Origin of the sequence: Massilia jejuensis, from assembly GCF_042656795.1 — a bacterium.
In the GTDB taxonomy this organism is placed as follows: Bacteria; Pseudomonadota; Gammaproteobacteria; order Burkholderiales; family Burkholderiaceae_D; genus Telluria; species Telluria jejuensis.
The window spans coordinates 341,302-398,972 of record NZ_JBHSMS010000023.1 but is presented as its reverse complement, the minus strand read 5'-3'; the positions used below and the strand labels follow the sequence as shown (position 1 = coordinate 398,972).

General features: G+C 64.3%; 47 protein-coding genes (2 of these 47 only partly in view). 35 read left to right on the top strand and 12 right to left on the bottom strand.

The features are described from left to right. The 6 genes from ACFPOU_RS07460 to ACFPOU_RS07435 all read left to right on the top strand — a co-directional run. Window positions 1-1,640 carry the 3' portion of a TonB-dependent receptor gene (locus ACFPOU_RS07460; protein WP_379718929.1) on the top strand. The gene continues 802 nt to the left of window position 1, outside the view, so 1,640 of the gene's 2,442 nt are visible here — the last part of the coding sequence; its start codon lies off the left edge, out of view; the stop codon is at window positions 1,638-1,640. A 93-nt stretch (window positions 1,641-1,733) separates the two neighbouring features. Then, window positions 1,734-2,045 carry a hypothetical protein gene (locus tag ACFPOU_RS07455; RefSeq protein WP_379718926.1) on the top strand — a complete coding sequence of 104 codons (312 nt, stop codon included), beginning with the start codon at window positions 1,734-1,736 and terminating at the stop codon, window positions 2,043-2,045. A gap of 242 nt (window positions 2,046-2,287) precedes the next feature. Then, complete coding sequence (prsT, locus tag ACFPOU_RS07450) at window positions 2,288-5,056, top strand: XrtA/PEP-CTERM system TPR-repeat protein PrsT (RefSeq protein ID WP_379718923.1); 2,769 nt, start codon at window positions 2,288-2,290, stop codon at window positions 5,054-5,056. 123 nt (window positions 5,057-5,179) lie between these two features. Next, window positions 5,180-5,965 (top strand): N-acyl amino acid synthase FeeM domain-containing protein, encoded by a 786-nt coding sequence (locus ACFPOU_RS07445; protein ID WP_379718919.1) that lies wholly within the window; start codon window positions 5,180-5,182, stop codon window positions 5,963-5,965. A gap of 119 nt (window positions 5,966-6,084) precedes the next feature. Beyond that, window positions 6,085-6,972, top strand: coding sequence for a ThiF family adenylyltransferase (locus ACFPOU_RS07440; protein ID WP_379718916.1), 888 nt, complete (start codon window positions 6,085-6,087; stop codon window positions 6,970-6,972). Further along, window positions 6,969-8,030, top strand: a complete 1,062-nt coding sequence (locus ACFPOU_RS07435; RefSeq protein WP_379718913.1) for a nitroreductase family protein — start codon at window positions 6,969-6,971, stop codon at window positions 8,028-8,030. The genes ACFPOU_RS07440 and ACFPOU_RS07435 overlap by 4 nt, the downstream gene beginning before the upstream one ends. 217 nt (window positions 8,031-8,247) lie before the next feature. Here ACFPOU_RS07435 and pepA read toward each other — a convergent pair whose 3' ends face one another. Together pepA and ACFPOU_RS07425 are read right to left on the bottom strand one after the other, a co-directional pair. Continuing rightward, the gene (pepA, locus tag ACFPOU_RS07430) at window positions 8,248-9,105 is read right to left on the bottom strand and encodes a flocculation-associated PEP-CTERM protein PepA (protein WP_379718910.1); all 858 of its coding nucleotides are present in this window, start codon (window positions 9,103-9,105) and stop codon (window positions 8,248-8,250) included. A gap of 427 nt (window positions 9,106-9,532) precedes the next feature. Then, on the bottom strand, window positions 9,533-10,156 hold the full coding sequence (locus ACFPOU_RS07425; protein ID WP_379719029.1) for an XrtA/PEP-CTERM system exopolysaccharide export protein: 624 nt from the start codon (window positions 10,154-10,156) through the stop codon (window positions 9,533-9,535). 721 nt (window positions 10,157-10,877) lie between these two features. On the opposite strand from ACFPOU_RS07425, the gene ACFPOU_RS07420 reads away from it, so the two are divergent. The 18 genes from ACFPOU_RS07420 (at window position 10,878) to ACFPOU_RS07335 (ending at window position 32,907) form a co-directional block, all read left to right on the top strand. Beyond that, window positions 10,878-12,425: an XrtA system polysaccharide chain length determinant gene (locus tag ACFPOU_RS07420; RefSeq protein ID WP_379718907.1), complete on the top strand. Its 1,548-nt coding sequence runs from the start codon at window positions 10,878-10,880 to the stop codon at window positions 12,423-12,425. A gap of 44 nt (window positions 12,426-12,469) precedes the next feature. After that, window positions 12,470-13,465 carry an XrtA-associated tyrosine autokinase gene (locus ACFPOU_RS07415; RefSeq protein ID WP_379718904.1) on the top strand — a complete coding sequence of 332 codons (996 nt, stop codon included), beginning with the start codon at window positions 12,470-12,472 and terminating at the stop codon, window positions 13,463-13,465. After that, window positions 13,446-14,996, top strand: coding sequence for a TIGR03016 family PEP-CTERM system-associated outer membrane protein (locus ACFPOU_RS07410; protein WP_379718901.1), 1,551 nt, complete (start codon window positions 13,446-13,448; stop codon window positions 14,994-14,996). Before ACFPOU_RS07415 ends, ACFPOU_RS07410 begins: the two co-directional genes overlap by 20 nt. Before the next feature lie 13 nt (window positions 14,997-15,009). Then, window positions 15,010-16,047 carry an XrtA/PEP-CTERM system-associated ATPase gene (locus ACFPOU_RS07405; protein ID WP_379718898.1) on the top strand — a complete coding sequence of 346 codons (1,038 nt, stop codon included), beginning with the start codon at window positions 15,010-15,012 and terminating at the stop codon, window positions 16,045-16,047. Beyond that, complete coding sequence (locus ACFPOU_RS07400) at window positions 16,044-16,928, top strand: XrtA system polysaccharide deacetylase (protein ID WP_379718895.1); 885 nt, start codon at window positions 16,044-16,046, stop codon at window positions 16,926-16,928. The genes ACFPOU_RS07405 and ACFPOU_RS07400 overlap by 4 nt, the downstream gene beginning before the upstream one ends. Further along, entirely contained in the window at window positions 16,925-18,172 is a 1,248-nt protein-coding gene (locus tag ACFPOU_RS07395) for a TIGR03087 family PEP-CTERM/XrtA system glycosyltransferase (RefSeq protein WP_379718892.1), read from the top strand. The genes ACFPOU_RS07400 and ACFPOU_RS07395 overlap by 4 nt, the downstream gene beginning before the upstream one ends. Further along, a complete protein-coding gene (xrtA, locus tag ACFPOU_RS07390; RefSeq protein WP_379718889.1) occupies window positions 18,166-19,704 on the top strand; it encodes an exosortase A in 1,539 nt (512 codons plus the stop codon). The genes ACFPOU_RS07395 and xrtA overlap by 7 nt, the downstream gene beginning before the upstream one ends. Window positions 19,705-19,716: 12 nt before the next feature. Beyond that, a complete protein-coding gene (locus ACFPOU_RS07385) occupies window positions 19,717-20,919 on the top strand; it encodes a TIGR03088 family PEP-CTERM/XrtA system glycosyltransferase (protein ID WP_379718886.1) in 1,203 nt (400 codons plus the stop codon). Continuing rightward, window positions 20,904-22,859 (top strand): XrtA/PEP-CTERM system amidotransferase, encoded by a 1,956-nt coding sequence (locus ACFPOU_RS07380; protein ID WP_379718883.1) that lies wholly within the window; start codon window positions 20,904-20,906, stop codon window positions 22,857-22,859. The genes ACFPOU_RS07385 and ACFPOU_RS07380 overlap by 16 nt, the downstream gene beginning before the upstream one ends. Window positions 22,860-22,877: 18 nt before the next feature. After that, a complete protein-coding gene (locus ACFPOU_RS07375) occupies window positions 22,878-24,095 on the top strand; it encodes a TIGR04063 family PEP-CTERM/XrtA system glycosyltransferase (protein WP_379718880.1) in 1,218 nt (405 codons plus the stop codon). Next, complete coding sequence (locus ACFPOU_RS07370) at window positions 24,092-25,273, top strand: glycosyltransferase family 4 protein (protein WP_379718877.1); 1,182 nt, start codon at window positions 24,092-24,094, stop codon at window positions 25,271-25,273. The genes ACFPOU_RS07375 and ACFPOU_RS07370 overlap by 4 nt, the downstream gene beginning before the upstream one ends. Window positions 25,274-25,292: 19 nt before the next feature. After that, window positions 25,293-25,439, top strand: a complete 147-nt coding sequence (locus ACFPOU_RS07365) for a hypothetical protein (protein ID WP_379718874.1) — start codon at window positions 25,293-25,295, stop codon at window positions 25,437-25,439. Then, window positions 25,432-26,823, top strand: coding sequence for a putative O-glycosylation ligase, exosortase A system-associated (locus ACFPOU_RS07360; protein ID WP_379718871.1), 1,392 nt, complete (start codon window positions 25,432-25,434; stop codon window positions 26,821-26,823). Before ACFPOU_RS07365 ends, ACFPOU_RS07360 begins: the two co-directional genes overlap by 8 nt. A gap of 407 nt (window positions 26,824-27,230) precedes the next feature. Further along, window positions 27,231-28,193, top strand: a complete 963-nt coding sequence (locus ACFPOU_RS07355) for a polysaccharide deacetylase family protein (protein ID WP_379718868.1) — start codon at window positions 27,231-27,233, stop codon at window positions 28,191-28,193. A gap of 17 nt (window positions 28,194-28,210) precedes the next feature. Continuing rightward, a complete protein-coding gene (locus ACFPOU_RS07350; RefSeq protein ID WP_379718865.1) occupies window positions 28,211-29,491 on the top strand; it encodes a glycosyltransferase in 1,281 nt (426 codons plus the stop codon). Further along, a complete protein-coding gene (locus ACFPOU_RS07345) occupies window positions 29,481-30,479 on the top strand; it encodes a glycosyltransferase (RefSeq protein ID WP_379718862.1) in 999 nt (332 codons plus the stop codon). The genes ACFPOU_RS07350 and ACFPOU_RS07345 overlap by 11 nt, the downstream gene beginning before the upstream one ends. Window positions 30,480-30,499: 20 nt before the next feature. Then, window positions 30,500-31,408, top strand: a complete 909-nt coding sequence (locus tag ACFPOU_RS07340; protein ID WP_379718859.1) for a glycosyltransferase family 2 protein — start codon at window positions 30,500-30,502, stop codon at window positions 31,406-31,408. A gap of 23 nt (window positions 31,409-31,431) precedes the next feature. Then, window positions 31,432-32,907 (top strand): lipopolysaccharide biosynthesis protein, encoded by a 1,476-nt coding sequence (locus ACFPOU_RS07335; protein WP_379718856.1) that lies wholly within the window; start codon window positions 31,432-31,434, stop codon window positions 32,905-32,907. A 141-nt stretch (window positions 32,908-33,048) separates the two neighbouring features. Here ACFPOU_RS07335 and ACFPOU_RS07330 read toward each other — a convergent pair whose 3' ends face one another. From ACFPOU_RS07330 to ACFPOU_RS07315, 4 genes are all read right to left on the bottom strand, one after another. Continuing rightward, window positions 33,049-34,110: a polysaccharide deacetylase family protein gene (locus ACFPOU_RS07330; RefSeq protein WP_379718853.1), complete on the bottom strand. Its 1,062-nt coding sequence runs from the start codon at window positions 34,108-34,110 to the stop codon at window positions 33,049-33,051. 1 nt (window position 34,111) lies between these two features. Continuing rightward, entirely contained in the window at window positions 34,112-35,047 is a 936-nt protein-coding gene (locus ACFPOU_RS07325; protein ID WP_379718850.1) for a hypothetical protein, read from the bottom strand. 174 nt (window positions 35,048-35,221) lie between these two features. Next, entirely contained in the window at window positions 35,222-36,469 is a 1,248-nt protein-coding gene (locus ACFPOU_RS07320) for a pyridoxal-dependent decarboxylase, exosortase A system-associated (RefSeq protein WP_379718847.1), read from the bottom strand. After that, window positions 36,466-38,052 carry an acyl-CoA ligase (AMP-forming), exosortase A system-associated gene (locus tag ACFPOU_RS07315; protein ID WP_379718844.1) on the bottom strand — a complete coding sequence of 529 codons (1,587 nt, stop codon included), beginning with the start codon at window positions 38,050-38,052 and terminating at the stop codon, window positions 36,466-36,468. Before ACFPOU_RS07315 ends, ACFPOU_RS07320 begins: the two co-directional genes overlap by 4 nt. 173 nt (window positions 38,053-38,225) lie before the next feature. Here ACFPOU_RS07315 and ACFPOU_RS07310 point away from each other — a divergent pair, with 173 nt between their 5' ends. The 5 genes from ACFPOU_RS07310 to ACFPOU_RS07290 are packed head-to-tail and all read left to right on the top strand — an operon-like array spanning window position 38,226 to window position 42,406. After that, window positions 38,226-39,422 carry a DegT/DnrJ/EryC1/StrS family aminotransferase gene (locus ACFPOU_RS07310; RefSeq protein WP_379718841.1) on the top strand — a complete coding sequence of 399 codons (1,197 nt, stop codon included), beginning with the start codon at window positions 38,226-38,228 and terminating at the stop codon, window positions 39,420-39,422. Then, a complete protein-coding gene (locus ACFPOU_RS07305; RefSeq protein WP_379718838.1) occupies window positions 39,419-40,474 on the top strand; it encodes a GNAT family N-acetyltransferase in 1,056 nt (351 codons plus the stop codon). Before ACFPOU_RS07310 ends, ACFPOU_RS07305 begins: the two co-directional genes overlap by 4 nt. Beyond that, the gene (locus ACFPOU_RS07300) at window positions 40,471-40,719 is read left to right on the top strand and encodes an acyl carrier protein (RefSeq protein WP_379718835.1); all 249 of its coding nucleotides are present in this window, start codon (window positions 40,471-40,473) and stop codon (window positions 40,717-40,719) included. The genes ACFPOU_RS07305 and ACFPOU_RS07300 overlap by 4 nt, the downstream gene beginning before the upstream one ends. Beyond that, complete coding sequence (locus tag ACFPOU_RS07295) at window positions 40,720-41,556, top strand: hydrolase 2, exosortase A system-associated (RefSeq protein WP_379718832.1); 837 nt, start codon at window positions 40,720-40,722, stop codon at window positions 41,554-41,556. Further along, window positions 41,549-42,406: a hydrolase 1, exosortase A system-associated gene (locus ACFPOU_RS07290; protein WP_379718829.1), complete on the top strand. Its 858-nt coding sequence runs from the start codon at window positions 41,549-41,551 to the stop codon at window positions 42,404-42,406. The genes ACFPOU_RS07295 and ACFPOU_RS07290 overlap by 8 nt, the downstream gene beginning before the upstream one ends. Window positions 42,407-42,467: 61 nt before the next feature. Here ACFPOU_RS07290 and ACFPOU_RS07285 read toward each other — a convergent pair whose 3' ends face one another. The 6 genes from ACFPOU_RS07285 to ACFPOU_RS07260 all read right to left on the bottom strand — a co-directional run bounded on the left by ACFPOU_RS07285 (window position 42,468) and on the right by ACFPOU_RS07260 (window position 51,277). Then, window positions 42,468-43,889, bottom strand: a complete 1,422-nt coding sequence (locus tag ACFPOU_RS07285) for a right-handed parallel beta-helix repeat-containing protein (protein WP_379718826.1) — start codon at window positions 43,887-43,889, stop codon at window positions 42,468-42,470. After that, window positions 43,886-45,247, bottom strand: coding sequence for a PEP-CTERM-box response regulator transcription factor (prsR, locus tag ACFPOU_RS07280; RefSeq protein WP_379718823.1), 1,362 nt, complete (start codon window positions 45,245-45,247; stop codon window positions 43,886-43,888). The genes ACFPOU_RS07285 and prsR overlap by 4 nt, the downstream gene beginning before the upstream one ends. Before the next feature lie 13 nt (window positions 45,248-45,260). Continuing rightward, the gene (gene prsK / locus ACFPOU_RS07275) at window positions 45,261-47,357 is read right to left on the bottom strand and encodes an XrtA/PEP-CTERM system histidine kinase PrsK (protein ID WP_379718820.1); all 2,097 of its coding nucleotides are present in this window, start codon (window positions 47,355-47,357) and stop codon (window positions 45,261-45,263) included. 58 nt (window positions 47,358-47,415) lie between these two features. Next, window positions 47,416-48,819 carry a TIGR03013 family XrtA/PEP-CTERM system glycosyltransferase gene (locus ACFPOU_RS07270; protein ID WP_379718818.1) on the bottom strand — a complete coding sequence of 468 codons (1,404 nt, stop codon included), beginning with the start codon at window positions 48,817-48,819 and terminating at the stop codon, window positions 47,416-47,418. 23 nt (window positions 48,820-48,842) lie between these two features. After that, a complete protein-coding gene (locus ACFPOU_RS07265; RefSeq protein WP_379718815.1) occupies window positions 48,843-49,895 on the bottom strand; it encodes an SDR family oxidoreductase in 1,053 nt (350 codons plus the stop codon). 92 nt (window positions 49,896-49,987) lie between these two features. Further along, window positions 49,988-51,277, bottom strand: a complete 1,290-nt coding sequence (locus ACFPOU_RS07260; RefSeq protein WP_379718812.1) for a nucleotide sugar dehydrogenase — start codon at window positions 51,275-51,277, stop codon at window positions 49,988-49,990. Between the two features lie 417 nt (window positions 51,278-51,694). On the opposite strand from ACFPOU_RS07260, the gene ACFPOU_RS07255 reads away from it, so the two are divergent. The 6 genes from ACFPOU_RS07255 to ACFPOU_RS07230 all read left to right on the top strand — a co-directional run. Further along, window positions 51,695-52,756: a GNAT family N-acetyltransferase gene (locus ACFPOU_RS07255; RefSeq protein ID WP_379718809.1), complete on the top strand. Its 1,062-nt coding sequence runs from the start codon at window positions 51,695-51,697 to the stop codon at window positions 52,754-52,756. Between the two features lie 244 nt (window positions 52,757-53,000). Beyond that, complete coding sequence (locus ACFPOU_RS07250) at window positions 53,001-53,951, top strand: hypothetical protein (RefSeq protein WP_379718806.1); 951 nt, start codon at window positions 53,001-53,003, stop codon at window positions 53,949-53,951. Further along, the gene (locus ACFPOU_RS07245; protein ID WP_379718803.1) at window positions 53,948-54,670 is read left to right on the top strand and encodes a polysaccharide deacetylase family protein; all 723 of its coding nucleotides are present in this window, start codon (window positions 53,948-53,950) and stop codon (window positions 54,668-54,670) included. Before ACFPOU_RS07250 ends, ACFPOU_RS07245 begins: the two co-directional genes overlap by 4 nt. Before the next feature lie 770 nt (window positions 54,671-55,440). Next, window positions 55,441-56,265, top strand: coding sequence for a hypothetical protein (locus ACFPOU_RS07240; protein WP_379718800.1), 825 nt, complete (start codon window positions 55,441-55,443; stop codon window positions 56,263-56,265). A gap of 152 nt (window positions 56,266-56,417) precedes the next feature. Continuing rightward, the gene (locus ACFPOU_RS07235) at window positions 56,418-57,362 is read left to right on the top strand and encodes a hypothetical protein (RefSeq protein ID WP_379718797.1); all 945 of its coding nucleotides are present in this window, start codon (window positions 56,418-56,420) and stop codon (window positions 57,360-57,362) included. A 52-nt stretch (window positions 57,363-57,414) separates the two neighbouring features. Continuing rightward, a protein-coding gene (locus tag ACFPOU_RS07230) for a hypothetical protein (RefSeq protein WP_379718794.1) crosses the window boundary here: on the top strand, window positions 57,415-57,671 show its 5' portion. It continues 37 nt past the right edge of the window; only the first 257 of its 294 coding nucleotides appear in the window; the start codon lies at window positions 57,415-57,417; its stop codon lies off the right edge, out of view.

Sequence of the window (57,671 nt, the reverse complement as noted above, 5' to 3'; positions counted from 1 at the left end):
TACCGCTCATTTCGAGCAACAACGGCCGCACGATTTCCGCATTCCCCGGCTTCGACCCGCTCACCGGCACCCTGATGAGCAACGAAATGCGTCATTTCACGATCGACGCCGCACCGGGTAAAACGCTCGAGCGCGACCTGGCCGACGGGCGCGGCATGCGGGCCGCCGTCTGGGGCGCGAACTACGAGCAAGAGATTGCCGGCTGGGAGGTGTCGAACAAGGCGAATTACTTCCGGGGCGACTTGAACACGATTTCGATGTTTACTGGCGACAATCCCTTGACGGCCGCCGATTACCTGGCCGCGGCCAACCGCAGCCACAACCCGACCGCCGCCACCGCTTCCGGCAGCATGACCTACGTCAATGGCGGCGGCGCCGTGGACCGCGACCAGCAAGTGGTGCAGGCCGGCCTCTGGTCGGTCGAAAAGCAATTGCGCTCATTTACGAACGAACTGCGCGTCAGCCGCGAAGTCCTGGCCGGCCACACGCTCACCGTCGGCGGCTACTATGCCAACTACGAATCCGATGACGAGTGGTACCTGGGCAATGCCCACCTGATGACGGCCACCCCGAACGCGCGCCTGATCAACGCCAGCCTCACCAATGGCACCGTCGTCGCACGCAACGGCAAGTCGGGCAATGTCTTCTACGCGCCGGTCGCCAGCTACAAGGGCGACAACCTGGCCCTGTTCCTGGCTGACGAGTGGAAGATCAGCGACCGCCTGCGCGTGGACGCCGGCGTGCGCCGCGAAAAGCAGCGCCTGGAAGGCGCGGTGTCGAACCTGGCCTCCGGCGACACCGACAACGATCCGCTGACCGTCTATAACAACAACACCTCGATCCCGACCGGGTTCTTTACCCGCCTGGAACGCGACGACAGCGTCAATTCCTTCACCGTCGGCGGCTTGTACAAGCTGAACAAGGATGCCAGCGTGTTTGTCCGCGCCAACAAGGGCAACACCTTCATCTATTTCGACGACCTGCGCAATGCCGGCACCCAGGCCGCGCTGAACGACCGCAACGGCGTGCCCAATCCGGAAGTGACGCAGTACGAAATCGGCTTCAAGACCGCCAATTCCCTGTACAGCGCCTACATCAACGCGTTCTACACCGACTTCACCGGTATCTCGTTCCAGCAGATCACGACCAATGCGGTCTTGAACTCGGTGAGCGGCTCGCGCGGTCACGGCGTCGAATTCGAACTGGCGGTGCGTCCAATCAAGAACCTGCAAGTGAGCCTGACCGGCAATTACCAGAAGTCGGAGTACCGCGACAACCCGGCCGTTACCGGCAACGAAGTGCAGCGCCAGCCGAACTTCCAGTTCCGCCTGTCGCCGAGCTACCGTATCCCGCTGGGCGACAACAGCGTGAAACTGTACGGCACCTACACCCACATCGGCGACCGCTTTGCCGACCAGGCCAACCTGTCCTATCTGCCGTCCTACCAGACGGTCGACCTCGGCGCGCTCGCATCCATCGGCGACAAGTGGGAAGTGCGCGTAGCCGCAACCAATCTGACCAATGAACTGGGCCTCACCGAAGGCAATTCGCGCCTGACCGGCGCCCAGAGCAGCGGCCCGATCAACGCCCGCCCGATCTTCGGCCGCGCGGTGGAAGCCTCGCTCCTGTACCGCTTCTAAGAACCGGTTCCAAGTGCCAGACTCGGGAGCGGCTTGCCGCTCCCTTTTTTTGTGCGTACTCTTGCGTGGACGCGTCCATCCACGGAGCCCCGCATGCCGATCAAGCCGGAAGACCTTGCCGCCCTGATGCGCGAAGTCGAGCGCGAAGACCCGATCGATTTCGCCGATTTACCCTTTCCCGAGGACGACCTGCGCGCACTGGTGGCGAACCACCTGTGCGAGATGGCCGCGGCGATGGACAACTTCAGCACCGAAGACCGGCTGCTGACCCTGCTTGCGGTGTCCGCCAAGCTGGTGCTCGAGAACCTGGTTCTCCATATTCAGTTGCTACGGCGCCACGGCCTGCCCGTGGGTGCGGATGTCGAAGCCCTCCTCGGACGCCTGCGCAAATCCGGGGACGTCTGAAGCGGCTGTCGCGGCATTGACACGGCCAGGCTGGATATTTCCGTAAATCAATAGTAGACAAGATATAGAACACGCCGGTAAGGTAAGGCCGGCGTCCGTCTTCGCTTTCGACAAAATAGCCTCTGTGCAATGCTCGCCCGATTGTGCGGGAATTAGTCTGTTCCTTGAGGTATTATTGTTGACTAGGAAACTTGTCGCCGTGCGTCTGCCGGTCGACATCAGCACGCCACACTGAGGAAGCCATGTCCCGTAACACGATGAAAATTACCACCGCTATCGTCTCCAGCGCACTGCTGCTGGGCGGCCTGACTGCCTGCAACCGCGACCAGTCGACCGCAACCCTGCTGGCCGAGGCCAAGCAATACCAACAAAAGGGCGACCAGAAGGCCGCTCTGATCCAGTTGAAAAACGCCGTCGCCAAGAGCCCGGAAGACGCCGAGGCGCGTCTGCAACTGGGCACGCTGTACCTGGAAACGGGCGACGCCGTGTCGGCCGACAAGGAATTGCGCAAGGCGGCAAGCCTGGGCATGGCGTCGGCGCGTACCTTGCCGCTGCTGGGCCAGGCGATGCAGGCCCAGGGCAAGTTCAAGGAAATCCTGACCGAGATCAAGCCGGAACAGGCCGCGAAATCGGCGCCCCTGCTGGCCCTGCGCGGCGACTCCCTGCTTGCCAGCAATGAGCCGGACGCGGCCAAGGCGGCCTACGAGGCGGCGCTGGCAGTCGACCCGGCCAGCGGCGCGGCCCTGATCGGCCTGGCGCGCCATGCCCTGGTCAAGAACGATCAGGAAGCGGCGCAGCGCTACATGGCCGAGGCGGTCGCCAAGGACGGCAAGAATCCGGAAGTCTGGATGTTCCAGGGCGGCTTGCTGCGCGGCCTGAACAAGCAGGACGAGGCGCTGGCCGCCTTCGACAAGGTACTGGTCCTGCGTCCGCAAGACCGCAACGCGAACCTGGAAAAAGCCTATATCCGCATCAACCAGAAAAAATTCGTCGAGGCGCGTGCCGAGATCGATGCGGCCAACAAGAATGCGCCGAACAACCTGCTCGTCACCTACGGCCAGGCCCTGCTCGACTTCAACGAAAACAAGCACAAGGAAGCGCGCGATTCGCTGCAGCGCATTCTGAAAAGCGCCCCGAACCACATGCCCAGCGTGCTGCTGGCAGGCGCCGTCAACCTGAACCTGGACTTGCCGCAGCAGGCGCAGATGCACCTGCGTAAATACCTGGAAGCCGAACCGAACAACGTCTATGCGCGCAAGCTGATGGCGCAGGCGCTGTTGAAAGACGCGCAGCCGGGCGCCGCCGCCGCCGCGCTGGCGCCGGCCCTGGACGAATCGCAAGACCCGCAACTGCTGGCGCTGGCCGGCGAGTCCTACATGCAAGCGCGCGATTTCGGCAAGGCCATCGCCTATTTCGAAAAAGCGACGGCGCTGGCGCCCGAAGTGGCCGTGCTGCGCACCTCGCTCGGCATGGCGCGCCTGAGCCAGGGCGACACGGCCAAGGGCATCGGCGAGCTGGAACGCGCAGTCGAACTCGATCCGAAGTCGGACCGCGCCCTGAGCGCCCTGGCGCAGGCCGAAATGGGCCTGAAACGCCATGACAAGGCGCTTGCCGCCGTGTCCAGGCTCGAGACGCTCAAGCCGCAGGACCCGCAGACCTATAACCTGAAGGCCACCATTCTGCTCAACAAGGGTGACGTGGCCGCTGCCCGCGCAGCCTTCGACAAGGCGCTCGCGCTGAACCCGACCTTCTTCCCGGCCGCCGCCAACCTGGCCAAGCTCGACGTGATCGACAAGAAGCCGGAAGCGGCGCGCAAGCGTTTCGAGGCGATCCTGGAAAAGGACAAGAAGAACTTCGGCGCCATGGGCGCGCTGGCCGAACTGGCGATGCTGTCCAACCGTCCCGAAGAAGCGACGACCTGGCTGGAAAAGGCGCAGGCCGAGAACCCCGACGCGATTTCGCCGGCCCTCAAGCTCGGCGCCCACTACCTGCGCACCAAGCAGGAAGCCAAGGCGCTGACGCTGGCGCGCAAATTCCAGGCCGCCAATCCCGCCAGCCCCGAGCTGATGGACCTGCTGGGCCAGGCGCAACTGGCGAACCAGGATCCGCAAGGCGCGCTCGACAGCTACAGCAAGCTGGTCAACATGGTGCCGAAATCGGCGGCTGCCCAGATGCGCCTGGCGCAGGTGCAGGGGGCGCTGAAGAACGATGCCGGCGCGGCCGAGACCCTCAAGCGCGCCAACGCCCTGCAGCCGGCCAACCTGCAGGCGCGCGTCGCCCAGGTCGAAGTGGCGATGCGCCGCGGCCGCAGCGACGAAGCGCTGGCGATGACGCGCCAGTTGCAGCAGGACGTGCCAGGCTCTCCGGTCGGCTTCCTGCTCGAAGGCGACTTGCAGCAAGCCCTCAAGAAACCGGCGCTGGCGCTGGCGGCCTACGACAAGGCCTTCGCCATCACCAAGTCGAGCGCGGTGCTGCTGCGCAGCGCCCAGATGCTCAAGCAGATGGGCAAGGAAGCCGAAGCCAACGGGCGCGTTGCGGCCTGGGCCAAGAGTCATCCGGAAGACATGCAGGTGGCCATGTACCTGGCCGAATCGCACCTGGCGGCCAAGGAGTTCAAGCCTGCCGCGACGCTGCTGGAAGACATCGTCAAGCGCTATCCGGACAACGGTCCTGCGCTCAACAACCTGGCCTGGGCTTACCAGCAGCAAAAGGATCCGCGCGCGCTGGCCACCGCCGAACAAGCCTACAAGGTGGCCGGCACGAATCCCGCCGTGATGGATACGCTGGGCTGGATGCTGGTGGAACAGGGTAATACCCAGCGCGGCCTGCCGCTGCTGCAAAAAGCCGCCGCCGCACCGGCTGCCACCCCGGAAATTCATTATCACCTGGCGGTTGCATTGCATAAATCGGGCGACAAGGCAGCCGCGCGCAAGCAACTCGAAACGCTGCTTGCGCAAAACAAGCCGTTTGCCCAATCGGAGGATGCGCGTTCGTTGCTAAAAACCCTATAAACGACTACTATTCCGAGTACATAAAATCAACAGGACCGTGCTTGTCGCCTATGGACAAAGCGCGGCATAGCGCCAAAGCGGGGCCGCCGAATCGGCGGCGCCCCAAAACGAAGGTGTCCCGCGATGACGAATCCCGACGAAGTGAAGGAATGTGATGAACATTCCGTCGAATTTCTATCGAACGCTCATGTGTCAGAGGATCGCGATAAGATAGTGAACTCAGAATTAGAGGATGTTATCGTGAACCAAGATTCATATGGAATCCGGCTTACCGATACGGCAAAAGGACGCAATTCGGCCAGCATGCTGGTCAACAAGATGTATGCTTGGCGCGGCTATGCTGGCACGCACCAGTTCAGCGACGATCCCAATCGCATCACCCTCACCGCCACCGACAAAGGCGAGGTCGTAGGCACCCTGACGCTCGGTATCGATTCGCCCATCGGCTTGATGGCCGACCAGATTTTCAAGGAAGAACTCGACGCGCACCGCGCCCGGGGCGCCAAGCTGTGTGAATTCACCAAGCTGGCGTTCGACCCGACCGTGCGCTCGAAGACTTCGCTCGCCAATTTATTTCACCTGGCGGTCATTTACGCGCGCGATATCCACGACTGCACCGATATCGTCATCGAAGTCAATCCGCGTCACCGCCGCTTTTACGAGCATATGCTCGGATTCAAGCGCGAAGGCGATTTGAAGGACAACCCGCGCGTCAGTGCACCGGCCTATCTGCTGCGGATCGAGCTGGCCTATGTCACCGAGCAGATTCAAAAACACGGCGGCACGTTCAGCGAATCGGCCACCGAAGCGCCTGCCGAACGTTCGTTCTATCCTTATTTCTTTTCCCCGCGCGAAGAGCAGGGTATTATCAACCGCCTGCGCCGCATCGACGAACACCAGGCAGCCTGATTTACTTGCCAGGTTGCGGCTCCGCCTTCGCGAGGCGGGTCGCATGGGGCGCGCCACAACGGCGCGTCCTGTTTTCGCCATCCCGACATTCACTGCTTACCGCTTTTCCGCTTCCTCACATGACCACTCCCTTTCGCTATGAGCAGGCTTTTTCCCGAAATATCGGCTGGGTAACGCGGGAGGAGCAGGCACGGTTGCGAACCAAGCGGGTCGCCATTGCCGGCGGCGGCGGCGTCGGCGGCGTGCATGCGCTGACCCTGGCGCGCCTGGGCGTGACGAAATTCCGCATTGCCGACTTCGACACTTTCGACGTTCCCAATTTCAATCGCCAGGTCGGCGCAATGGTCTCGACCCTGGACCAGCCGAAGGTCGACGTCATCCGCCGCATGCTGCTCGACATCAATCCCGAATGCGAGGTCGAAGTCTTTGCCGAAGGCATCCACGATGCCAACCTGAACGATTTTCTTGCCGGCTGCGACATGTATGTCGACGCACTCGACTTCTTCGCCTTCGACATCCGCCAGAAGACCTTCGCGCTGTGCGCCCGCCTCGGCATTCCCGCCAGCACCGTGGCGCCGCTCGGCATGGGTGCGGCACTGATCAACTTCCTGCCGGGACGGATGACCTTCGAAGAATACTTCCGTTGGGGAGACTTGCCGGAAACGGACAAGGCTGTCCACTTCGTCGTCGGCCTGGCGCCCGCCGGCTTGCACCGCCCCTACCTGGTGGTGCCGGAAGCGGTCAATTTCGTCGAGCGGCGCGGCCCTTCGACCATCATGGCCTGCCAGTTGTGCGCCGGCGTGATGGGCACCGAAGCCTTGAAGATTCTGCTGGGACGGGGGCGCGTGCTGGCGGCACCCTGGGGCATCCAGTTCGATGCCTACCGCAACAAGCTGGTGCGCACCTGGCGCCCGGGCGGCAACGGCAATCCCCTGCACCGCCTGATGATCAAGATCGGCAAGAAACAACTGGCCAAGGACCTCGCGGCCGCGGGAGCGACAGCATGACGACGATCGAACACATCCTGGACCTGGCGCGCTGGGCGCCAAGCGGCGACAACATGCAGACCTGGCGCTTCGAGATTGTCGGGCCCGACCACGTGGCCGTGCACGCCTACGACACGCGCGACCATTGTGTCTACGACCTCGACGGCCACCCGAGCCAGATCGCCTTCGGCACCCTGCTCGAGACGATCGCGATCGCCGCCAGCGGCCACGGCTTGCGCGCCGACATCGCGCGCCGTCCCGAAGGGCGCGCGACGCACCCCGTGTTCGACGTGCGTTTTACGCCCGACGCCGCCATCGTGCGCAGTGCGCTGATCGGCGCGATCGAGCAGCGCACGGTGCAGCGCCGGCCGATGCGCACTACCCCGCTCACGGCCGAACACAAGCGCCTGCTGGAAGCGACCGTGGCGCCGGCATACGCCTTGACCTGGCTCGAGACCCGCGGCCAGAAATGGCAGGCAGCGAAATTGATGTACAACAACGCCCGCTTGCGCCTGACGATGCCGGAAGCCTTCGAGACCCACCGCAGCATCATCGACTGGAACAACCGCACGCACAGCCCGGACAAGGTCCCCGCCGGCGCACTCGGCGTCGACGCGATGACCCTGCACCTGATGAAATGGGCGATGGTCAGCTGGCGCCGCATGTCGACCGTCAACACCCTGATGGGGACCTGGGCGCCGCGCCTGCAGATGGACCTGGCGCCCGGCATGGCCTGCGCCGCCCATTTCGTGCTCAAGGCGCACCAGGCCCCCCGCTCGATCGACGATTACGTCGCCGCGGGACGCGCGCTGCAACGATTCTGGCTGACCATGACGACGCTCGGCCTGTACATGCAGCCGGAAATGACGCCGCTGATCTTTTCGAAGTATGCGCGCGAAGGTACCCGCTTCACGGCGCAACCGAAGCTGGAGGGCGCGGCCAAGGCCCTGCAGCGCGAGACCGAAGCCCTGATCTTCAACGATGCCCTGTTTCCGGTCTACATGGGACGCCTCGGCTACGGCCCGGCGCCGCAGGCGCGCTCGGTGCGCCGCCCGCTGGCCGAGCTGATGAAACACTGAGCCCGGCCTTCGCCGGGCTGTAAAAGAAAAGCGGCGATGACCTAAGGTCATCGCCGCTTTTGCTTTCATTTCCCTGCTTGGAACATCTTGTTCTTATGATCGCCAGCGCTTGCCCAGCAACTCGCGTCTTATTTTATTTACTACAACAATGTCTTTTTCCATTGGAAAGAGCGGGACAGCCCGCTCTTTCTCAGTGCTTCACGTGCTCGGAAGGCAATTAAGCCTTCTTGGCGCGCTTGCGGCTCATGACGCCGGCACCCAGCATGGCGATACCGAACAGGGCCAGCGAACCTGGCTCTGGCACTTCAGCCAGCTTGAATTGACCGTTGTTCGAGACGAAGAAGTTGCCTGGGTTGTTGGCATAGTCGTTGCCGTTGCAACCGTTGCCGGTGTAGCCAGCGAATTGGCAAGCGACTTCGTCGACCAGACGGTCGGTTGGATCGCCGACGGTGTTGGCGTTGGTGAAGGCGAAGGCCATCACCGATTCAGCCGACAGGTCGTCGCCGTTTTCACGGAAGAAGTAACCTGCATCCAGGGCGCCGGCATCAGCTTGTGCGAACACGCTGACTTGGCCGTTGTTGATCGGCGAACCGCTTGCATCGACCAGGCCGCCACCGCCAGCCATCACGTTGAACACGGCGATCTCGTTGCCCAGGTTGGCGCCGTAGAAGCCGGCGGTCGAGCCGTACTGGCCGTTGGTCGGGTTCTGGTACATCTTGATGGTGCCGCCGGTGAAGGTGAAGGCGCCGCTGAAGTTACCGGTGCCGGTCGCTTCGAAGATCGCGGTGATGTTGCCGCCGGCGTAGTTCACTGGGAACAGGGCGCCGTTGCTGTCAGCTTGCACGATGTTGAACACAGCGTGCTCGGTGAACGAGAAGCTGTTGCCACCGGTTGGGTTGATCTGGATGAAAGCATTGCCGTTGACATCGAGGTATTCGTTGATCGTCTGGCCAGCGCTGAAGCCGGTGCCGATCGGGTTGAACACCCAGTTATTCAACACGGTAGCAGCATTTGCGCCACCGGCTACGGACATTGCAACAGCTGCGGCGCAAGCCAGTTTTTTCAGGAATTTCATGATCTATATCCTCGCTTAAGTTGATTAATTGGGCAAACACACTCACCTATTAGCAAGCACTGTGCCAGGGAAATTATTTCCTTACCAATCAGATACTTAGGCTACTACGCTTGAGCAAAATCAATTGCTGTGTAAAGTCTCTCGACAAGAAAATATCACAAAAAATTCTTATAGGAATTATAATTCTTATTGGATATGTTTCTTCGCGATATTTCACATTTCCCCTTGTTAATGAAGAGCTGCCGCACTGATGCGATGACCTTCGGGCAGCAATTTTCGGGTCCATGGCTGGAAAATAAAGGTGATTGGGCAAACAGAACCGTTCCCGCCTACTTCACAGGGCACGGTCGCGCCATCCGGTTTGTGCGCGAAAACGACAACGGCGCCCGTAGGCGCCGTTGCAAGCACATCCAGAAGTGTCTTCTGGTCAGAAGAAGCTTTCCGGAATCACCAGGATGTCGCCCGGACGCATCGGCATATTCGCTGAAATATCGCCGTCCTTGATCAGGTCGTCAAGGCGCACATTTAATTTCTCCTGCTTGCCATTGACATTGCGGATGATGCTCGCACGATTGCCGGAGGCAAAGTCGGTGATGCCGCCGACAGCAATCAGTACGTCCATCAGTGACATGTCGCGGCGGTAAGGCAGGGCTTGCGGCTTGGCGGCCTGGCCAATCACGCGGATCTGCTCGCCGTAATTGCCGATGAAACCAGTGACCACGACGGTGACGACCGGCTGCTGGATGAACTTGGCCAGCGCCTTCTCGATGTCGCGCGCCAGTTCGGTCGAGGTCTTGCCGGCAGCCGGCAGGTCTTCCACCAGCGGGGTCGTGATCTTGCCGTCCGGACGGACAGGCACCGACATCGACACTTCCGGATTGCGCCAGACGATGATGTTGACGGCGTCGCCAGGCCCGATCAGGTAATCGGCCGGCGCCGCGCCCGCCATTGCGGCGGCCGAAGGGGGCGCCGGTTTTTTCCACAGTGCGCAGCCGGATACGGTCACGGCGCAGGTGGCCGCCAGGACCAGTTTCATCAGGTTCGTCATCATCTTGCTCACGTCATTCCCCTTCACGGCAACAGCAAACGGCAGAGCCAGGCTGTTGTTATAAAAAAACAAAATTGTTATTTAGCCATCAAACCGGGAGTATTGTATCTCAATCATGCCTGTGCGAAAGGTGTGCACGATTGAAATACTTCCTTTTCATTTTTACTGCAACAGTCCTGCAGATGGAGCGCCGGTAGCGGCTGCGCCATGCCAAGGGGGGCCGCCGATGACACCGTTGCGTTGGAAAATGTTCAGCCGGTTGCGTTGTGACCTGACACTTGCGCATGCGACGCACCGGCAAGACCGCCCGGCCGGCCGCGGCGCGGCAAGGCGGCGCGCCTACGGCGGCGCAACAAGAGATTGGTCAAGTTGCATTCATTATTTCGAATAGGAATCAATCGTGCAGCCCTGTTTGAAAATTAAACATTACAATACAACGGCTTGATGTTACGCAAGGCTGTTGTCGATATCTGGACGACGGTACTTTGCTCTTCACCACATCCTTGATTAAGTGCAACATTTCCCAATGCTTCCGTTTATTAATCGGCAACCATGTTGCTGAAGATGGTGGATAGCAGGGAATTTTTGGCATTGCGGTTCGGTATTTGTGTTGTAACGGGTCACATACGGCCTCTTTATTACCACAATTTTCCGGGACGCAATTGCAATTGCACAAACTACAAGCGATGATGCGTGTTCTTTGTGATTGTTTGAGCCTGGCTGCATGCCGGGCGTTCATGGCGAGACTGACGAGATGGCAGAAATAACAGCCCTAATCCTGAATTTCCTCAAGGCCCTCGGTAAATACCGTTGGCATGCAGTGTCCATCGCCTGGCTGGTGGCACTGATCGGCTGGGCCATCGTGCTCAGGTTGCCGAACCAGTACGAAACCTCGGCCAAGGTCTATGTCGATACCCAAAGTATCCTCAAGCCCCTGCTCGCGGGCATGACGACCTTGCCGAACCTGGACCAGCAAGTAACGTTCATGCGCCAGACCTTGATCAGCCGGCCGAACGTCGAGCGCGTGATGCGCGATACCGATCTCGACGTCCAGGCCGGCGACAGCGCGGCGAAGGAACGGATGGTCGATGACCTGATGTCGAAGATTAAGATCGAAGGTACCGGACGCGACGACATCTACACGATCAGCTACACGTCGTCCGATCCCAAGCTGGCAAAGGACGTGGTCCAGTCGCTGCTGACGATCTTCGTCGAAGGCAGCTTCGGTGGTAAGAAACAGGATTCGGACAAGGCGATCCAGTTCATCGACGATCAGATCCGCACGACCGAAGAAAAGCTGGCCGCCGCCGAGAACAGGCTCAAGGAATTCAAGATCAAGAACATGGGCTTGCTGCCGCAAGCCGGCGATTTCGGCAGCAAGGTCGCCAGCGCCAACGATGCGCTGAGCCAGGCACGCCTCGAGCTGGCCGAAGCGGAGCAGTCGCGCAACGCGATCCGGCGCCGCATGACCGGCGGCGGCACGAGCGCAGGCGGCAGCAGCGGCATGGTCGATCCGGAACTCGAAGCGCGCCTTGCCGCAGCCCAGAAGAATCTGGACACCCTGCGCTTGCAGTACACCGAGGAGCATCCGGACATCATCGCCACCAAGCGCCTGGTCGAGCAACTGCAGGTGCGCAAGCGGGAAGAGGCGAAGAAGACCCGCCCCGACCCGGGTGTCGCCGCCAGCCCGATGATGCAGCAGCTGACCGTGACGCTGTCGGACGCCGAATCGCGTGTCGCGGCACTGCGTGCCCGCGTCAACGAATATGCGAACCGCGTGGCCACCCTGCGCACCCAGAGCGTGACGGCGCCGGAAGTCGAGGCCCAGCTGGTCCAGCTGAACCGCGATTACACGATCAACCGCGAGAATTACCAGAAGCTGGTCGAGCGCCGCGAGCAAGCCAAGCTGTCCGGCGACCTGTCCTCGGCCACCGACATGCTGACCTTCCGCGTGGTCGAACCACCGCTGGCCGCCAGCAAGCCGAGCGGGCCGAACCGCCTGGCCCTGTTCTCCGGCGTGTTCCTGCTGTCGCTGGTGGCCGGCCTGGCCGGCGCCTTCCTGCTGAGCCAGGTGCGCCCGACCTTCCTCAGCCACGCCGCCTTGCGCGACGTGACCGGCATGCCGGTGCTGGGATCGATCAACATGCACTGGACCGACAGCCAGAAAGTGCTGCGCAAGCGCCGCCTGCTCGGCGTCGGCGCCGCGGTACTGGTGCTGTTCGGCGCGTACGCGGTCGGCGTGGCCGCCATGCTGGCGCGTGCCAGCGCGTAGGCCGCCGTGACGGCTACCGTAACGGACCAATATTAGGAGCGAATGTGAGCATTATCGAAAAAGCGGCAAGCCGCATTGACCACACCCGCGCAGCGGCACCGGCCCCTGCCGTCGTCGAGCACGACGGGCAGATCATCGAACTGGAACAGCACGCGCCGGCGCTCGACGCCACGCCGGCCGCCCAGCCTGTGGCAACACCGGCACCGGCACCGGCAGCACCCGCACCGGCTGCGCGTGCCGCTGCGCCGGCACCGGCTGCGGCACCGGCCGCCGCGCCGCGCGCCGAAGCCCCGCGCAAGACGCCCCCCAAGCCCGGCACCCGCAAGGTCGACCTGGACCTGGTGCGCATGCGCGATGCCGGCATGGTCACCGCCGCCAGCGGCCGCACCAGCCTGCTGGAAGACTTCCGCGTCATCAAGCGGCCGCTGCTCAAGCGCGCCTTCAGCGAAAGCGCGCCGGGCCGCCCGAACAACCTGATCATGATCACCAGCTCGCTGCCGGGCGAAGGCAAGACGTACACCGCGATCAACCTGGCGATGAGCATTGCGATGGAACTCGACCACACGGTGCTGCTCGTCGACGCCGACGTCGCCCGTCCATCGGTGCTGCGCACGCTCGGACTGCCGGCCCAGCGCGGCCTGATGGACATCCTGGTCGACGACAAGCTCGACCTGTCGGACGTGATGCTGCGTACGAATGTCGATACGCTGAGCATCCTGCCGGCCGGCACCAGCACGCCGCGCGCCACCGAACTGCTGGCCAGTTCGACGATGAGCAGCCTGGTCAACGAGATCGCCAGCCGCTATCCGGACCGCATCATCATTTTCGATTCGCCGCCGCTGCTGCTGACGAGCGAATCGGGCGTGCTGGCCAGCCACATGGGCCAGATCGTGATGGTGGTCGAAGCCCAGGCCACGACCCAGCACGCGGTCAAGGAAGCGCTGCGCCAGCTCGAAGGCTGCAGCAATGTCAATCTCATCTATAACAAGGCGCGGGACATCCCGGGGATCGAAGAGACGTATGACTATCACTACGGCTAAACGCATCGCGGCGCGCCTGCCGCGCCTGGCGCCGCTGGCGGCGGCGCTCCTGGTGGCGTTGCCGGCCCAGGCCCAGTGGGAAGTCACCCCTTCGCTGTCGCTGACCGAGACCTATAGTGACAATCCCGGCCTGCGCAGCGACGCTAACAAGCGCGGCCAGTGGATCTCCGAAGCGCGGCCAGGTATTGCAGTGTATGGCCGCAACGCGCGCGTACAGCTCAGCGCCAGTGCGAACGCCTCGTACTACAAGTACAGCCGCGAGCGGGCCGGTACCCGCAGCAACAACAGCCGGTACGATGCGAACGGGCGCGTCAAGGTCATCGACGAGCTCCTGTATGTCGATGCTGCCGCTCGCCGCAGTTCGCGCGCCATCTCGGCATTCGGCCCGAATAACGATAACGGCTTCAGCGACGAGAACAGCGCCGACGTCAGCACCTGGAGCGTCAGCCCCTACCTGACCCAGCGTTTCGGTAACTTCGCCGTCGGCTCGCTGCGCTATACCCATGAACAGGTCAAGTCCGACACATCCCGTTTCGGCGACAGCACCACCGACAGTGCCGCCTTCAACCTGGCCAGCGGGCGCGCATGGCGCGACTTCGGCTGGAACCTGGGCTATCGGCGCGAAGACTTGCAGACCGAGACATTCGGCGACAGCTCATCGGAAAATGCCCTGCTGCGCCTGAGCTACGCCCTGCACCGCACGTTCCGGCTGACCGCCTCCGGCGGCTACGACAGCTACGATTACGAAGCGGCCGGCGGCGCCAGCACCGCCGGTCCCAGCTGGTCGGTCGGCTTCGCCTGGAGACCGTCGGCACGCACCGCCGTCGACCTGTCCGTCGGACGCCATTTCCTCGGCAATACCGGTTCCCTGGCGGCGTCGCACCGCAGCCGGCACACGGTCTGGCGCCTGAACTATTCGGACGGGGTAACCAATTCGCGCCGCCAGTTTACCGGGGCGCAAACGGTCGATACGGTAGGGCTGATCGACTCGCTGTTCGCAGTGACGATCCCCGACCCGCTGGCGCGGCGCGAGGCAGTGCTGGACTACCTGCTGCTCACCGGCTTGCCGCTCAGCTCCACGCAGGAGGTCAACTACCTGACCAACCGCTACTTCCGCCAAAAGCAGGCGTCGGCTTCGTTCGCTTTCAACAAGCGAGCCCACGGCACCGTGATCTCCGCTTTCGCCAACGAGCGCGTTGCCTTGTCGACAGGCGAAGTCGATGCCGGCCTGCTCGGCAGCTCGCTGTTCGGATTGAACGACAACGTGCGCCAGCTCGGCATGAGTGCGGCCCACACCTATCGCCTGAATGCCCTGACCAACGCCACGGCGACCTTGCTGGCGACACGGAACCGCTCGCTCACGACGAGCTTCGAGCGCGACCAGCAAAGCCTGCGCCTGGGCTTGAGCCGCCGCTTCAGCCGCAACCTGAACGGCAGAGTCGAGCTGCGCCACATACGCGGCGACCGCGGCCTGTCCGGCGCGGGCTACACAGAAAACGCAATCAGCGCCACCCTTTCGGCCCAGCTTTAAGCGGAGTGACACGATGTACGAACCGTATTATGGATTTACCGCCAAGCCTTTCCAGCTACGCCCGGATCCGCATTTCTTCTTCGGCAGCAAAGGCCACAAGCGCGCCATGGCCTATCTCGAATACGGCCTGTCGCAAGGTGAAGGCTTTATCGTCGTGACCGGCGAAGTCGGTGCCGGCAAGACCACCCTGGTGCGCAACCTGTTCAACAAGCTGCCCTCGAGCCAGATCGTCGCCGCCCACATCGTCAATACCCACCTCGACCCGGACGACACGCTGCGCATGGTGGCCTCGGGCTTCGGGCTGCCGTACGAAGGCGCGACCAAGACCGACCTGCTGACCCGTCTCGAGCAGTTCCTGCACAACGTCGACCGCCAGGGCAAACGCGCCCTGCTCGTGATCGACGAAGCGCAAAACCTGAACCCGAAGACGGTCGAAGAACTGCGCATGCTGTCGAACTTCCAGACCGACGACAAGTCGCTGCTGCAGACCTTCCTGCTGGGCCAGCCGGAATTCCGCAGCACCCTGCACAGCCCCGGCATGCAGCAGCTGCGCCAGCGCGTCATCGCCAGCTACCACCTGGGCCCGATGGATGCGCCGGAAACGCGCGCCTACATCGAGCACCGCCTGCACACGGTCGGCTGGAACGGCGACCCGGCCTTCGACGACGCCGCCCACGCGGCCATCTTCGCCCATACCGGCGGCATCCCGCGCAAGACCAACACCCTGCTCGACCGCGTGCTGCTGATGGGCTACCTGGAAGAGCTGCACGCGTTCAACGAAGAGCATATCCAGGCCGTCATCAACGACATCAGCGAGGAATTCCAGCAGCCCGAGGTGCTGGGCACGCCCACTATCCGCTCGATCGACGGCGAGTTGATGGCCGACGGCATGGGCAGCGTCGCCGACCGCCGCGACAGCATCGAAGTCCTCGACGAGCGCATGATGCGTCTCGAAAAATCGATCGTCTCGGTCTTGTCGATCCTGAAAAAAATCGTCGCCACGCCGCAAGCCGGCGTGCCGGCCAACCAGCACGTGGATACCCCCGAATGAAGATGCAGACTCCCGCAGCCCGGCCGCAGCGCCAGCCGGGCGAGCGCATCAGGAATGCGATGACCTGCGACGTCGAGGACTATTTCCAGGTCTCGGCCTTCGCTCCCTACATCAGCCGCGAGAGCTGGCCGACGCGCGAATGCCGGGTCGAGGCCAACATCGAGCGCATCCTGGCCCTGTTCGAGCGCAACGGCGTCAAGGGGACCTTCTTCACGCTGGGCTGGATCGCCGAGCGCTACCCGCAGATGGTGCGCCGCATCGTCGCGGCCGGCCATGAGCTGGCCAGCCACGGCTACCACCACCAGCGCGCCTCGGACCAGAGCCGCGCCGAATTCGACAACGACATCCGCTCGGCCAAAGCCCTGCTCGAAGACATCGGCGGCCAGGCCGTGATCGGCTACCGCGCCCCGAGCTTCTCGATCGGCGCCGGCAACCTGTGGGCGCTGGACGCGCTTACCGAGGCCGGCTACCGCTACAGCTCGAGCATCTATCCGATCGCGCACGACCACTACGGCATGCCGGACGCGCCGCGTTTCGCCTTCTATCCGAACGGCCCGGACGGCCTGCTGGAAGTGCCGATCACCACCGCCATGCTGGGCGGGCGCAAGCTGCCGGCCGGCGGCGGCGGCTATTTCCGCCTGCTGCCGTACGCGCTGTCGCGCTGGATGGTCAAGCGTGTCAACGAGGCCGACAACGAGCCGGCCCTGTTCTATTTCCATCCGTGGGAACTCGATCCCGGCCAGCCGCGTCCCGCCGGCCTGGACGCCAAGTCGCGCTTCCGCCACTACATCAACATCGAGCGCATGGAAGGGCGCATCGCCGCCCTCGCCCGCGATTTCGCGTGGGACCGGATGGACCGCATTTTCCTGAGCAAGCCATGAATTCGATCATCGAGGGCGCGCTGCAGCGCCAGACGCGCGCCGCCGCCGAGGCCGCGAAGCCGGACCTGCTGCTGCTGGTGCATCGCATCCCTTACCCGCCGAACAAGGGCGACAAGATCCGCTCCTACCACCTGCTGAAACACCTCACCACGAAGTACCGGGTGCACCTGGCCACCTTCGTGGACGACGCCGACGACTGGCAGCACGTGCCGGTGCTCGAGGCGCTGTGCGCCAGCAGCCACTTCGTCAAGCTCGATCCGCTCAAGGGCAAGATCCGCAGCGCCAAGGCGCTGGCGACGGGCAAATCGCTGTCGCTGGAATACTACCGCGACGCCGGCATGCGGCGCTGGGTCGCGCGCACCATGCGCGAACGCGGCATCGCGCGCGTGATGATGTTCTCATCGGTGATGGCGCAGTACGCCGACGACTTCCCGGCCGCGCGCCGCGTGATCGACTTTTGCGACGTCGACTCCGACAAATGGCGCCAGTACGCCGAGAAAAAGCGCTGGCCGATGAGCTGGGTGTACCGCCACGAGGCGCGCAGCCTGCTCGACTACGAGCGCAGGGTCGCCGCCCAGTTCGACGCCTCGCTGTTCGTCTCGGCGCCGGAAGCCGAGCTGTTTCGCACCCTGGCGCCGGAAAGCCGCGCCAAGATCGGCCACTTCAGCAACGGCGTCGACACCGAGTATTTCAGTCCCGCGCGCAGCTACGACAACCCGTTCGCCGAGGGCGAGCAGGCGCTCGTGTTTACCGGCGCGATGGACTACTGGCCGAACATCGACGCCGTCAAATGGTTCGCCGAACAGGTCTTGCCGCGGGTGCGCGCGGCGGTGCCGGCAGCGCGCTTCTACATCGTCGGCTCGCGTCCCGCGCCCGAGGTGCTGGCCATGGCGGGCGATGCCATCGTCGTCACCGGCACCGTGCCCGACGTGCGTCCCTACCTGGCCCACTGCGTGGCCGCGGTGGCATCGCTGCGCATCGCGCGCGGCATCCAGAACAAGGTGCTCGAAGCGATGGCGATGGCCCGTCCCGTGGTCGCCTCGCCGCAAGCCTTCGAGGGCATCGACGCCGTCAACGGGCGCGAACTGATCGTGGCCGACGCGCCCGCCGATTACGCCGACGCGCTGATCGGTCTGCTCCGCACGCCGCACCCGAGCATGGGCCGGGACGCGCGCGCCAGCGTCGAGCGCCACTATAGCTGGCCGGCCCACCTGTCCCAGATCGAAACGAGGTTCGAATGCTGATGAACGAGACCCCGGCCCTGGCGGGCGCGGATACGGCGCGCCTGTCGGTCCCGAAGATCGCCGTCATCGCCGCCGCCTTCGTCGCGCTGCTGGTGCTGTACTGGAGTACCGCCGTCTCGATGGTGGCGGTGTGGAACAGTTCCGATACCTTCGCGCACGGCTACGTGATCGCGCCGATCAGCCTGTGGCTGATCTGGCGCCGGCGCGAAGTCTTCGCGCGCATCCCGGCCGCGCCCTACTGGCCGGCGCTGGGCATGCTGGCCCTGTGCGGCGGCGCCTGGCTGCTGGCGCGCGCGGGCGAAGTGCAGGTCGTGATGCAGTACGCCTTCGTGGCCATGTTCCCGGCCGTGGCCCTGGCCGTGCTGGGCCGCCGCCTGGCCGGCGCGCTTGCCTTCCCGCTGCTGTTCCTGCTGTTCGCGGTGCCCTTCGGCGAAGCCTTCGTCCAGCCCCTGATCAACTTCACCGCCGATTTCACCGTCGCCGCCGTGCGCGCCACCGGCATTCCGGTGCTGCGCAACGGCACCCTGTTCGAACTGCCGACCGGTAACTGGTCGGTCGTCGAGGCCTGCAGCGGCGTGCGCTACCTGATTTCGTCGATCACGCTCGGCTGCCTGTACGCCTACCTGAGCTACCGCTCGATCAAGCGCCGCGTCATGTTCATCGCCCTCTCGGTCGTGGTGCCGATCATCGCCAACGGCCTGCGCGCCTACATGATCGTCATGATCGGCCACATGAGCGGCATGGAACTGGCCACCGGCGTCGACCACCTGATCTACGGCTGGCTGTTCTTCGGCCTGGTCATGTTCATCATGTTCTGGATCGGCAGCTACTGGCGCGAGGACGAAGCGATCCCGGCGCCGGCCGGCGCGGCCAGCCAGGCGGCGGCCACGCCGTCGGCAGGCTCGGTCGCCGGCGTCGCCATCGGCGCGGTGCTGGTGGCGGCGCTGTGGCCGGCCCTGGGCGCGGTCAGCGACAAGGCGGCCTACAACCCGGCCCCGGTACGGCTCGACGGCGCGCGCCTGGCCTCCGCGCCGGCCGGCGCGCCGGCCTGGAGCCCGGAATTCATGGCGCCCGACGCGGCCCTGCGCGGCCGGTACACGGCGGCCGGCGCGCCGGTCCACCTGAACGTGCTGTACTACCGCAACCAGGGACCGGACAAGCGCCTCATCAGCTCCGTGAACCGGGTCGACAAGCGCGCGGACAACTACCGCCAGACCGGTTCGAGCGGCCGCATCGAGACCATCGGCGGCAAGCCGCTGGCCTTGCGCGAGACCCGCGTCAAGGGTCCGGACGGCAATTACCTGGTCTGGCATTCGACCTGGGTCGACGGCCGCTTCCTTTCGAACGACTACCTCGGCAAACTGCACCAGGCCAAGGCCAAGCTGATGATGCATGGCGACGATGGCGCGGCCGTGATGCTGGCGACGCCGCTCGGCGAACATCCGGATGCCGCACGCGCCACGTTGCGCACCTTCCTGGAAGCGAACCTGGCGCCATTGCAGGCAACGCTCGAGGCCGCACGGGAACACTGAACCATGGCTGTCATGAAGAACCGGCCAGCGCAAGTCCCGCTGGTCGTGCACCTGATCTACCGGCTCGACTTCGGCGGGCTGGAAACCCTGCTGGTCGACTGCATCAACCACATGCCGCCCGAGCGCTATCGCCACGCGGTCGTCTGCCTGACCGACTACACCGCCTTCGCCGACAAGATCACGCGGCCCGGGGTCGCGCTGTATGCGCTGCACAAGCCGCCGGGCCTGGGGCTGGGCATCCACGCCAGGCTGTTCAAGCTGCTGCGCGAGCTGCGCCCGAGCATCCTGCACACGTATAATTTTGCCTGCGCCGAGTATGCCGTCCCGGCCTGGGCCGCCGGCGTACCGGTGCGCATCCACGCCGAGCACGGGCGCGACGCGAGCGACCCGCAAGGGCTGAACCGCAAGCACAATTTCCTGCGCCGCAGCCTGGCGCCGTGGATCGACCGCTACGTGCCGGTCTCGCACGACCTGGCGCGCTGGCTCAACGGGGTCGTCAAGATCCCGGCCGCCAAGCTGGAACTGATCATGAACGGCGTCGATACGGTACGTTATGCGCCGCAGCTGGCGGTGGCGGAGACGCCATGGACCGGCGCCAGCGGACAGCCTGGCATGGCCCGGCCGTTCGTGGTCGGCACCGTCGGCCGCCTGCAGGACGTCAAGGACCAGGCCACGCTGATCGAGGCCTTCGCCCTGCTGTGCGCACGGCGCGGCCAGGCACGCGATGGACTGCGCCTGGCCATCGTCGGCGACGGCCCGCTGCGCGAGAAGCTGGCCCGAAAAGCCGAACAGGCCGGCGTGGCCGACCTGGTCTGGTTCCCGGGCGCGCGCAACGACATCCCGGAACTGATGCGCAGCTTCGACGTCTTCGCCCTGTCCTCGATCGCCGAAGGCACGCCGGTGACCCTGCTCGAAGCCATGGCCTGCGGCCGGCCGGTGGTGGCCACCAGCGTCGGCGGCATCCCGGAAGTGGTGCGGGACGGCGTCAACGGCGCGCTGGTCGCGGCCGGCAATGCCCAGGCGCTGGCCGATGCGCTGGCAGGATATGTGGAAGATACGGCGCGCGTGGCAAGCCACGGCGCGGCGGCGCGCGAGCAGATCGAACGCCATTACAGCGTTGCAGCCATGGTCGGCGCCTATACGGCCCTGTACGACCAGCTCTGCAACTCCAAGACAACTTTTAAAGAAATTACCCAACCATGTGCGGAATCGTAGGCATTTTTGACCCGCGCGGCGCCTCCTTGATCGACCGCGCCGTCCTCGAGCGGATGAACGAGACCCAGTTCCACCGCGGCCCCGTGGAAGGCGACGTCTATATCGAGCCGGGCGTCGGCTTCGGCCACCGGCGCCTGTCGATCATCGACATCGCCGCCGGCCAGCAGCCGCTGTTCAACGAAGACCACACCGTGGTCATCGTGTTCAACGGCGAGATCTACAACTTCCGCGAACTGATGGCCGAACTGAAGACCCTGGGCCATACCTTCCGCACCTATTCGGACACGGAAGCGATCGTCCACGCCTGGGAAGAATGGGGCGAGGGCTGCGTGCAGCGCCTGCGCGGCATGTTCGCGTTCGCGATCTGGGACCGCAACAAGCACACCTTCTTCGTGGCGCGCGACCGCCTCGGCATCAAGCCGCTGCATTACGCCTTCCTGCCGGACGGCACCTTCGTCTTCGGCTCGGAACTGAAATCGCTCCTGTCCTTCCCGGAACTGCCGCGCGTGATCGAACCGCGCGCCGTCGAGGAGTATTTCGCCTACGGCTACGTGCCCGAGCCGCGCACCATCTTCAAGGACGCCTTCAAGCTCGAACCGGGCTTTTCGCTGACCCTGCGCGCCGGCTCCACCGCGGCCAACAGCAAGCCGGTGCGCTGGTGGGACGTGCCGTTCACGCCGCACGCGCCGATGAGCGAGAAGGAAATGGAAGAAGAACTCGTCGTGCGCCTGCGCGAAGCGGTCGAGAGCCACCTGGAAGCGGAAGTGCCGCTGGGCGCCTTCCTCTCGGGCGGCGTCGATTCGAGCGCGATCGTGGCGATGATGGCCGGCCTGTCGAAAGAGCCGGTCAATACCTGCTCGATCGCCTTCAACGACAGCGCCTTCGACGAATCGACCTATGCGCGCCAGGTGGCCGAGCAGTACAAGACCAACCACCAGTGCGAAACCGTCGACAAGGACGACTACGGCCTGGTCGACCTGCTGGCCGGCCTGTACGACGAGCCGTATGCCGACAGTTCCGCCATCCCGACCTACCGCGTGTGCGAACTGGCCAGGAAGCGCGTCACGGTGGCCCTGTCGGGCGACGGCGGCGACGAGAATTTCGCCGGCTACCGCCGCCACCGCATGGCGATGGGCGAGCAGCAGGTACGCTCGATGCTGCCGCTCGCGCTGCGAAAGCCGGTGTTCGGCTTCCTCGGCAAAGCCTATCCGAAAGCCGACTGGGCGCCGCGCATCTTCCGTGCCAAGACCACTTTCGAGGCGCTGGCGCGCGACCTGACCGACGGCTACTTCCACGGCGTGTCGATCCTGGTCGACCGCGTGCGCGACCAGCTGTTTTCACAAGGTTTCCGCAGCCAGCTGCAGGGCTACCGCGCGGTGGAAGTCATGCGCGGCCATGCGGCCAACGCCCCGACCGACGATCCGCTGTCGATCATCCAGTATGTCGACATGAAGACCTACCTGCCGGGCGACATCCTGACCAAGGTCGACCGCGCCAGCATGGCGCACGCATTGGAGGTGCGCGTGCCCCTGCTCGACCACAAGTTCGTCGAATGGGTCTCGGGCCTGCCTTCGTCGAGCAAGCTGCGCAACGGCGAGGGCAAGCACATCTTCAAGAAGGCCTTGCAGCCTTACCTGTCGGACGACATCCTGTACCGCAAGAAAATGGGCTTCTCGATTCCGCTGGCGTCCTGGCTGCGCGGTCCGCTGCGCGAGGCGATGACGGCGGCGGTGCTGAACCCGATGCTGCTCGACACCGGCATCTTCAATCCGGCATTCCTCAGGCAGATGGTCGACGAACACCTGGCCGGCACCAAGGACCACAGCACCGCGCTGTGGGCAGTGCTGATGTTCGAAGCCTTCCTGCGTAAAAACGGCGCCGACGGCGCCACGCGTGTGTCACAAGCGGCGGGCAGTTCCCTGATCGCCACCGCCGCCTAACGGAGTTTGTAAAATAATATGCGTGTCCTTCACGTCCTCGACCATTCGATCCCGCTGCACAGCGGCTACACCTTCCGCACCGCCTCGATCCTGCGCGAGCAGCGCGCGCTCGGCTGGGAGACTTTTCACGTCACCGGCTCGAAGCACCAGGGCGCCACCGGGCAGGCGGAAGAAACGGCCGACGGCCTGCATTTCTACCGCACGCCGAAGTCCACCGGCACCCTGGCCAAGCTGCCGGTCCTGAACCAGCTGGAAGTGATCCAGGGCCTGGAAAAGCGCCTGGCCGGAATCATCCCGCAGATCAAACCCGACGTGCTGCATGCCCACTCGCCCTGCCTGAACGCGATCGCCGCCATCCGCGCCGGCCGCAAGTTCGGCATCCCGGTGGTCTACGAAGTGCGCGCCTTCTGGGAAGACGCCGCCGTCGACCACGGCACCAGCACCGAGAACGGCCTGCGCTACAAGATGACGCGCGCGCTCGAAACCCATGCCCTCAAGCGCGCCGATGCGGTGACTACGATCTGCGAAGGCCTGCGCCGCGACATCGTCGAACGCGGCATCCCGGCGGCGAAGGTCACCGTGATCCCGAACGCGGTCGACATCGACAAGTTCGCCGTCGGCGGCGAAGCCGACCAGGACCTGAAGCGCCAGCTCGGCCTGCACGGACACCGCCTGATCGGCTTCATCGGCTCCTTCTATGCCTACGAAGGCCTCGACATCCTGCTGCGCGCGGTGCCGGCCCTGGCCGCGCGCGCGCCCGACCTGCGCGTGCTGCTGGTCGGGGGCGGTCCACAAGACGCGCAGCTGCGCCAGCTGGCGCACGACCTGGGCATCGCCGACAAGGTGGTGTTTACCGGCCGCGTGCCGCACGACCAGGTCCAGAAATACTACGACCTGCTCGACGTGCTCGTGTACCCGCGCCTGTCGATGCGCCTGACCGACCTCGTCACGCCGCTAAAGCCGCTGGAAGCGATGGCGCAGGGCCGCATCCTGGCCGCCTCCAGCGTCGGCGGCCACCGCGAGCTGATCGTCGACGGCAAGACCGGCGTCCTGTTCGCACCCGACGACCCGGGCGCGCTGGCGGTCAAGGTCGGCGACCTGCTCGACGCCCAGGGGAGCTGGCCGGCGCTGCGCCTGGCCGGGCGCAACTACGTGGAAACCGAGCGCAACTGGCCGGTGAGCGTGGCGCGCTACAAGGACATCTACGGCCGCCTGACGGGATCGAAGGCTGCATGAAGATCCTGACCTTCAGTACCCTGTTCCCGAACAGCGAGAAACCGGGCCACGGTATTTTTGTCGAAACGCGCCTGCGCCACCTGGTCGCCAGCGGCCAGGTCGAGTCGCGCGTGGTGGCGCCGATTCCCTGGTTCCCGTCGACCAATCCGCGCTTCGGCACCTATGCGCGCTATGCCAGGGCGCCGCGCCGAGAGGTGCGCCACGGGATCGAGGTCGCCCACCCGCGCTACCTGGTCGTCCCGAAAGTCGGCATGAACCTGGCGCCGGCCCTGCTCGCGCAGGCGGCGAAACCGGCGATCGCGCGCATGATCGACGAAGGCTTCGATTTCGACCTGATCGACGCCCATTATTTTTATCCCGACGGCGTGGCCGCGGCCATGCTGGCGCGCTACTTCAACAAGCCGCTGGTCATTACCGCGCGCGGCTCGGACATCACGCTGTTCCCGCAATACGCGCTGCCGCGCCGCATGATCACCTGGGCCGCCAGGCGCGCCGACGCCGTGATCACGGTCTGCAACGCCTTGCGCGACGAAGTGGTGGCCCTCGGCGTCGAGGCCGAGCGCGTGGTCTCGCTGCGTAACGGCGTCGACCTGGAACTGTTCCGCCCCACCGAACGCAGCCCGAACGCGATGTTCACGCTGCTGGCGGTGGGCCACCTGGTGCCGGTCAAGGCGCAGGACCTGATCATCGGCGCCCTGACCCTGCTGCCGGACGTGCGCCTGGTGCTGGCCGGCGACGGCCCGGACCGCGCCAAGCTGGAAGCGCTGGCGCAGCAATTGCAGGTGAGCGAACGCGTGACCTTCCTGGGCGCGGTGCTGCAGGCGCAGTTGCGCGCCCACTATGGCGCGGCCGACGCGCTGGTGCTGTCGTCGAGCCGCGAAGGCTGGGCCAACGTGCTGCTCGAAGCCATGGCCTGCGGCACCCCGGTCGTGGCCAGCCGCGTCTACGGCACCCCCGAAGTAGTGGCCGCGCCGGAAGCGGGCGTGCTGATGGCCGAGCGCAGCTACCGGGGCGTGGCCGACGCGGTCGGCGCGCTGCGCGCCAATTATCCCGACCGCGGCGCGACGCGCCGCTATGCCGAACGCTTCAGCTGGGACGACACCACCGACGGCCAGCTGCGCCTGTTCGGCGATATCCTGCTGCGGCGCGCCGGCGCGCCGGCGCTTGCCCAAACCTGACAACGGATGGACTGACACGATGGAATCTCTTCTGTGGGCGCTCGACCTGTGCGCCGTGGCTTACCTCTGCATATGGGCGTTGAAGGCCGAAAAGCGTCGCGAAATCGAAGCGCAGACGCAGGCGCAGGCAGCGGCCAAGGCACGCATGGAGAGCGACAATGCGTGACCTGTTTTTACTGGCGATCCTGCCGCTGTTTCTCTACACGATGGCGCAGCGCCCCTTCATCGCCGTCGGCATGTGGGTATGGACGGCGCTGTTCTTCCCCAACGGCTGGGTGTACGGACCGGCCGGATACATCCGCTACAACCTTCTATTCACGGCCGTGGCGATGCTCGGCTACCTGGTCTACAAGCACAAACCGAAAGTCGAACTGGGCGTGATCGGCACGTTCGTCCTGTTGTTCTTCCTGTGGACGATCGGAAGTACCGTCACCACCATCGGCAACCCCGCCATCGCATTCGAATACTGGTTCCGGTTCTTCAAGGTATTCATGCTGTTCGTTTTCGTGGTGCTGACCATCAAGGATAAGCTGCATGTCGACTTCGTGCTCTGGTGCCTGGTGCTGTCGGTCGGATTCTATGCCGACCTCGAAGCGCTGAAATTCCTCGTCAGCGGGGGCGGGCATAAAATCGTCGGCATGCCCGGGCATGTGCTGGGCGACCGCAATGAACTTTCGCTTGCATTCGTCATGACGCTGCCGATCGCCTTTTATCTCCTGGGCGAATACGGCAAGCACTCGCGCGCGCTGCGCCTGGGCCTGATCGGCACGATGGCAGCGCTGGTGATCGGCGTCATCGGCACGAGTTCGCGCGGCGGCTTCGTGGCCTTGGCGGCACTGGGCGCGTACATGTATGTCAAGAGCGAACGCAAAGTGTTGCTTACGATTTTGATCGCGGCACTGGTGATCGGCCTGACACCGTACATTTCGGAAGAATACGCAAGCCGGCTCGACACCATCCAGACGGCCGACGAGGACTCGTCGTTCATGGCCCGTGTCGTGTCCTGGAAATTGTCGTTCATTATGGCGATGAAACACCCGTTCTTTGGCGGCGGCTTCAAGTCGCTCGAGTATTTCCCGGTCTGGAGTACGCTCTCGCGCGAATTCTTCTCCTTCCCGTGGTTTTATACCGGGACGTCGATGCCGAATATGCGGGTCGCCCGCGCTGCCCACAGCGTGTATTTCCAGGTGCTGGGCGAGCATGGCTTCGTCGGCCTCGGGCTTTACCTGGGCGCCCTGGTCAGTGCGTTTTTCAAAGCCGGCTCCGTCGTGCGCCAGGCGCGGCGCGGCGGCGCGCCCGAATGGCTGCGCACCATGGCCACGATGCTTCAGCTGAGCGTATTTGCCTTTGCCCTCGGCGGCGCTGCGCTCAGTTTCGCCTACGTCGATCTGATCTTCTGCCTGCTTGGGCTGATCCTGGTCGTGGAGAAGCGCTTGCTGCCTGCCACATTGCGGCTGGCGCCGTCGAAAGCCGAACCGGCACCCAGGGCGGTTTCCCCGCTTGCCGCCAAGGCCGCATCGGTTCCCGTGCCGCAATTGCGCCAAGGCTGATGTTGAAACGAATAGGCAATGTCGCTACCCAATGAACGCAGACCCGCTTCGCCGCGCCGGCCACCCCAGTCGAACACCTGCGGCGACACCGTTCTGTGTATCATTCAGCTTTATTGTTGTGTTCGTTGCTTTCTGCGCCGCCGCTTGGCGTGGCAGGGCATCACCAGGCGCCCGATGTGGTCGCGCTCCACGACTGAACTGCCTGGCGCGTTGTCCTGGCCCTACCCTGCGGCCGAACCGCTTTATCGATGCGCTCCAGGCCGAAACTGGCAATCATGATCGTTAGCCCAAGAACCGAAGAACAAAAAACCCGGTTGGCCCACGGCGCCAGCCCTGCCGATGGCCTTCCATTGGCGGACGGCTTGTCGTCGGCGCCGCCACGACAGATCGGCTGGCTTGGCGCGACGATGCTGCGCACTACCGGCAGCGCCATTGCCCTGCTCTCGGGCAGGCGCAGCCTGGCAGTCGTCAACTACCACCGCGTCCTGGCCGGTCCGGATCCCCTGCTCGAGTCCGAACCCGACCTCGCCGATTTCCGCTGGCAGATGACCTTGCTGGCCAAGTGCTTCAATGTCATGCCGCTCTACGACGCCCTGCGCGCGCTCGACGCCGGATCGCTGCCGCCGCGCACCGTCTGCATCACCTTCGACGACGGTTACCGCTCGGTGCACGACCTGGCGCTGCCGATCCTGCGCGAGCTCAAGCTGCCGGCCACGGTCTTCGTCACCAGCGGCTATGTCAGCGGCGATGCGGGCAATATGTGGAATGACCGCATCATCCATGCGGTGCAGTCGCTGCCGTCCGGGCCGCTCGATTTGAGCGACCTCGGCCTGGAATGCTATGCGCTGACCTCGATGGAGGAACGGCGCCGGACCGCGGCGCGCCTGACCGAAGCCGGAAAATACATGCCGCCGAATGCGCGCGCGCTGCTGGTACAACGCCTCGACGAGCTCAGCGGAATGGAGAACGATGCCCTGATGCTGACGCCGGCCATGCTTCTCGCCCTCGATGCGAGCGGTGTCGAAATCGGCGCCCATACGATCTCGCACCCGATCCTGACCAGCCTCGACGACGAGAGCGCACGCTTCGAAATCACCGCCGGCAAGGCCCAGCTGGAAAGCCTGATCGGAAAACCCGTCCGGCTGTTCGCATATCCGAACGGGAAAGCCGGCAAGGACTTCACCGCCCGTCATGTCGACATGGTGCGCCAGGCGGGATTCTTTGCCGCCTTCACCACCGCTGTCGGCGCCATCACCGGCGACCAGGACCGCTTCCAGTTGCCGCGCAGCCGGCCATGGGATCGGGTGCCGTTCCGTTTCGGCCTGCGCCTCCTGAGCTGGATGGCGCTCGGCAACAAGCAACCCCGATGAGCAACAAGGACCACACCATGCACAAACGTGCATTATTGATCGCATTTCATTTTCCCCCGCAGGCAGGCAGCAGCGGCATCCAGCGCACGCTGAGTTTTTCGCGTCACCTGCCTGCCAGCGGCTGGGAGCCGATGGTCCTGACCGCGCGCGAGCGCATCTACATCAATCAGAATCCATCGCAGCTGGCCAGCATTCCCCCAGGATTGCAGGTGCGCCGCGCTTTCGGGCTCGATGCAAAGCTGCATCTTGGCTGGCGCGGCCGCTACCTCAATGCCACGGCCTTGCCGGACCGCTGGGCGACCTGGTGTCTCGGCGCCATCCCCGCCGGGCTGTCGATGATCCGCGCCGAGCGTCCGCACGTCATCTGGTCGACGTTTCCGATCCCGACGGCGCACCTGATCGGGCTGGCCCTGCACCGCCTGACCGGCCTGCCCTGGATCGCCGACTTCCGCGACCCGATGCTGCAGCCGGCCTACCCGACCGACAAGACCCAGCGCCGCGTCTATGGCTGGATCGAGAACCAGACCATCCGCCGTTGCAGCAAGGCTGTCTTCACCACGCATGGCGCCATGATGTCTTATCGCCAGCGCTTCCCCGATCTCGCAGCGGAAAAATTTGTCGTCATCGAAAATGGCTACGACGAGGACATGTTCGGCCCCGATACCGGCAACGCGCCCCAGGCGGCCCCGGATGCCGGGCGTCCGCTCATGCTCGTGCACAGCGGCCTCTTGTACAACACGGGGCGCGATCCGTCGCCCTTCCTCGATGCGGTGGCGCGCCTGAAGGCGCGCGCCGTCGTCGGCGCGGCCAACTTGCGTATCGTCCTGCGCGCACCGGGCAACATCCCGGGCATCAACGCCCTGATCGAACGCCACGGCGTGGCCGACATCGTCACGACCGCTCCGTCCGTTCCCTACGCGCAGGCCTTGGCCGAGATGCTGACGGCCGATGGGTTGCTGCTGTTCCAGGGTACACCCTTCAACAACCAGATCCCGGCCAAGGTATACGAGTACTTCCGTGCCCAACGGCCGATCTTCGGCTTGGTCGACCATGGCGGCGAGACCGCCCGCACGCTGGCGGCGGCAGGGTTCGGGGATGCGGCGCTGATCGACGACGCCGCCGAGATCGCGACCAGGCTGGCGCACTTCCTGGACAGGCTGCGTGCCGGCGGTGCGCACGTCGCACCGGCCGAACTGGTGGCGCAGTCCTCGCGTTCGCACCGCGCGCGCCAGCTGGCCGCGGTGTTCGACGAGGTGGCCGGCGCGAGCCGGCCCCGGGAGCTGCGCCATGTCGCCTGACATGCCAGTCGTTTCCATCGTCATGCCGGCCTACAATGCGGCAGCGTATATCGCCCAGTCGATCGAGTCGGTGCTCGGGCAAAGCCACGCGGCGCTCGAGCTGATCGTCGTCGACGACGGCTCGCTCGACGACACCGCCGCCATCGTCGAGCGCTACATGCGGACCGACGCGCGCATCACGCTGATCCGCATCGCCAACTCAGGCAAGCCCAGCATCGCCCGCAATACCGGCATCGCGCGCGCCACCGGCGCTTACCTCAGCTTTCTCGACAGCGACGACTACTGGCATCCGGAACGTCTCGCGCTGGCGCTGGCGGGCATGCAGGCGCACCCGGAATGGATTGCCGTCTTCCACGACCTCGAGATCGTCGACGTGGCCGGCCGCGAAATCGGCCCCACCTATTTGCAGAACGGCCGCTTCCTGGCCAGCGCCAGCGGCCACCTGCGCGCGCTCGGCGATGACTGGTACGATTGCGGGGAGCGATTTTTCGCCTTCATGTCCCTCCAGTTCGGCGCGGCGCACACGCTCTCCATCCTCATCGACCGGCGCCGCATGGACCCCGCGCTGCTGCGCTTCGACGAGGAGTACATCATCTGCGAAGACACCGACCTGTGGCTGCGCGTGGCGCTGCAGGGCCGTTTCGGCTACCTGGACCGGGCGCTGGGCGCTTACCGCCAGCACCCTTCCAGCATCACGAAAAACGCAATGCTGTTCGCGGAACAGTCGCTGCGCTTCCACGAGAATAACTACGCGCGCGTGCAGGCATCCTTGCACCCCGCGGAACGGCTCGCTTACCGGCGCAAGCTGGCCGGCTGCAAGAGCGTGTTGGCATACCACTATTATCGCGACGGCCAGGGTGCCCGTGCACGCGCGCTCAGCCTGCAAGCATTCGCGATGCGGCGGCGCCGTGCCGATCTGGTGCTGTCGGCGAAGACCTTCATTCCCCACGCCGCACAGATGCGTCTGCGCGCGCTGCTGGGAAAATAGACGCACGATCCTGACACCGTATGAACCACCAAACACCGATGCCGGTATCGGTCATCATCCCCACGACCTGCGAACGCGTGCGCTGGCATTCGCTCGAACGGGCGATCGCCGGCGTGCTGGCACAGGAAGGCGTGGCGGCGCGGGTCATCGCCGTCGTCAACGGCAAGCGCTTCGATCCCGACTGCCTGGCGGCGCTCAAGCGCAAGGACGGTGTCACGGTCCTGTACCGCGACACCGGCAGTGCGCCGCTGGCCCAGGCCGCCGGCCGCGACCTGGTCGACACGCCCTTCTTCGCCTTCCTGGACGACGACGATGAATACCTGCCGGGGGCGCTGGCTGCGCGCCTGGCCCCCTTGCGTGCCGATCCTGCGCTCGACTTCGTTGTCGCCAACGGCTATCGTGCCCGCAACGGCCGCGACGAACTTGCCATCGGCGACAGCGGTGCGATCATGGCCGACCCGCTGGACGCGCTGTGCCATCGCAACTGGATGGCTTCCTGCGCCGGCCTGTTTCGCACCAGTACCGTCACGCCTGCCTATTTCGCCGATCCGGCGCCGTACATGGAATGGACCTACCTGGCGTTTCGCCTGACCGCCAGCCTGCGCATGCGCTGGCTGGACGAACCGACCTACCGCATCAACGACAGTCCGGTCTCGCTGTCGAAAAGCGAGGCCTACCTGCGCAGCGAACTCGACATCCTGCAACGGGTACTGGCGCTGCCGCTGCCATCCCGGGCGCACCATGCGGTACGCCGCAAGATCGGACGCGCCTGCCATGTGTTCGCGGAAAAGTCGCGGCGCGAAGGCAAGCGCGCGCAAGCCTGGCGCTTCCACCTCGGCAGCCTGACCCAGCCCGGCGGCTGGCGCTACCTGCCCTACTCGCGCAAGCTCGTGCAAGCCCTGTGGCGCACGCCAGCGGCGCCTACCTGACTCTCTCAAGGAATAGCAACATCATGGAAAACATTGGCCGCCGCGTCGGCATCGGCATTATATGGATGGTCGGCGCACGTCTCTTCGACCGCTCGATCGGCATCGTCAGTACCGTGATCCTGGCGCGCCTGCTGATGCCGGCCGACTTCGGCCTGGTCGCCATGGCCACCGCGATCGGCGCGATCCTGGACCTGCTGGGCGCGTTCAGCTTCGACCTGGCGCTGATCCAGAACAAGAACGCCGAGCGCAAGCATTACGACACGGTCTGGACCTTCAATGTCATGTTCGGCGTCTTCTGCGGCCTGTGCCTGATCGTGCTGGCCCACCCGGCAGCGGGCTTCTACAAGGAAGCACGCCTGGAAAACGTCATGTACGTGCTGTCGCTGTCGTATTTCCTCAATGCGTTCACGAATGTCGGCCTGGTTGCCTTCCGCAAGGACTTAAATTTCGACAAGGAGTTCCACTTCATCTTCTGGCGCCGCCTGGTCACCTTCATCATCACCATCGGCGCCGCCCTCCTGTTTCGTTCGTATTGGGCCTTGCTGATGGGGATGACGGTCGGCCGCCTGGTATCGCTCATCATGAGCTACAAGATGAACGACTACCGTCCACGCTTTTCGCTGGCCGCGAGCCGCGAGCTGTTCGGCTTTTCCAAGTGGCTGCTCATCAATAACATCCTGTTCTTCATTCTGCACCGCGGCTGCACCTTCATCATCGGCCGCCTGTACGGTACCTCGACGCTGGGCATCTACGCGATTTCGCGCGAGATTTCGAGCCTGCCATCGACCGAGCTGGTGGCGCCGATCAACCGGGTCATGTTCCCCGGCTTTTCGAAAATGCGCGATGTCGCCCAGATCTCCCAGGCCTACCTGAAGCTGTTCGGCCTGATCACGCTGACGATCCTGCCGATCGGGATCGGGATCGCGGCCGTCGCCGCGCCGCTGGTCGAAACCATGCTGGGCGCGAAGTGGATGGCCGCCATTCCCGTGATCCAGCTGCTGGCCATCCATGGCGCGATCGGGGCTACCCAGGGCAACAACGGCGTCGTGTGGCTGTCTCTCGGCCATCCGCGCATGACCACGAGTGTCGCGGCCATCTTCCTGGTGGTCCTGTTCTCGTCGCTCTACTTTTTCATGAATGCCTATGGTGTCGTTGGCGTCGGCCTGGCCTATATCCTGGGGCATGTTGTGACCGTGCCATACAGCACGATGGTCTCCAAGCGCCTGCTCAAGTTCAGCTGGCCGAGCTTCTTCGGTACGCTGTGGCGACCGGTGCTGGCAGTCGTGGCGATGTACGCCGCCGTGCACTACATCGACGCCCAGTTGATCTCGCAGCCGCCGCTACTGCGCCTGATCATCGACAGCCTGGCCGGCGCAACGGTGTACGCAGCCGTGGTACTGCTGGCCTGGCGCGCTGCGGGCAGTCCGGATGGCGCCGAGGAATTCGTGCTGGCGCGCGTTCTCAATGGCTGGACGACGCTGCGCCGCCGCTTCACCTGAAGGCGCAGGGGCGCCGCGCCGATACCGGCGTGGCGCGCGGACACGCTGCCGCCACCCGGGTTGGCCGGGCGGCGCTTGTGCGGCAGGAGGGAAAGGGGACAGGCGGCCCGGCGGTGGCCGCCAGCGGGCCCGCAGGACGATTCAGGTGGCCGAGGGACGCAAGGCGTGCGCGGCCAGGTCACCGCGCCGCGTCAGCGCGCGCAGCAGTTGCAGCACGCCGCTCATTTCCGCTTCGAACTCGATCATCGAGACATTGCCGCCATCGAGGAAGCGCGGCAGGAAAAAGCGGGCGTCCGCATCCTGCAGTTTGACCAGCCCCGGCACGCAGGTGGTGGCCGTGGCCACGCCGGCGGCGCGCATGACCGCCGCCGCGCCGGCATCGAATGCCCCGCTCGGATAACAGTAGTGGACCGCGCGCGGCAATCCCGCCGCCTCGATGACGGCGCGGCAGTGCTCGATATTGGCGCGGTTGCGCGCGTCCTGTCCCGGCACGTATTCATGCACGTGTCCATGCAGCTCGATGCTGCACCCGCCTGCCGATGCCGCGCGTAGCTCGGCGACGTCCATGTAGCTGAAGCGGCGCGAGGCCAGGTCGAGCTGGGCCGGCGAGACGCCCAGGGCGTTGCCCAGACGCTCGAGGCACCCGGCCACCTGGGCACGCGGCTGCTGCGCGAGCCAATCTTCGGCCGCGCCGCACAGGCGGCGCCGCTGGGCGGCGTCGGCCAGGTCGACCGGGCCGTCGACGGCCGGGGCGATCCCTTGCACCACCACTTGCACCGGCCCGGCTTTCCACAGCAGGTAACGCAAGCTGACGGCGACGATCGGCGCCCCGGCCTCGTAGGCCTCGGTGTGCAGGTACAGGGCCGGCCGGTGGCCGTACTCGGCCAGGAGCGGCAACAGGTCGTGCCAGGACGAGTACCAGCCGTCGTCGAGCGTGACGGCGACCGGAATACCGTGCCCGGGCACGCCACCGGCAGCGATCTGGTCCAGCGTGACCGGAGCGAAGCCCTTGGCGCGCAGCCAGTCCAGGCGCTGGCGCAGCTGCTCCGGGGTGCAGAACAGCTTCGGGTTGTACAGGCGTTCGTCGCCCAGGTTGCCGCCGTGGTAGCACAGGATGCGTGGATATTTGCGCGTCGCCATGCGCGTCAGCGCGAACACGCCCGCGGCTCTGGCAACGCGCAAGACCGTTTGTTTGATGCTCATCTTATTTCCTATCGAGTACGTCCGGCCGGCGCGACCAGGCCAGCTGGTCGCGCTTGGCCCACACCAGCGTCCAGGAGGCGGGCCGGTACTGGCCGGCCGCATGCAGCGCGCGCCGCTTTTCCGAGGTCGCGGTGGCGTTTTTCGCCGCCTGCTCGTCGTGCGAGACGAACAGCGCGCGCGCGCCGCCGCCTTCCGGCACCGTGCGCAGGTAAGCCAGGTGCGGGCTGATGATCGTCACCACCGGATCGTAGAACCAGCTGCCGGCGACCATTCCCAATACTTCGGGGTGCAGTTCGTACAAGTCGGCGCAGCAGCGGTAGCACTCGTTGCGGCCTTCTTCGTTGAATTCGTCCTGGTACAGCTTGTGCACGTGGATCTCGAAATACGGCTTGAAGCCGCCGGCGCGCGCCAGCAGCAGCGCGCGGCCCGGCAAGCCCGGCAGGCCGCCCTTGAACAGCAGCGAGCGGCCGATGCCCGAGCGCGGATCGATCACGCTCGAGGCGCCCGCATACAGGCGCAGCGTGGCCAGTCCGAATTCCTTGAGGAAGACGTCGCCGTCGAGCCGGCAATACGGCAGGAATGCTTCGTCATGACTGGCCATGCGCGCGAACTGGCGCACTTGGTGCGCGCGCACGCGCGCCGGCAGGCGCGCCAGCAGCGGACCATCGAGCGAGGCGCGCACGGCCGCCAGCAGGCAGGCCAGCAGGAAGGGCGCGCCGGCGTCCTGGCCGCCTTCGGCCAGGACGGCCGCGTACAGGGCCCGCGCCCCGGGCGGAATGGCCTTGAAGCCACCGTAGGGCGGCGGGTCGGCGAACTGCGCCAGGAAGGCGCGCACGCGCGGCGCGGCATCGGACAGATGGCGCCCGCACAGCGCAAGCGCGCGCTGGAGCTGGTCCGACAGGCGCAGGTCGAAGCTGGGAGTGTGTTGCGCTAGCATGGTGGTGAGTCCTGGTGGCCGCATCCGGGGCGTCGCGCGAGGCGCGCGATGACGCCGGAAAGCCGCCGCGGCTTGGGTACCTTATCTTGTTTATTTTCTTGCAACAATTAATTTAACGCAAATCATAGAACATTACCGCACGATTGGCAGGTGCACGGCCGTCCGCGGCGCCGCTCAGACCAGCACTTCCGGCACTTCCGGATGGCTCAAAAACCCCTGCGGGCTGGCCGAGCGGCCATAGGCGCCGGACTGGAACACGACCACCAGGTCGCCGACCTCGGCCTGCGGCAAGTCCATGCGCTCGGCCAGCAGGTCGAGCGGGGTGCACAGCGGGCCGACGACGGAGGCGGTTTCGCGCGCGCCGGGGTAGAGGCCCGATGCGTCCATGCGGTTGCCGATCGCCACCGGATAATTCTTGCGGATCACCTGGCCGAAGTTGCCGGACGCCGCAAGATGGTGGTGCAAGCCGCCGTCGGTGACGAGAAAGACCTGGCCGCGCGACACCTTGCGGTCGATCACGCGCGCCACGTAGACGCCGGCCTCGCCCACCAGGTACCGCCCCAGCTCGATCGACAGCTGCGCCTCGGGCAGCTGCGCGCGCACCTGCGGCAGGGCGGCGGCCAGCGCGGCGCCGATCGGCGCCAGGTCGAGCGCCGCCTCGCCCGGAAAATACGGAATGCCGAAGCCGCCGCCGATGTTCAGGATGCGCACCGGATCGCGCGCGCCGTCGGCCAGCCGGCGCGCCAGCGCGAAGGTCTGGGCCTGGGCCTCGACGATCGCCTCGGCTTTCAGGCTTTGCGAGCCGCTGAAGATGTGAAAGCCGAGCACCGGCAAGCCCAGCTGGGCGCACAGCGCCAGCACCCGCGGCGCGTCCTCGGCGTCGATCCCGAACTGCTTGGCGCCGCCGCCCATGCGCATGCCGGAGCCCTTCAGCTCGTAGTCCGGATTGATGCGCAAGACCAGCAGCGGCGCGATGCCGAGCGCGGCGCCGACGCGCGCCAGGGTACGGATCTCGCGCTCGGACTCGGCGTGCACGACGGCGCCGGCGGCCACCGCGCGCGTCAGTTCGGCCTCGGACTTGCCCGGGCCGGCAAAGCTGATGCGTTGCGGATCGATGCCGGTGTCGAGCGCCACCTTCAGTTCGCCGCCCGATGCGACGTCGATGCCGTCCACCAGCGCCGCCATGTGCTGCACCAGGGCCGGCATCGGGTTGGCCTTCATCGAAAAATGCAGCTCGACGGCCGGCGGCAGGTGAGCGCGCACCTGCGCCACGCGCTCGGACAGCAGGCGCCGGTCATAGGCATAGAAGGGGGTGCTGCCGACGCGCTGCGCCAGGCGCGTGAGCGGCATGCCGCCCACTTGCAGGCAGTCGCCGACGACCGGAAACAGGACCTGGGCGGCATGTACGGGTTTGGCGTTCATGAGGGGGCTTTCAGGCTGTCGAACAGGGACATGAACGATTGCTGCAGCAGCTTGCGGTCGATCTTGCCGTTCGGGTTGCGCGGGAAGGGTTCGGCGTGCAGGGCGATATGGGCCGGGACCATCCAGGCCGGCAGGCGGCGCTGGCATTGCTTCAGCAGGGCCGCGGCGGCGACGCTGGCGTCCTTCGGCAGCGCCAGCAGCACGATGGCCTGGCCCAGTTGCGGGTGCGGCACGCCGAAGGCCACCGTTTCGAGCACCTGGCCGGTGGCATAGACGACTTCCTCGACTTCGAGCGGACTGACGCGGTAGCCGGAGACCTTGATCATGTCGTCGCCGCGGCCGATGAAATACAGGTAGCCTTCTTCGTCCATGCGCACCGTGTCGCCCGACCAGACGGCCATCTCGACCAGGGGCAGGGCCGGATCCTGGCCGGGGGCCGGCTTGAAGCGCTCGGCGGTTTTGAGCGGATCGTTCCAGTAGCCGAGCGCCACCAGCGCGCCGCGGTGCACCAGCTCGCCGGGCTCGTGCGGCGCGCAGGGCGTGCCGTCGGGACGCACCACCATCACTTGCGCGTTCGGGATCGCGCGGCCCATCGAATCGGGACGGCGCTCCAGTTCCGACGGCGGCAGGTAGGTCGACCTGAACGCTTCGGTCAGGCCGTACATCAGGAACAGTTCGGCTTGCGGCAAGGCCGCGCGCAGGGCGGCCACCGTGGCGGTCGGCAAGGCGCCGCCGGAATTGGTCAGGTAGCGCAGCGAACAGTCGCGCGGCCAGGGCAGGCTCGCCAGCTGCAGCCACAGCGGCGGCACCGCGGCCAGGCCCGTGATGCGCTCCTCGATCACGGCCTTGACGATGTCCCTGGCGAACAGGTGGTTGATCAGGACCGCGGTCGCGCCTTGCAGGAAGGCGCAGCTGAGCTGGCTCAGGCCGTAATCGAAACTGAGCGGCAGCACCGCCAGGATGCGGTCTTGCGGCGCGATCGCCAGGTAGTGCGCGACGCTGCGGGCGCCGGCCACCATGTTCCGGTGAGACAGCACCACGCCCTTCGGCTTGCCGGTGCTGCCCGAGGTGTACAGGATCGCGGCCATGTCGGCGTCGATCGCGCGGCGCGCGGCCAGGGTCGACGCCGCCGGCACGCGCTGGGCCGCGTCCCAGGCGCGTACCTCGAGCGAGGCATGCGGCTGCGCGGCGCCGGTGACGAACACCGTGCGCAGGTCCGGGCAGGCGGCCAGCACCGCGCCCAATTGCGCCAGCCGCTCGGGCGAGGTCACCAGGATGCGCACGTTGCAGTCGGCCAGGATGTGGGCGACCTGCTCGGGCTTGAGTTGCGGGTTGACCGGCACGAACACGGCCCCGGCGCGCGCGGCGCCGAACATCGCGGCCACGTTCTCGACCCGCTTTTCCAGGAACACGGCAACGCGCTCGCGCGGCTGCACGCCGGCGTCGACCAGCGCGCCGGCCGCGCCGTCGACTAGCGCGGCCAGGGCCGCGTAGTCGAGGCGCAGCGCGCCGTGCACCAGCGCTTCGGCGGCCGGCGTGCGGCGCGCGGAATCGAACAGAACATCGTGGATCAGGTCAGCCATCGTCAGGTCAAAGCGGTTTCAAGGCGGGGTCCATGCGGGAGCGCGCGGCGCGGGGCCGCGCAGCCCGCAATCTTAACAGCTTGCAGCTTGTTGGCCGCACCACTCACGCTGTTTCCGTGGCAATTGGGCATGTCGCGTGGCATTTTTTTCAACACCCGGTTTATACTGGCCGGATGCTTGCGAACCCGCTCCCTGGCCGGCCCCTGATTCCGCTGGCGCCGATCCTGTCGGCGTCCTCGTTCCGGCGTGCGCGCCGCTCGCACGGATCGCCGGTGCGCACCGTGCTCGACGCCGGCAACTACCGCCTCGTCACGAGCGGACGCGTGGCCATCGCCATGGCGCTGCGCGAGATCGGCGTGGGGCCGGGACAGCAGGTGCTGGTGCCGGCCTACCACAGCCAGTCGATGATTCCGCCCGTACTCTGGCGCGGCGCCGAGCCCGTGTTCTACCGCGTACGGGCCGACACCGCGGTCGACCTGCACGACCTGGCGGGCAGGATCGGCCCGGACACGCGCGCCGTGCTGGTCACCCATTACTTCGGCTTCCCGCAAGACATGGCGCCGATCCGCGCCCTGTGCGACGCGCGCGGCCTGTCGCTCATCGAAGACTGCGCCCACTGTTTCATCGGCGAGCAGGGCGGGCGCCCGGTCGGCGCCTGGGGCGATTATGCGATCGCCAGCAGCATGAAGTTCTTGCCGATTTACGAGGGTGGCGCGCTGGTCTCGGCACGCCACAGCCTGGACCGGGTCCGGCTGCGCTCGGGGGGAGCCGGTTTCGAAGCCAAAGTGGCCCTCAATTCGCTGGAACGGGGCTTCGCCTACGGCCGCCTGCCGGCCGTGCGCGCCGCCCTGTGGCTGCCGCTGCGCGCGAAAGGCGCGCTGTGGGGGCTGTTCAAGAAGCGGCGCAAGGGCGCGCCGGCCGCGCTGGCGCCCGATTCGTCCGATAGCAGTTTCAATTTCGATCCCGCCTGGGTCGACAAGCGCTCCTCGCTGTTCGCGCGTGCGATGCTGGCGCTGGCGGCCCCGGCGCGCATCCAGGCGCTGCGCCGCAGCTATTATGCGCGCCTGGAAGCGGCCGTGCGCGGCCTGCCCGGCGTACGCCCGCTGCACCCGCGCCTGCCCGAGGGCGCCTGCCCCTGGGTGTTCCCGCTGCTGGCGGACGACCCGGAGCCGCTGTGCGCGCGGCTCAAGGCGCTGGGCGTGCCGCTGACGCGCTTCGGCACGCCGCAATGGCAAGGCGTCGATGCCGCCACGTGCGCCAACAGCGCGATGCTGGCGCGCCATGTGCTGGCCCTGCCCTGCCACCAGGAGCTGACGGAGCAGGAAATCGGCTGGCTGGCGGCAAGCGTGCGCGAGGCGGTGAGGCCATGACCTGGCACCTGTTCCCGGCGCGCGAATTCGCGCGCCATGCCGCCGACTGGGCCGGGCTGCATGCCGCGCTCCCCGCCAGCCACGCATCGAGCCTGCTGGCGGCGCCGTTCGTGGCGCCCCTGGTCGAACAGTTCGACCGCGGCGATACCCTGCTGGCCTGCTGGCGCCAGGATGGCGCCGTGCGCGCGATGGCGCTCGTGCGCCCGGGCCGGCGCGGCGCCTGGAGCACATTCCAGCCGGCGCAGGCGCCGGTCGGGCTGTGGCTGCAACAGCCGCAGCTGGACACCGCGGCTTTGGCGCGCAGCCTGCTGGGCGCCCTGCCCGGCTTCCCGCTGCTGCTGGCGCTGACGCAAATGGACCCGATGCTGCTGGCGCGCCCCGCCGAGGGAGCGTGTGTGCGCACGCTCGACTACATCGACACGGCGCGTGTGACCCTGGCCGGCAGTTTCGAGGATTACTGGAATGCGCGCGGCAAGAACCTGCGCGGCAACCTGAAGAAGCAGCGCGCGCGCCTGGAACGCGAAGGCATCCCCACGCGCATGGCCGTCGAGCGCGAGCCGGGCGCCATGGCGCAGGCGGTGGCCGACTACGCGCGCCTGGAAACGTCGGGCTGGAAGGGCGGCGAAGGCACGGCCGTCGGCGCCGACAATGCCCAGGGCCGCTACTACCGCGCCATGCTCGAAGGGATGGCGGCAATTGGCGCGGCCAGCGTCTACCGCTATTATTTCGGCGAACAGCTCGTCGCCATGGACCTGTGCGTGGAAGACGGCGCCGGCATCGTGGTGCTGAAAACGGCCTACGACGAAAGCGTGCCCTCGAACCTGTCGCCGACCTTGCTGATGCGCGAGGAAGCCTGCCGCAGCCTGTTCGACGCGGGCCGTTTCGAGCGGCTCGAATTCTACGGACGCGTGATGGAGTGGCATACGCGCTGGACGGAAGAGGTACGCACTATGTACCATGTCAATTATTACCGCTGGCCGGGACTGGGCCGCCTGCACACGCTGTTGGAGGCGCGCTCCCGCCCGGCCAACACAACCACGACAATCCTATGAAGTACCTTGAAGAAGTCAAGAACCTGTTAACCGACGTGCTCCATCTCGGTCCGGCCGGTGCCACCCTCACGGCCGATTCGCCGCTGCTGGGCAGCCTTCCCGAACTCGATTCGATGGCGGTCGTCACCCTGATCGGCGCCCTGGAAGAACAGTTCGGCATCATGGTCGACGACGACGACATCAGCGCCAGCACCTTCGCCACGCTGGGCAGCCTGGCCGCCTTCGTTGCCGCGCGTGCCGGATAAATGAACTTCCCGGCCCACGCGAGCGCCGACGCGTTCTTCCTCGACACTCCCGACGGACCGCGCTTTTACCTGTACCATGCGCCGCGCGGCGCCTGCCGCGGCGCGCTCGTGTATGTCCACCCGTTTGCCGAAGAGATGAACCGTTCGCGCCGCATGGCCGCGCTGGGCGCGCGCGCGCTGGCCGCGCAAGGCATCGGCGTGCTGCTGCTCGACCTGCACGGCTGCGGCGACAGCGCGGGCGATTTCGGCGACGCCAGCTGGGACGGCTGGCTGCGCGATATCGCGCAGGCGCGTGCCTGGATCGAGGACAAGCTCGCCTGCAACGCCGGCCTGTGGGGCTTGCGCGTCGGCGCCCTGCTCGCCGTGCTGCATGCGCAAAAGGCCAGCCGCGCGCCCGAACGCCTGCTGCTGTGGCAGCCCGTCACGAATGGCTCGGGCTACCTGAACGGCTTCCTGCGCCTGCGCCTGGCCGGCGAACTGCTGGCCGGGGGCAGCGACAGCGGCGGCACCGAAGCCCTGCGCGAAACGCTGGCCGCCGGCGAATCGATCGAGATCGCGGGCTATACCCTGAACCCGCAACTGGCCGCCGGCCTCGACGCGGCCGATGCGCGCGCTCTCGGCCCGCGCTGCCCGATCCACTGGGTCGAAGTGATGGCCGCCGCCGGACGCCCGCTACCGCCGGCCGCCGTGCGCGTGGCCGACACCTGGCGCCTGCAGGGCAGCCGGGTGGACGTGCACCAGGTGACCGGCCCGCAGTTCTGGGGCGCGCCCGAGACCGTCGACTGCCCGGCCCTGCTGGCGGCCACCCTGGCTTGCCTGGAGCATTCCGATGCCTGACGAACGCGCCGTCTCGTTTCCCTGCCGCGGTGCCTGGCTGTACGGCATCCTGAGCCTGCCGGCCGCGTCTGGGACGCCGCCGCCGCGCGGCGTCCTGGTCGTCGTCGGCGGTCCGCAATACCGCGCCGGCAGCCATCGCCAGTTCACCCTGCTCGCGCGCGACCTGGCCGCCGCCGGCATCCCGGCCATGCGTTTCGATTACCGCGGCATGGGCGACAGCGAAGGCGATCTGCAAACCTTCGAGAACATCGACGACGATCTGCATGCCGCGATCGAGCGCTTTTGCGCGGAAGTGCCGGGCATGACGGAGGTGGTGCTCTGGGGCCTGTGCGACGGCGCCGCCGCTGCCGCCATGTACGCGCCGCGCGACCCGCGCGTGGCCGGGCTGGTGCTGCTCAATCCCTGGGTGCGCACCGAGGAAGGGGCGGCGCGCGCGACCATCAAGCATTACTATCGCGACCGCCTGTTCGACGCGCGCCTGTGGAAGAAGGTCAGGAGCGGCCAGTTCGACGTGAAAGCGTCGCTGCGCTCGCTGTGGGAGAACGCCGGCAAGGCTTTCGGTCCTGCCCGCGGCGCAGCGCTCGACGCCGGCGCCGGCGCGCCGCTGCCGGAACGCATGCAGGGCGCGCTGACGCGCTTCACCGGGCGCGTACTGGTCGTGCTCAGCGGTGCCGACCTGACGGCCCAGGAATTCGCCGGTCTGTCCAGCCGCCCCGGCCCCTGGCAGCGCCTGCTGGGTTCGTCGCGCTTCACGCGCCGCCAGATCGACAAGGCGGACCATACGTTTTCACGCCGGCCCTGGCAAGACCAGGTCTCGGCCTGGACGCGCGACTGGCTGCGCGGCTGGTAACGATGGGCGAAGTTGCCCCAGGCCGGTATCCGCGACATTGCTGCCCATGTTCACTCATGGGTCAGCGGGCGTTGGCACGCAGGCAGCTGCGAAAATCCTTGAAAGCACCGTAAGCGGCGCCCGGGCCGGGAATGTCTGCGCATGCATCTACAACGCCCGGCGCGGACCCGGCACGCTGTGGCGCGCCGTCGCGCCAGCGCAAGTCGAGCCGCGCCGGATCGGCGAACAGGCTGCGCTGCGGATGGCGGCCCAGATACAGCTGCCAGATCGGCGTGGCGAGGTTGTCGAGCGCGCGCAGCACGCCGCCCTCGTCGGCGCGCAAGGGGCCGTCGACCAGGTTGCCTTCGAGCCGGGCGCTGCTGGTGGCATAGCGCACCTGCACCCCGGCCGTATCGAGCACGGTATTGTGCAGCAGTTGCGTATCGGCTGCGCTATTGAGATAAATGCCGACGTCCGAGCAGCCTGAAACCAGGTTGGCGCGCATGCTGCCGCCGGCGTGCTCGGTGATGCAGCGCCCGTCGCGACAATAGGGTTTGCCGGTGCCGCCGCCGCCGAAGGACAGGCCGACGCGCTTGCCCGGCTGGCCGGCCAGGACCGCTTCGCACAGCACCACGTTGCGCTCGAACACGGTGCGCTCGGCGCCGCCCTTGGCAAAGGCGCCGTAGCTGATGCCGTCGCCGCCGCGCTTGACGAAGTCGTAAATCAGGTTGGCGCGGATGGTCCAGTCGCTGGCGGCGACCAGGTCGATCGGCGTGACCGGGTGCGCCGTGCGCCGCGGCGCCGCATTCGACAGGGTATTCGCTTCGATCAGGCCGTGGTCGGGAAAGGCGCCGCGCTCGCCATTGATTTTAAAGTGGGCGTTGAAATCGCGCAGCGTGTTGTTGCGGGCGACGAAATGGTGGGCCTTGCCGACCACGTGGAAGGCATGGTCGCAGTTGTCGTCGTACTGGCAGACGCCGCGCAGGTCGAGGTTTTCGAAACGCCAGTACGGCGCCTTGACAGTCAACCCTTCGCGCGCGGCGACGGCGATGCGCACCGTGCCGGGACGCGCCGCGCGCACCACGATCGGTGCGTCCGCCGTGCCGGGCCGGCTCGCATACACGGTGCGCCGCAGTGCATAGTCGCCGGGCAGCAGGGTGATGATGTCGCCCGGCGCGGCGTCGGCGATGGCGCGCCAGGCCTGCTCGCTGGAGGCGACCGGGCGCTCGTTGCCGGCCGGTGCGGCGGGCCCGACCGGCTGCGCGCCCAGGGTGAGCGCCGGCGGCAGATACGGGGCGACGTTTCCGCGGTCCAGGCGCAGCAGGGCATCCGATACGAACCGGCCCGCGCCCACGACCAGGCTGCCGTGGCCACTCGTGCGTTTCAGGATATACGGCGCCAGCGCGCGCGGCGTGACGCCTTCGGACTGCAGGTAGGACAAACCTGCCACGGCGCCGGCCGCCGCCAGCACCAGCGGCACGGCCAGCACCGTGACGCGTGTCATGCAGCCGTCTTGATGTTGTGGCGGCTCATCAGGTCGTACATGGTCGGGCGGCTGACGCCGAGGATCTCGGACGCCTTGACGATATTCCCGTCGACCCGCGCCAGCGCCTTGATGATGGCCTTGTATTCGGCTTCGTCGCGCACCTGGCGCAGGTTGATCGGCTCTTCTTCCAGGCCCTCGCCCGGCAGGCCGAGGTCGTCGGCGACGATGGTGTTGCCGTCGGCCATGATGACGGCGCGCTTGATGTAATTTTCCATCTCGCGCACGTTGCCCGGCCACGGGTAGGCTTCGATGGCGGCGATCGCGTCCGGCGCGAAGTGCAGGGCCGAGCGCCCTTCGGCGGCGCAGAACTTGTTCTTGAAATGATGCGCCAGCAGGGCCGCGTCGCCCTCCCGCTCGCGCAGCGGCGGGATGGTGACGACGATCTCGGACAGGCGGTAATACAAGTCCTCGCGGAAGCGCCCGGTGGCGCACAGTTCCTTCAGTTTCTGGTGGGTCGCGCAGACGATGCGCACGTCGACCGCGATTTCTTCGTGGCCGCCGATGCGCTCGATGACGCGCTCTTGCAGGAAGCGCAGCAGTTTGGCCTGCAGCGGCATCGGCAAATCGCCCACTTCGTCGAGGAAGAAGGTGCCGCCATGGGCCAGTTCCACCTTGCCCTTGGTCTGCTTGGCCGCGCCCGTGAAGGCGCCCTTTTCGTAGCCGAAGAGTTCACTTTCGAGCAGGTTTTCCGGAATGGCCGCGCAGTTGATGGCCATGAAGCGCTCTTTCGCGCGCGGCGAGAGGGCATGCACGGCGCGCGCCAGCACCTCTTTGCCGGTTCCCGATTCGCCCAGCAGCATCACCGAGGCCGAGGTCGGGGCGACCTTTTCGACGTTGCGGCAGATTTTCAGCATGCTCGGCGCGCGCGAGATCACGCCCGACATCGGCGAATCGGCTTGCTGCTGCTGCATGCGGCGGTTTTCCTGCTGCAGTTCGTGCAGGAAGAAGGCGCGCTGGATCACCAGGTTCAGCACCTCGGGGTCGCACGGTTTCTGGTGGAAGTCATACGCGCCCAGGCCGATCGCTTTCACGGCATTGGTGTGGTCCTGGTTGCCGGTCAGGACGATCACGCGCGTGTCCGGCGCCAGCGCCAGGATCTGCTGCAAGGTGGCCAGTCCCTCGGTCGAGCCGTCCGGGTCGGGCGGCAAGCCCAGGTCCATCGTCACCACGGCGGGCTCGTGGCGGCGAATTTGCGCGAGCGCCGCTTCGCGGTCGCCGGCGACGGCCACGTCGTAGGCGTCGAGACTCCATTTGAGCTGCTTTTGCAGGCCGGGGTCGTCTTCGATGATCAGGAGTTTCTGTTTATTCTGTGTCACGGTAATCCTCGGGTCAGGCTGCCCGGTCGATGAGCAGCGCATCCTGCTGGTGCAAAGGCAGGATGACTTTGAAAGTGGTGCCGAGCGACGGCCTGCTGGAAACTTCCAGGCGTCCGCCCAGTTCGTTGATGTATTCGCGGCTTTCGAACACGCCGATGCCCATGCCGGCCGACTTGGTCGATTCGAAGGGCTTGAACAGGCGTTCGCGGATGAAGTCTTCGCTCATGCCTTCGCCACTGTCGGTGATCTCGATCTGCACCGCCGAATCGTCCGCCCCCCCTGCGGCGCGGCTCAGGGCGATGACGACACTGCCTTCTTTCGGCGTGGCTTCGATCGCGTTCTGGATCAGGTGGCCGACGACGCGTTCGAGCCGTTCGCGGTCGGCCAGCACGCGCAGGCCGGTGTCGCGCACGTCCAGTTGCGGGCGCGGTTCGAAGGCCGCCTTGTTGGCCACCGCCTGGCGCACCACCTGGTCGATCGCCAGCGGCATCGGTTTTTCCTCGACATCGATGCGCGAGAGCTTTTGCAGCATCAGGCGCATCTTCTGCACCGACAGCGACACCGTCTCGAGCATGTCGGCCTGGAATTCGGGGTTGTGCTTGTGCTTCTCGGCGTTCGCGTTCATCAGGGACAGCTGCGAGACCAGGTTCTTCAGGTCGTGCACGACGAAGGTCGACATGCGGTTGAAGGACTCGAACTGGCGCGCCACCATCAGCTCGTTCGCCGCATCCTGCTGCGCCAGGTAGCTGGCGGCCTGGCTGCCGGCGATCTCGAGCAGGTCGAGCACTTCCCAGTTCAGCTTGACGCGGCTGCGCGCCGTCTGCAGCACCACGAAACCGGACAGTTTCGTCCCCATCATGAGCGGCACCACCAGCCAGCCGCGCGGCCAGGCCAGCAGCCATTCGGGCAGGGCCACGCCTTCGTACTTGTCCGGGTCGTCCGCGTACTCGCCGAGGTCGATCACCCACTGGGTCGATTCGAGGAAGCTGCACAGGGGAGAACTGGCCGGCTCGCTCACGGCCGGCAGCGGCACTTCCCAGCCGGCGACCGGCTCGAAGCTGCCGCCTTCGCGGCGCTGCCAGAGCGCCCCGCCCGGGCTTTCGACCAGCGCGGCCACCGCCTGCACGGCGCGCTCGCCCAGGTTCGGGCCGGCTTCGGACAGCGTGCGCGTAAAGCGCATCCACTCTTCGCGGTAGTCGTAGCCGTAGCTGTAGAAATGCTTGCTGATGAAGACCTTGAGCCAGGCGCGGAAGGTGCCCGAGAACAGGATGCCGGCCAGCAGCAGCAGCGCGCCGAACAGGAAGGTCACCTGCATCACGGTGCCCCAGCTGCCGCCGAAATAGCGCAGGTAGTAGCCGGCCGAGCCCATCGCCAGCAGGTAGATGGCGGAGCCGAACAGCGCGGCCGAGTGGAACATCGCGCGGCGCGAGACGGCCAGCGGCGAGCGCCAGGACTTGGCGCGCCGCATCGACAAGGCCAGCAGCGGCACGGTCAGCGCATTGACGATGCCGCGCGCGGCCCAGATGTCCGGGTCGACTTCGCGGAACAGCATCGCGTGGCTGTACAGATAAAAATCGTAGGCGAACATGCCGCCGATGCCGAGGCAGGCGAACTTGATGGCCCAGCGTTCCTGGGTGGTCTTGTTGCGGTAGGCCTGCTCGACCAGCAGCATGCCGCCGACGGCCTGCACCACGCGCGCCATCACCGGCAGCACGCTTTCCAGCAGCGCCAGGTCCCAGTAGCCGAGCGTGGCCGCGGCCAGCGCCAGCAGGTAGCAGACGGCCGCGACGAACAGGGCCGGACGCAGCTTGAACGGCAGCTTGCCGTCGGGATCGCGCCAGTCGCCCAGCAGCACGACCAGGAACAGCGACCAGACGGCATTGCGCGCCACCTCGAAGCCGTCGGAGAGATCGGTCCACATCAGCAGGTCGGTGGCGGCCCAGGCCAGCGAGCCGGCCCAGAAGCTCGAGGCCAGGCAGGCGGCGACCAGGAGCGGGCCGTGCGCGCGCCCGCGCCAGCTGGTGAGCAGCGGCACGCCCAGCAACAGGAAGCCGAGGGCCGCGAGGCCGTAGCTGTAGGTGGCGATACTGGTCAGGGAAACACTATCCATGTGCACTTGCCGGGCGCTGCGGCCCGGCCTAAAACCTTATTGCAGGCGACGCCGGCAATTAGCGCCCGCTGCGGAAGAGTACGACTTTGAGGGTGTTGATCAGGACCAGGAAGTCGAGGAACAGGCTGTTGTTCTTCACGTAATAGAGGTCATACTGCAGCTTTTGCAGGGCATCCTCGGCCGAGGAGCCGTAGCCGTAGCGCACCTGCGCCCAGCCGGTGATGCCCGGCTTGATGCTGTGGCGGACATTGTAGTACGGGACCACTTCGATCAGCTGCTCGACAAAATAGGGGCGCTCGGGACGCGGACCGACGAAAGACATCTCGCCCTTGAACACGTTCAGGATCTGGGGCAGTTCGTCGATCCGGGTCTTGCGCATGAAGTTGCCCACGCGCGTGACGCGCGGGTCGTCCTTGGCCGCCCACTGCGGCTTGCCGCTCTTTTCGGCATCGGCGCGCATGCTGCGGAATTTATGGACAAAGAAGCTCCTGCCATCCTTGCCGACCCGTTCCTGGGAATAGAACACCGGGCCGCGGTCTTCCAGCCAGACGGCCAGCGCGGCCAGGAACATCAGCGGGAAGGTGATCGCTAGGATCATCGTGCTGCAGATCAGGTCGAAGGTGCGCTTCATGAAGATGCGCACGAAACTCTGGTCGAAGCCGCCGCCGAAGACGAGCCAGCTCGGCTGGAGCGAATCGACCCGGATCTGGCAGGTCTCGCGCTCGAAGAAGGTGGCGGCATCGGTCACCTTCAAGCCTTGCAGCTTGCAGTCGAGCAGCTCCTTGATCGGGAAGCCGCCGCGCCGGTTCTGCACCGAGACCACGATTTCCGACACGTTGTACTGGCGTGCCAGCTTGACCAGCGAATCGTCCTCGCGCATTTTCAGCAAGTCGCCCGGTTCGATGCACAGTTCCTCGCCCGGTGCGGGAATGAAGCCGGCGATGTCGTAGCGGTGGTAGCGGTTGGCGCGCTCGGCCAGCTCGCTGCATTCCTTGGCCAGCGGGCCGCCGCCGAGGAACATGATGCGCGACTGCAAGAAGCGCGCTTCCGAGGTCTTGAAGAAGATCATGCGCGCGACAAAGATGCCGACCGCGGCCAGCGCGAACACGAGCAGCAGGATGCTGCGGCCGAACGAGAGCTCGGGCGCGATATAGAACACCAGGGTCAGGATCAGGAAGCCCATCACGAACGAAGGCATCAGCTTCATCAGGAAGGGATGGCGCAAGCCTTCCTCGAAATCGAGCTGGTACATCCCCATCGCGCTCATGCTGAAGACGATGGCCAGCGCGAAAGCGACGGCCGAGGTGAAGAAATGGTCGAGCGACGGCACCGTCACCGTGGTGCCGATGTCCATGTAGCGCAGCGCCGCGCCCGCGTAGGCGGCGCCGAGCAGCACCAGCACTTCCACGATCAACAGCACGGATACGATTTTCGACACGTAATGGTTAGAAATCCTGAACACGTCAGTCTCCTGATTCTTTTTGCTTACCTGGATGCCACGGACGACCCCTGCCCGAGCAGGTCGCGAACATACCAATCCATGGCCTGGCGCAGGCCCTCGTCGATCCGGTGCGTGGGCGCATAACCCAGCAGCGTTGCAGCCTTGCCGATGTCGGCCTGCGAATGGCGCACGTCGCCGCGGCGGAAATCCACATACTCCGGCCGGTGCGCATCCACATGCGGGAAGCGCGCGCGCAGCAGGTCGCGCATCATCGCGTACAGCTCGTTGAGGCTGGTACGGGCGTTGAGCGCGACGTTGTAGACCTGGTTCACCGCGTCCGCCGGCGCCATCGCCGCCAGCAGGTTCGCCTGGACGACATTGTCGATGTAGCAAAAGTCGCGGCTGGTCTCGCCATCGCCATTGATGCGCAGCGGTTGATTACGGATCAGCGCGGCCACCCATTGCGGAATCACGGCGGCATAGGCCCCGTGCGGATCCTGGCGCGGGCCGAAGACGTTGAAGTAGCGCAGGCCGATCGATTCCATGCCGTAGGTACGGCCGAACACGTTCGCATACAGTTCGTTGACGTATTTCGTCACCGCATAGGGCGAGAGCGGGTTGCCGATCACGTCCTCGACTTTCGGCAGGGCCGGATGGTCGCCATAGGTCGAGCTCGAAGCGGCATATACGAAGCGGCGCACCTTGGCGTCGCGCGCAGCCACCAGCATGTTCAGGAAGCCGGTGACGTTGGTCTCGTTGGTGACGATCGGATCGTCGATCGAGCGCGACACCGAGCCGAGCGCGGCCTGGTGCAGCACGAAATCGACGCCGTCGCAGGCGCGCACGCAGTCCGCTGGCACCCGGATATCGCCCTCGATGAAATTAAATTTCACCCAGGCCTCATTCGTGACAGATTCTTTCACCTGCGCCAGATTGTGGCGGTGCCCGGTGGCGAAGTTGTCCAGCCCGGTCACACGCTGGCCAAGCTTGAGCAAGGCTTCGACCAGGTTCGAGCCGATGAAGCCGGCAGCGCCGGTAACCAGCCAATGATGGCTGTGCTGGCCCAATTGCTGCCTAACGTCTTGAATCTTATTCACGGTTTTCACAACACTTTCTCGATAACGCGATGCGACGGCGGCGGGACGCACAAAGCCGCCGCGTCGGGCGGCGGCTCGTCCCGCAGGTTTTACTACAGACGCCAGACGCAGTAGCCAGCCTCGCGGAGGGCCTTTTCATCGAATTGCGACTTGACGTCGATGAAGCAGCCGCCATTGTTGAGCTTGCTCTGGAAGTCGGCCAGCGACAGCGCCAGCACTTCCTTGTGCGGCACGGCCGCGACCAGGGCATCGGCCTTCGGCAGGCTGTCCCAGCTTTCCAGCTTGATGCCGTACTCGTGCTCGGCCTCGGCCGAATCGGCCGTCGGGTCGTACACGTGCACGTCCACGCCGTAGCTTTGCAGTTCGTGGACGATGTCGGCCACTTTCGAGTTGCGCAGGTCCGGGCAGTTTTCCTTGAAGGTCAGGCCGATGACATTGACTTTCGCGCCCTTGACCTGGAAGCCCGACGAAATCATCGACTTCACCGTCTTTTCGGCCACGAACTTGGCCATGCCGTCATTGATGCGGCGGCCGGCCAGGATCACTTGCGGGTGGTAGCCGACCATCTCGGCCTTGTGCGTCAGGTAGTAGGGATCGACGCCGATGCAGTGGCCGCCGACCAGGCCCGGACGGAAGGGCAGGAAGTTCCACTTGGTGCCGGCCGCTTTCAGCACTTCCAGCGTATCGATGCCGATCTTGTCGAAGATGATCGCCAGTTCGTTCATCAGGGCGATGTTCAAGTCGCGCTGGGTGTTTTCGATGACCTTGGCCGCTTCGGCGACCTTGATGCTCGAGGCGCGGTGCACGCCAGCGGTGATCACGGTTTCATAGAGCTGGGCGACGCTTTCGAGCGTCTCGGCGTCATCGCCCGAGACCACTTTCAGGATCGTCGTCAGCGTGTGTTCCTTGTCGCCCGGATTGATGCGCTCCGGCGAGAAGCCGACGTGGAAATCCTGCAGCCAGGTCAGGCCCGAGTGTTTTTCCAGCAGCGGGATGCACACTTCTTCGGTCGCGCCTGGATAGACGGTCGACTCGAAAATGACGATGGCGCCCTTCTTGAGGTTCTTGCCGACCGTGGTGCTGGCACCGATCAGCGGCGTGAAATCCGGGTTGTGCGCGATGTCGACCGGGGTCGGCACGGCGACCACGACGTAATCGGCCTGCGCCAGCAGCGCCGGGTCCGTGGTCACTTCCAGCTTGTTCGCCGCCTGCAACTGCTCGGTCGAGACTTCGCCGGTCGGGTCGATGAATTTTTTGTAGTTCGCGATTTTTGACGCCGACAGGTCGAAACCGATCGTCCGTACTTTCTTGCCGAATTCTACTGCGAGCGGTAACCCGACATATCCCAGTCCTACTACCGCGACGACCTGATCTGCTTTCATTATCAGCTTCCGTTATCGAATAAAGTTTTGCTATTATGCCAATATTTACTATAGCATGGGAACTAGACACGCCTCAACACGACGCTCCAGTTTGTACGCCCTCGACAACAAAGTTTGATCATCAATGTTGCGTATAAAAGGCGTACGTTTTCGTTGTTTTTTGGTTCTCTGCAGCCAGCTGGCCTCACCGGAGACCTGACATGCAGGAAACTCGGGGCACAGCGTGCAGGGCCACGGCCATGCTGTACACACGACATGGCGCAATATAGCATTTTCTGTCTGACAAGTTCCGTAAGATAATGAATCGTGCGCACGGCACACATTTGGAACACATGCCAGAAAATGTTGTCGATCGCTTACAATCTCGCGCGACCCATCATGCATCGGGAGAAACTCCGGTGACCACAGGAGCAGCGCTTGAACGACCTTACCTTCGCCTATCTCGACAATGACGCGCCGGCCAACGACGCGCTCGACGCCTTCGTGCGCGCCCATCCGGATGGCAACGCGTATCAATTGACGGCCTGGCGCCGCGCGGTCGCCGCAGCTTATCACTATCCCGGCAAGGTGCTGGTGGCGCGGCGCGGCGCCGACCTGGCCGGCCTGCTGCCGCTGTGCGAAGTGGCGCGCCCGTTCGGGCGTGCGCGCTGGATCTCTTTGCCCTTCTGCGACCTGGGCGGCGCACTGGCCGACTCGCACGAGGTGGCCGAGGCGCTGGCCGCGCGCGCCCGCGCCGATGTCGGCGCGGCGCGCGCGGCCGGGCTCGAGCTGCGCTGCTCGGCCGCGGGCGGCGAAGACGATGCCGCGCTCGCGGGACGCAAGGTGCGCATGGTCGTGAACCTGCCCGGGAGCGCGGCGGCGCTGCTCGGCTCGTATCCGCCGAAGCTGCGCAGCCAGGTGCGCAAGGCGGAAAAGAATGGCCTTGCTTCCGAGGTGACGCAGGATGCGGCCGCCATCGGCGCGTTCTACGATGTTTACAGCCGCAACATGCGCCGTCTCGGTAGTCCGCCCCACAGCCGTGCCTGGTTCGATGCGGTGCACCGCCATTACGGTGCTGACATGTTCCTTGTGCTCGTGCGTTCTGAAAATAAAGTGATCGGCGCCGGCTGGGTATTGTTATGCGGTGACAAGGCCGTCATTCCCTGGGCTTCGACCCTGGCCGACTACAACGCGCTGGCGCCGAACATGCTGCTGTACTGGGCAATCCAGGCGCAGCTGTGCGAACGCGGCGTGCGCCAGTTCGACTTCGGCCGCTCGACCTTCGGTGAAGGCACCTATAAATTCAAGAAGCAATGGGGCGCGCTGCCGGTGGCGCTCGACTGGCGCGAGTGGGATGCGCACGGCGTCGCGCCGGCTCCAGCGGCCTCGAACGGCGCTGGATCGAAGCTGCGCCCGCTGATCGAAAGCGCCTGGCAGCGCCTGCCGCTGACCCTGGCCAACAAGCTGGGTTCGCGCCTGCGGCGCTACATCACGCTCTGAAGGACTGGCTCAGAAATGAATGCGGTGCCGGCTGCCGGAATCGGCGCGTTGCCGCGCCGGCTCGCGGGCGCAGAGGATGCGCAGCGAATGCGGCACGGGAAAGCCACCGCTGCCTGGCGTTATTTATCCACATTGAAGTTGCTCAACCGTATTTCCCGATACAATAATAACCAGTTCATAATCGCTACGCACATTATCCCGGTTTGCTTGGCATTGGTAAAAACCCGTCACCCGGAGTCGTCTTGTGTCTCGAGATAATGCAATCGCTGCAGTTCTGGCACTATTGGCCGAACCGGCCTACCTGGTCAAACGGCGCAAGTTTCAAGAAGCATGTGGGGAGCGCTTTGCCCCTTTTCTGCGCGACCTGCATGCCGAGATCGTGAAAATACAGTCGGCGAACGGTCCGCTTCCCCTCTATGTAATCGACGCCTTGCCGGCGAGGTATGTGCGCGAGCTTGACGGTCTTCCTGCGGAACAACGCGGCATGCTGGCCAAGGAAATCGTGTCGGTGCAAATGGACGCGCTGGCGGAAAGGATGCGGCAGTCGAAGCTTCCGCCGGGAATAATCGACCAGTACGGTACAGCCGTGCGCTATATGACGGGCTCGATCGTGAGCGATGACGACAGCGCGTACGGGATGGTGAGGTCGAGCTATTTCGACCGCGACTTGCGCTTGGCCGCCGGCCTGTCGCTGCCAGTCGGCTCGCAAATCGTGGACATGCGCGTTTGGGCACCGGCGACCCTGTACCGCTACAAAGGACTGAAGGCAAACCTGCGCGCCTTGGCCTTTGTAAAACTCGAACTGGGTGGCCTTGGTCCTCTCGTTCGCATTCATGTCGACACCCGCAACCTGTCGGACTTTAACGAAGCTGGGCGGAATCAGTGCTATGCCCGCATCGCGCAGTTAATGGTGGCCAGGCCAGAGATCCGGGGCATGATCGGCACGAGTTGGTTCTACGATCCGCAAATCCAGACAGTCAGTCCCAAGCTTGCCTACCTGGCACGCGTGCCCCTGCAAAATGGCGCCTTCCTGCGTATCGACGGTGCCAGTGAAATCCATACCCGACGCGCGACGGCCCGATCGCCGACGCGCAAACGATTATTCGAAGAAGGCCATTACCGGCCAGTGTGCGCGACCATGATTTGGTCGCGAAAAAAAATGACCAACTGGGCGAGGGAGCAAGGATTCTTATGATGGGTCGTATCACAACCGCGATCGAGTCGAGACGCTATCGTTTATTGAACGAACGTAAGCGCGATATCGCCTGTACTGGCGGTATCGTTTCGTTTACGTTTGACGATTTTCCGGAGTCTGCGGCGGTAGGTGCCGAACTGCTAGAGGCACGTGGCTGGCGCGGCACATTCTATTTATCGACCGGAAATGTTGGGATGGATAGCGACTTCGGCCCAATCGCCTCCTTCGACTCGGCTACCAAACTGTACCAGGCAGGGCATGAAATCGGCGATCACACGCATTCGCACATTCGTTGCCGCGGTGCGAAAAAATCAGTACTGCGCCGCGAGCTCGACAGTAGCGCCGCAATGCTGTGTCAGGCGTATGGAAGCCGGAACTTCGCCTTGCCCTATGGCGACTACGATGCCGCCGCTCTGAACGTATTGAGCGGCCGTTTCGATACGATCCGGACGACGAGCCGTGGCGTCAATGTGCAACGGAAGGATCTCAATACGCTCAAGGCCAATCCGATCTACGGCAGCACGACGCGCGAATCGATTGAAGCGCTGCTCGACGAAGTGCGCGACCAGAACGGGTGGCTGATTTTCTACACGCACGACGTCCGCGCACAGCACTCGAAGTATGGCTGCACGCCAGAACAATTCGATGCGGTGCTGGCCCTCGTGGCGGCAAGAGGCCTGTCGGTGCGGACAGTTGCCGGGGTCTTTGCATCGCTATGAGCAGGTAAGGGCGTCCCCTTCCGACGCCTGAACCGCCCCGGTTGCGGATCGGCGCGGCCGGCGATGCTCGCTACCTCTGGCACGTTCCCCGATCTTGGCGGCCCCCAATGTGTCACCGTCTATTGCGACTTGTACTGCCTGCAAGCTTATCTGACCTGCATACGGCGCGCTTGAATGACTTCAGGGAAATACTCGGCCTGCTTTTTCATCGCTCCATTCTCCCCAAAGAAGAAGCCTCTACAAACGCGCGACGATTCACGACCGGCGTAGTAAAAGTCCAGCCGTCGACGTTACAACAAAAACACAAAATGTGATTTTTGGGTATTTACTGATGGCTACAACCGAGGTATATTCAACGTGATAAAACTGTCACAACTCTTGGTTAGCGGCAAATTCGTCGCTGCAATGCGCTAGAACGATGGCAGCAAAAGAAAGAATTTCCATGCCAAGCTATTACATATCAGTAAATCGCCGTGCTGTTGGACTTGGGCTAGCCAAGTTAATTGCGCTTCTTCTAACTGCCAGCATGCTCGGGCAGATCAGCCGTTTCGAATTCGGGCGGTAATCCCGCATTTTTAGAGCGAGCTAAAAGAAGAGATTAAGTGTGATCAAATAATTTGACTGCAAGACACAAAATTGTGAATATTGAATAGTTTGTAAGAGTAGCAACAATGTATTATTGAAGATTATGGGGAAAAATATAGTGTTTTCTCAAAAGAATGTCGTTGCCAAATAAATTAATACTATCAACCAGAAATTTATAAAATAAAATGGCAGAGAACTTGAAACAAATCCATGCGTGGAGCACAACAAAGATTCTAATTATTTTATTATTGCTGGGTGATCTAGCCTTCATGATTATTCATGTTTTTCATAAGCTGACTCAGTACCTTGCAAATTCCATATCTAATATTGGAATGGATAGCGAGTATGCCGTAATATATCATTACCTTGATATCGACTTCCTTCAAAAAGTAACTCCCTATTTCGCAAATTCTCTGTTTAACATTGAAATGGATAACGGATACGCTGAGGCATATCAGCACCTCAAGTTTATAGGTATCATATTCGTATTCTTTTACCTTTGCATCAAGCAAAAGATTTGGTCTTTTTTCCCTTGGATGCTTTTATTCTCGTATTTTTTGTTAGACGATTCATTTCAATTACATGAGAGACTAGGTTCTGTGATTGCTTCAGGAATCGCCTTTTCACCGCCTTTTGGGCTGCGTAGGCAAGATCTAGGCGAACTCGCCGTTACGATGACGGCTGGGCTGATAATCCTGCCATCACTAATGTTAGCTTATTACTTAGGGTGCGCCCCAATAAGAAAGATTTATCATAATTTGCTACTACTTTTAAGTTTATTGGTATTTTTTGGTGTCGGCGTTGATATGGTACATGCCGTGTTTATGAACAGTCCAATATTTAGCCCGATTTTCGGTGTGATCGAAGATGGCGGAGAAATGCTCGCAGTTAGTATGTTTGCATCGTATAGCTTCTTCCTACTCAAGAAATTCATAAACTTAAAGGACGCTGCAGTCATGCATAGCACTAACGTCCAGCAATCGATAGCGACCGCAACTGCCAATCAATAGCTTAAATTCCTTCAGTTCAACGCAGAGAATGTAAGGGTTTATCAATAGTCCGAGAGAAAACGAGCGGTCCTACTAACAAAAGCTAAAAGTTAATAGCGCTAGCTTTGGTCGATAATAAACCGTAAGTTAGTATCAAATATTCGGGAAGCTAAATGTTTACTGAAAACCCAAGCTGGGCCATCGCAATCTTTTCAGCGCGTGAAGAGCCATCAGTGTTAGGAAAATCCGTGCGCGCGGCGATTATTGCTTGCAACGGGCGACGTGCAACGATTGACGTTTTGATCAATGGGAATGAGGCGCTTGCGAACGACTTTGCTAAATTAGCTCCAACGATACCAATTGACAGCTGCGCTCTGCGCATATGGGCTATCTCTGCAGGGGATAAGGCACATACTTGGAATGAGTACGTCCACCGAATTTGGGATACAAAAACCATTGCTTTTTTTATTGACGGCTATGTACGTGTGAAATCTAATGCCCTGGCAGCGATTGATAGTCGCTTAACGGAAATGCACAATGCCATGGCCGCAAGCGGAGTTCCTAGTAGTGGGAGGTCGTCCAACTATTTGAAGGAATGTATGCTTAACAAAGGTGGTATTCACGGGAACTTGTATGCCTTGAAAGCTAAAAGCATGGAAGAAGTTCGAAACGCTGGCTTCCGTCTCCCGCTCGGGTTGTATCGAACCGATCCGTTACTTGGCGGAGCTTTAACGTTCCGACTAGATCCTTCGAAAAATCAATGGACACGTGGTAGCGTAGTTGCTGTAGCTGACGCAACTTGGGACGTTGACGGTATTTTAGATTTAAACTATAAAAACGTTATTGGTTACGTCAAACGCCGATTGCGTCAGGCACAAGGCGCTCTGGAAAGTCAAGCGTTTCGTGACCATATGGCAATCAAACGATTACCGCCGCAATTCTTGCCTGCCACAGCGCAAGAAATGGTAAAAAATTGGCTTGCCGCTTGTCCAGTTCAAGCCCGTTCACTATTCCTGAGTCAGCCGTTGTGCATGTATGCAGCGCGACAGCTACGCAAGCCACGTGACTGGTCAAAAACACAATTACCACCAGTCTTGCTTCGTCAAATCAACATGTAAAGAATTTTTTTATGAGAGTTGGTGACTGCCGTAGAGTAGCCCAGTAGTGCCCATGTGGCGATTCAAATCACTGTCAGGCGATGCTGCGCACCCAACCATCGAATCCATGAAGCGACACATTGAACCCATTGAGGGTGGTGGGCAAAAGCTCATCTTCAAGCCCCAGTTTGCTGACTTGGTGCCAACGCTTCGCCTTGCCGCAACTGCGCTTCTCACATGCTTTGAGGCCGCAGCAGAGGCATTCAGCAACGCTGAGATGCAAGCCTTTGCCGACTCATGGTACAAGCGTCAATACGACATGCTTTCAAG

Excerpts from the sequence above, each read along its gene's own strand:
- ACFPOU_RS07455 (WP_379718926.1), top strand. The coding sequence starts at position 1,734 with ATGCCGATCAAGCCGGAAGACCTTGCCGCCCTGATGCGCGAAGTCGAG.
- prsT (WP_379718923.1), top strand. The coding sequence starts at position 2,288 with ATGTCCCGTAACACGATGAAAATTACCACCGCTATCGTCTCCAGCGCA.
- ACFPOU_RS07445 (WP_379718919.1), top strand. The coding sequence starts at position 5,180 with ATGACGAATCCCGACGAAGTGAAGGAATGTGATGAACATTCCGTCGAA.
- ACFPOU_RS07440 (WP_379718916.1), top strand. The coding sequence starts at position 6,085 with ATGACCACTCCCTTTCGCTATGAGCAGGCTTTTTCCCGAAATATCGGC.
- ACFPOU_RS07435 (WP_379718913.1), top strand. The coding sequence starts at position 6,969 with ATGACGACGATCGAACACATCCTGGACCTGGCGCGCTGGGCGCCAAGC.
- pepA (WP_379718910.1), bottom strand. The coding sequence starts at position 9,105 with ATGAAATTCCTGAAAAAACTGGCTTGCGCCGCAGCTGTTGCAATGTCC.
- ACFPOU_RS07425 (WP_379719029.1), bottom strand. The coding sequence starts at position 10,156 with ATGATGACGAACCTGATGAAACTGGTCCTGGCGGCCACCTGCGCCGTG.
- ACFPOU_RS07420 (WP_379718907.1), top strand. The coding sequence starts at position 10,878 with ATGCCGGGCGTTCATGGCGAGACTGACGAGATGGCAGAAATAACAGCC.
- ACFPOU_RS07410 (WP_379718901.1), top strand. The coding sequence starts at position 13,446 with ATGACTATCACTACGGCTAAACGCATCGCGGCGCGCCTGCCGCGCCTG.
- ACFPOU_RS07405 (WP_379718898.1), top strand. The coding sequence starts at position 15,010 with ATGTACGAACCGTATTATGGATTTACCGCCAAGCCTTTCCAGCTACGC.
- ACFPOU_RS07400 (WP_379718895.1), top strand. The coding sequence starts at position 16,044 with ATGAAGATGCAGACTCCCGCAGCCCGGCCGCAGCGCCAGCCGGGCGAG.
- ACFPOU_RS07395 (WP_379718892.1), top strand. The coding sequence starts at position 16,925 with ATGAATTCGATCATCGAGGGCGCGCTGCAGCGCCAGACGCGCGCCGCC.
- xrtA (WP_379718889.1), top strand. The coding sequence starts at position 18,166 with ATGCTGATGAACGAGACCCCGGCCCTGGCGGGCGCGGATACGGCGCGC.
- ACFPOU_RS07385 (WP_379718886.1), top strand. The coding sequence starts at position 19,717 with ATGAAGAACCGGCCAGCGCAAGTCCCGCTGGTCGTGCACCTGATCTAC.
- ACFPOU_RS07380 (WP_379718883.1), top strand. The coding sequence starts at position 20,904 with ATGTGCGGAATCGTAGGCATTTTTGACCCGCGCGGCGCCTCCTTGATC.
- ACFPOU_RS07375 (WP_379718880.1), top strand. The coding sequence starts at position 22,878 with ATGCGTGTCCTTCACGTCCTCGACCATTCGATCCCGCTGCACAGCGGC.
- ACFPOU_RS07370 (WP_379718877.1), top strand. The coding sequence starts at position 24,092 with ATGAAGATCCTGACCTTCAGTACCCTGTTCCCGAACAGCGAGAAACCG.
- ACFPOU_RS07365 (WP_379718874.1), top strand. The coding sequence starts at position 25,293 with ATGGAATCTCTTCTGTGGGCGCTCGACCTGTGCGCCGTGGCTTACCTC.
- ACFPOU_RS07360 (WP_379718871.1), top strand. The coding sequence starts at position 25,432 with ATGCGTGACCTGTTTTTACTGGCGATCCTGCCGCTGTTTCTCTACACG.
- ACFPOU_RS07355 (WP_379718868.1), top strand. The coding sequence starts at position 27,231 with ATGCTGCGCACTACCGGCAGCGCCATTGCCCTGCTCTCGGGCAGGCGC.
- ACFPOU_RS07350 (WP_379718865.1), top strand. The coding sequence starts at position 28,211 with ATGCACAAACGTGCATTATTGATCGCATTTCATTTTCCCCCGCAGGCA.
- ACFPOU_RS07345 (WP_379718862.1), top strand. The coding sequence starts at position 29,481 with ATGTCGCCTGACATGCCAGTCGTTTCCATCGTCATGCCGGCCTACAAT.
- ACFPOU_RS07340 (WP_379718859.1), top strand. The coding sequence starts at position 30,500 with ATGAACCACCAAACACCGATGCCGGTATCGGTCATCATCCCCACGACC.
- ACFPOU_RS07335 (WP_379718856.1), top strand. The coding sequence starts at position 31,432 with ATGGAAAACATTGGCCGCCGCGTCGGCATCGGCATTATATGGATGGTC.
- ACFPOU_RS07330 (WP_379718853.1), bottom strand. The coding sequence starts at position 34,110 with ATGAGCATCAAACAAACGGTCTTGCGCGTTGCCAGAGCCGCGGGCGTG.
- ACFPOU_RS07325 (WP_379718850.1), bottom strand. The coding sequence starts at position 35,047 with ATGCTAGCGCAACACACTCCCAGCTTCGACCTGCGCCTGTCGGACCAG.
- ACFPOU_RS07320 (WP_379718847.1), bottom strand. The coding sequence starts at position 36,469 with ATGAACGCCAAACCCGTACATGCCGCCCAGGTCCTGTTTCCGGTCGTC.
- ACFPOU_RS07315 (WP_379718844.1), bottom strand. The coding sequence starts at position 38,052 with ATGGCTGACCTGATCCACGATGTTCTGTTCGATTCCGCGCGCCGCACG.
- ACFPOU_RS07310 (WP_379718841.1), top strand. The coding sequence starts at position 38,226 with ATGCTTGCGAACCCGCTCCCTGGCCGGCCCCTGATTCCGCTGGCGCCG.
- ACFPOU_RS07305 (WP_379718838.1), top strand. The coding sequence starts at position 39,419 with ATGACCTGGCACCTGTTCCCGGCGCGCGAATTCGCGCGCCATGCCGCC.
- ACFPOU_RS07300 (WP_379718835.1), top strand. The coding sequence starts at position 40,471 with ATGAAGTACCTTGAAGAAGTCAAGAACCTGTTAACCGACGTGCTCCAT.
- ACFPOU_RS07295 (WP_379718832.1), top strand. The coding sequence starts at position 40,720 with ATGAACTTCCCGGCCCACGCGAGCGCCGACGCGTTCTTCCTCGACACT.
- ACFPOU_RS07290 (WP_379718829.1), top strand. The coding sequence starts at position 41,549 with ATGCCTGACGAACGCGCCGTCTCGTTTCCCTGCCGCGGTGCCTGGCTG.
- ACFPOU_RS07285 (WP_379718826.1), bottom strand. The coding sequence starts at position 43,889 with ATGACACGCGTCACGGTGCTGGCCGTGCCGCTGGTGCTGGCGGCGGCC.
- prsK (WP_379718820.1), bottom strand. The coding sequence starts at position 47,357 with ATGGATAGTGTTTCCCTGACCAGTATCGCCACCTACAGCTACGGCCTC.
- ACFPOU_RS07260 (WP_379718812.1), bottom strand. The coding sequence starts at position 51,277 with ATGAAAGCAGATCAGGTCGTCGCGGTAGTAGGACTGGGATATGTCGGG.
- ACFPOU_RS07245 (WP_379718803.1), top strand. The coding sequence starts at position 53,948 with ATGATGGGTCGTATCACAACCGCGATCGAGTCGAGACGCTATCGTTTA.
- ACFPOU_RS07240 (WP_379718800.1), top strand. The coding sequence starts at position 55,441 with ATGGCAGAGAACTTGAAACAAATCCATGCGTGGAGCACAACAAAGATT.
- ACFPOU_RS07235 (WP_379718797.1), top strand. The coding sequence starts at position 56,418 with ATGTTTACTGAAAACCCAAGCTGGGCCATCGCAATCTTTTCAGCGCGT.